Source organism: Wolbachia endosymbiont (group B) of Ennomos erosarius, from assembly GCF_964026905.1.
Classification (GTDB): Bacteria; Pseudomonadota; Alphaproteobacteria; order Rickettsiales; family Anaplasmataceae; genus Wolbachia.
The window spans coordinates 57,672-115,342 of record NZ_OZ034708.1 but is presented as its reverse complement, the minus strand read 5'-3'; the positions used below and the strand labels follow the sequence as shown (position 1 = coordinate 115,342).

Annotated in this window: 47 protein-coding genes, 2 tRNA genes and 9 pseudogenes (2 of these 58 cut by a window edge); 37 read left to right on the top strand and 21 right to left on the bottom strand. The window is 35.2% G+C overall.

Going from position 1 to position 57,671, the window contains the following annotated elements; all coding sequences use genetic code 11:
• Nucleotides 1-76, bottom strand: the start of a protein-coding gene (hemH, locus tag AAGD95_RS00585) for a ferrochelatase (RefSeq protein ID WP_341818562.1). Its footprint begins 872 nt before the window's first position; the window shows 76 of its 948 coding nt (coding positions 1-76); its start codon is at nt 74-76; its stop codon lies beyond the left edge, outside the window.
• Nucleotides 77-997: a hypothetical protein gene (locus tag AAGD95_RS00580; protein WP_341818862.1), complete on the bottom strand. Its 921-nt coding sequence runs from the start codon at nt 995-997 to the stop codon at nt 77-79. It abuts the gene before it with no gap.
• Between the two features lie 112 nt (nt 998-1,109).
• On the opposite strand from AAGD95_RS00580, the gene ndk reads away from it, so the two are divergent.
• Nucleotides 1,110-1,529: a nucleoside-diphosphate kinase gene (gene ndk, locus AAGD95_RS00575; RefSeq protein ID WP_341818561.1), complete on the top strand. Its 420-nt coding sequence runs from the start codon at nt 1,110-1,112 to the stop codon at nt 1,527-1,529.
• Between the two features lie 355 nt (nt 1,530-1,884).
• On the opposite strand, the gene AAGD95_RS00570 is transcribed toward ndk, so the two are convergent.
• Together AAGD95_RS00570 and AAGD95_RS00565 are read right to left on the bottom strand one after the other, a co-directional pair.
• Nucleotides 1,885-2,394: a DNA-3-methyladenine glycosylase gene (locus AAGD95_RS00570; RefSeq protein ID WP_265026230.1), complete on the bottom strand. Its 510-nt coding sequence runs from the start codon at nt 2,392-2,394 to the stop codon at nt 1,885-1,887.
• A gap of 19 nt (nt 2,395-2,413) precedes the next feature.
• A pseudogene (locus AAGD95_RS00565) lies at nt 2,414-3,282 on the bottom strand (IS982 family transposase).
• 81 nt (nt 3,283-3,363) lie between these two features.
• On the opposite strand from AAGD95_RS00565, the pseudogene AAGD95_RS06430 reads away from it, so the two are divergent.
• Nucleotides 3,364-3,504: pseudogene (locus AAGD95_RS06430) on the top strand (IS982 family transposase); the annotation flags it as partial.
• A 114-nt stretch (nt 3,505-3,618) separates the two neighbouring features.
• On the opposite strand, the gene AAGD95_RS00555 reads toward AAGD95_RS06430, so the two are convergent.
• From AAGD95_RS00555 to AAGD95_RS00540, 4 genes are all read right to left on the bottom strand, one after another.
• On the bottom strand, nt 3,619-4,518 hold the full coding sequence (locus tag AAGD95_RS00555; RefSeq protein WP_341818559.1) for a hypothetical protein: 900 nt from the start codon (nt 4,516-4,518) through the stop codon (nt 3,619-3,621).
• 77 nt (nt 4,519-4,595) lie between these two features.
• On the bottom strand, nt 4,596-5,576 hold the full coding sequence (gene ruvB, locus AAGD95_RS00550; protein WP_341818558.1) for a Holliday junction branch migration DNA helicase RuvB: 981 nt from the start codon (nt 5,574-5,576) through the stop codon (nt 4,596-4,598).
• Nucleotides 5,573-6,145 (bottom strand): Holliday junction branch migration protein RuvA, encoded by a 573-nt coding sequence (gene ruvA, locus AAGD95_RS00545; protein ID WP_341818557.1) that lies wholly within the window; start codon nt 6,143-6,145, stop codon nt 5,573-5,575. The genes ruvB and ruvA overlap by 4 nt, the downstream gene beginning before the upstream one ends.
• A 784-nt stretch (nt 6,146-6,929) precedes the next feature.
• A complete protein-coding gene (locus tag AAGD95_RS00540; RefSeq protein ID WP_341818291.1) occupies nt 6,930-7,349 on the bottom strand; it encodes a transposase in 420 nt (139 codons plus the stop codon).
• A 15-nt stretch (nt 7,350-7,364) separates the two neighbouring features.
• Here AAGD95_RS00540 and AAGD95_RS00535 point away from each other — a divergent pair.
• Nucleotides 7,365-8,215 (top strand): annotated as a pseudogene (locus AAGD95_RS00535) (IS982 family transposase).
• Between the two features lie 484 nt (nt 8,216-8,699).
• Nucleotides 8,700-8,773, top strand: a tRNA-Arg gene (locus AAGD95_RS00530).
• 8 nt (nt 8,774-8,781) lie between these two features.
• Here the strand turns inward: AAGD95_RS00530 and AAGD95_RS00525 are convergent.
• Nucleotides 8,782-9,732: a complex I NDUFA9 subunit family protein gene (locus AAGD95_RS00525; RefSeq protein WP_341818543.1), complete on the bottom strand. Its 951-nt coding sequence runs from the start codon at nt 9,730-9,732 to the stop codon at nt 8,782-8,784.
• 50 nt (nt 9,733-9,782) lie between these two features.
• Entirely contained in the window at nt 9,783-11,150 is a 1,368-nt protein-coding gene (locus AAGD95_RS00520) for a UDP-N-acetylmuramoyl-tripeptide--D-alanyl-D-alanine ligase (RefSeq protein ID WP_341818544.1), read from the bottom strand.
• Between the two features lie 106 nt (nt 11,151-11,256).
• On the opposite strand from AAGD95_RS00520, the pseudogene AAGD95_RS00515 reads away from it, so the two are divergent.
• The 8 genes and pseudogenes from AAGD95_RS00515 to mdh all read left to right on the top strand — a co-directional run bounded on the left by AAGD95_RS00515 (nt 11,257) and on the right by mdh (nt 16,147).
• Nucleotides 11,257-12,125, top strand: a pseudogene (locus tag AAGD95_RS00515) (IS982 family transposase).
• Nucleotides 12,126-12,302: 177 nt separating this feature from the next.
• Nucleotides 12,303-13,094 carry a hypothetical protein gene (locus AAGD95_RS00510; protein ID WP_341818556.1) on the top strand — a complete coding sequence of 264 codons (792 nt, stop codon included), beginning with the start codon at nt 12,303-12,305 and terminating at the stop codon, nt 13,092-13,094.
• Nucleotides 13,095-13,110: 16 nt separating this feature from the next.
• On the top strand, nt 13,111-13,365 hold the full coding sequence (locus AAGD95_RS00505; RefSeq protein ID WP_265034470.1) for a hypothetical protein: 255 nt from the start codon (nt 13,111-13,113) through the stop codon (nt 13,363-13,365).
• A 3-nt stretch (nt 13,366-13,368) separates the two neighbouring features.
• Complete coding sequence (locus AAGD95_RS00500) at nt 13,369-13,737, top strand: HIT domain-containing protein (RefSeq protein ID WP_341818555.1); 369 nt, start codon at nt 13,369-13,371, stop codon at nt 13,735-13,737.
• Between the two features lie 18 nt (nt 13,738-13,755).
• Nucleotides 13,756-14,109, top strand: coding sequence for an NADH-quinone oxidoreductase subunit A (locus AAGD95_RS00495; RefSeq protein ID WP_341818554.1), 354 nt, complete (start codon nt 13,756-13,758; stop codon nt 14,107-14,109).
• A 3-nt stretch (nt 14,110-14,112) separates the two neighbouring features.
• The gene (locus AAGD95_RS00490) at nt 14,113-14,628 is read left to right on the top strand and encodes an NADH-quinone oxidoreductase subunit B family protein (protein ID WP_341818553.1); all 516 of its coding nucleotides are present in this window, start codon (nt 14,113-14,115) and stop codon (nt 14,626-14,628) included.
• The gene (locus AAGD95_RS00485; protein WP_265034473.1) at nt 14,621-15,193 is read left to right on the top strand and encodes an NADH-quinone oxidoreductase subunit C; all 573 of its coding nucleotides are present in this window, start codon (nt 14,621-14,623) and stop codon (nt 15,191-15,193) included. Before AAGD95_RS00490 ends, AAGD95_RS00485 begins: the two co-directional genes overlap by 8 nt.
• Nucleotides 15,194-15,196: 3 nt before the next feature.
• Nucleotides 15,197-16,147 carry a malate dehydrogenase gene (gene mdh / locus AAGD95_RS00480; RefSeq protein WP_265025950.1) on the top strand — a complete coding sequence of 317 codons (951 nt, stop codon included), beginning with the start codon at nt 15,197-15,199 and terminating at the stop codon, nt 16,145-16,147.
• A gap of 14 nt (nt 16,148-16,161) precedes the next feature.
• On the opposite strand, the gene AAGD95_RS00475 is transcribed toward mdh, so the two are convergent.
• From AAGD95_RS00475 to AAGD95_RS00465, 3 genes are read right to left on the bottom strand one after another with little or no spacing between them, the layout of a single operon-like run.
• On the bottom strand, nt 16,162-16,950 hold the full coding sequence (locus AAGD95_RS00475; RefSeq protein WP_341818552.1) for a TatD family hydrolase: 789 nt from the start codon (nt 16,948-16,950) through the stop codon (nt 16,162-16,164).
• Nucleotides 16,947-17,441: an RNA pyrophosphohydrolase gene (locus tag AAGD95_RS00470; protein ID WP_410542080.1), complete on the bottom strand. Its 495-nt coding sequence runs from the start codon at nt 17,439-17,441 to the stop codon at nt 16,947-16,949. Before AAGD95_RS00470 ends, AAGD95_RS00475 begins: the two co-directional genes overlap by 4 nt.
• A complete protein-coding gene (locus tag AAGD95_RS00465) occupies nt 17,428-18,045 on the bottom strand; it encodes an AAA family ATPase (RefSeq protein WP_341818551.1) in 618 nt (205 codons plus the stop codon). Before AAGD95_RS00465 ends, AAGD95_RS00470 begins: the two co-directional genes overlap by 14 nt.
• Nucleotides 18,046-18,194: 149 nt before the next feature.
• On the opposite strand from AAGD95_RS00465, the gene AAGD95_RS00460 reads away from it, so the two are divergent.
• Nucleotides 18,195-19,064, top strand: coding sequence for an IS982 family transposase (locus tag AAGD95_RS00460; protein ID WP_341818263.1), 870 nt, complete (start codon nt 18,195-18,197; stop codon nt 19,062-19,064).
• Between the two features lie 182 nt (nt 19,065-19,246).
• Here AAGD95_RS00460 and lysS read toward each other — a convergent pair whose 3' ends face one another.
• Entirely contained in the window at nt 19,247-20,935 is a 1,689-nt protein-coding gene (lysS, locus tag AAGD95_RS00455) for a lysine--tRNA ligase (protein ID WP_341818550.1), read from the bottom strand.
• A 108-nt stretch (nt 20,936-21,043) separates the two neighbouring features.
• On the opposite strand from lysS, the gene AAGD95_RS00450 reads away from it, so the two are divergent.
• The 8 genes from AAGD95_RS00450 (at nt 21,044) to rsmD (ending at nt 36,371) form a co-directional block, all read left to right on the top strand.
• Nucleotides 21,044-21,340, top strand: a complete 297-nt coding sequence (locus AAGD95_RS00450) for a type IV secretion system protein VirB3 (RefSeq protein ID WP_253307377.1) — start codon at nt 21,044-21,046, stop codon at nt 21,338-21,340.
• Between the two features lie 9 nt (nt 21,341-21,349).
• Nucleotides 21,350-23,755 (top strand): VirB4 family type IV secretion/conjugal transfer ATPase, encoded by a 2,406-nt coding sequence (locus AAGD95_RS00445; RefSeq protein WP_341818549.1) that lies wholly within the window; start codon nt 21,350-21,352, stop codon nt 23,753-23,755.
• Nucleotides 23,748-26,285, top strand: a complete 2,538-nt coding sequence (locus tag AAGD95_RS00440) for a type IV secretion system protein (protein WP_341818548.1) — start codon at nt 23,748-23,750, stop codon at nt 26,283-26,285. The genes AAGD95_RS00445 and AAGD95_RS00440 overlap by 8 nt, the downstream gene beginning before the upstream one ends.
• A gap of 33 nt (nt 26,286-26,318) precedes the next feature.
• On the top strand, nt 26,319-28,733 hold the full coding sequence (locus tag AAGD95_RS00435; RefSeq protein WP_341818547.1) for a type IV secretion system protein: 2,415 nt from the start codon (nt 26,319-26,321) through the stop codon (nt 28,731-28,733).
• The gene (locus AAGD95_RS00430) at nt 28,730-31,708 is read left to right on the top strand and encodes a type IV secretion system protein (RefSeq protein WP_341818546.1); all 2,979 of its coding nucleotides are present in this window, start codon (nt 28,730-28,732) and stop codon (nt 31,706-31,708) included. The genes AAGD95_RS00435 and AAGD95_RS00430 overlap by 4 nt, the downstream gene beginning before the upstream one ends.
• A 90-nt stretch (nt 31,709-31,798) precedes the next feature.
• Entirely contained in the window at nt 31,799-35,068 is a 3,270-nt protein-coding gene (locus AAGD95_RS00425) for a type IV secretion system protein (RefSeq protein ID WP_341818545.1), read from the top strand.
• A 2-nt stretch (nt 35,069-35,070) separates the two neighbouring features.
• Nucleotides 35,071-35,703 carry a hypothetical protein gene (locus tag AAGD95_RS00420; protein ID WP_341818860.1) on the top strand — a complete coding sequence of 211 codons (633 nt, stop codon included), beginning with the start codon at nt 35,071-35,073 and terminating at the stop codon, nt 35,701-35,703.
• Between the two features lie 119 nt (nt 35,704-35,822).
• The gene (rsmD, locus tag AAGD95_RS00415; protein ID WP_265034582.1) at nt 35,823-36,371 is read left to right on the top strand and encodes a 16S rRNA (guanine(966)-N(2))-methyltransferase RsmD; all 549 of its coding nucleotides are present in this window, start codon (nt 35,823-35,825) and stop codon (nt 36,369-36,371) included.
• Nucleotides 36,372-36,456: 85 nt separating this feature from the next.
• On the opposite strand, the pseudogene AAGD95_RS00410 reads toward rsmD, so the two are convergent.
• Nucleotides 36,457-37,325: pseudogene (locus AAGD95_RS00410) on the bottom strand (IS982 family transposase).
• Nucleotides 37,326-37,431: 106 nt separating this feature from the next.
• Between AAGD95_RS00410 and AAGD95_RS00405 the strand changes: the two are divergent.
• Both AAGD95_RS00405 and AAGD95_RS00400 read left to right on the top strand, forming a co-directional pair.
• Nucleotides 37,432-38,799: a UDP-N-acetylmuramoyl-tripeptide--D-alanyl-D-alanine ligase gene (locus AAGD95_RS00405; RefSeq protein WP_341818544.1), complete on the top strand. Its 1,368-nt coding sequence runs from the start codon at nt 37,432-37,434 to the stop codon at nt 38,797-38,799.
• A 50-nt stretch (nt 38,800-38,849) separates the two neighbouring features.
• Nucleotides 38,850-39,800, top strand: a complete 951-nt coding sequence (locus tag AAGD95_RS00400) for a complex I NDUFA9 subunit family protein (protein WP_341818543.1) — start codon at nt 38,850-38,852, stop codon at nt 39,798-39,800.
• Nucleotides 39,801-39,808: 8 nt separating this feature from the next.
• Here AAGD95_RS00400 and AAGD95_RS00395 read toward each other — a convergent pair.
• Together AAGD95_RS00395 and AAGD95_RS00390 are read right to left on the bottom strand one after the other, a co-directional pair.
• Nucleotides 39,809-39,882: transfer RNA gene (locus AAGD95_RS00395), tRNA-Arg, on the bottom strand.
• Nucleotides 39,883-40,366: 484 nt separating this feature from the next.
• Nucleotides 40,367-40,953: pseudogene (locus AAGD95_RS00390) on the bottom strand (IS982 family transposase); the annotation flags it as partial.
• 84 nt (nt 40,954-41,037) lie between these two features.
• On the opposite strand from AAGD95_RS00390, the gene AAGD95_RS00385 reads away from it, so the two are divergent.
• Nucleotides 41,038-41,907 (top strand): IS982 family transposase, encoded by an 870-nt coding sequence (locus tag AAGD95_RS00385; RefSeq protein WP_341818263.1) that lies wholly within the window; start codon nt 41,038-41,040, stop codon nt 41,905-41,907.
• A 401-nt stretch (nt 41,908-42,308) separates the two neighbouring features.
• Here the strand turns inward: AAGD95_RS00385 and ftsA are convergent, their stop codons facing one another.
• A complete protein-coding gene (gene ftsA / locus AAGD95_RS00380; RefSeq protein WP_341818542.1) occupies nt 42,309-43,547 on the bottom strand; it encodes a cell division protein FtsA in 1,239 nt (412 codons plus the stop codon).
• A gap of 136 nt (nt 43,548-43,683) precedes the next feature.
• On the opposite strand from ftsA, the gene def reads away from it, so the two are divergent.
• From def to AAGD95_RS00365, 3 genes and pseudogenes are all read left to right on the top strand, one after another.
• Nucleotides 43,684-44,223 carry a peptide deformylase gene (gene def / locus AAGD95_RS00375; protein ID WP_341818541.1) on the top strand — a complete coding sequence of 180 codons (540 nt, stop codon included), beginning with the start codon at nt 43,684-43,686 and terminating at the stop codon, nt 44,221-44,223.
• Nucleotides 44,213-45,034 (top strand): uracil-DNA glycosylase, encoded by an 822-nt coding sequence (locus tag AAGD95_RS00370; protein ID WP_341818540.1) that lies wholly within the window; start codon nt 44,213-44,215, stop codon nt 45,032-45,034. The genes def and AAGD95_RS00370 overlap by 11 nt, the downstream gene beginning before the upstream one ends.
• A gap of 433 nt (nt 45,035-45,467) precedes the next feature.
• A pseudogene (locus AAGD95_RS00365) lies at nt 45,468-46,350 on the top strand (IS982 family transposase).
• A gap of 484 nt (nt 46,351-46,834) precedes the next feature.
• Here the strand turns inward: AAGD95_RS00365 and AAGD95_RS00360 are convergent.
• Complete coding sequence (locus AAGD95_RS00360) at nt 46,835-47,482, bottom strand: heme exporter protein CcmB (RefSeq protein ID WP_341818539.1); 648 nt, start codon at nt 47,480-47,482, stop codon at nt 46,835-46,837.
• Between the two features lie 106 nt (nt 47,483-47,588).
• Here AAGD95_RS00360 and AAGD95_RS00355 point away from each other — a divergent pair, with 106 nt between their 5' ends.
• The gene (locus AAGD95_RS00355; protein ID WP_064124828.1) at nt 47,589-47,981 is read left to right on the top strand and encodes a TraR/DksA family transcriptional regulator; all 393 of its coding nucleotides are present in this window, start codon (nt 47,589-47,591) and stop codon (nt 47,979-47,981) included.
• Nucleotides 47,982-48,028: 47 nt separating this feature from the next.
• Here AAGD95_RS00355 and AAGD95_RS00350 read toward each other — a convergent pair.
• Nucleotides 48,029-48,169 (bottom strand): annotated as a pseudogene (locus AAGD95_RS00350) (IS982 family transposase); the annotation flags it as partial.
• A 98-nt stretch (nt 48,170-48,267) separates the two neighbouring features.
• Between AAGD95_RS00350 and AAGD95_RS00345 the strand changes: the two are divergent.
• Nucleotides 48,268-49,118, top strand: a pseudogene (locus tag AAGD95_RS00345) (IS982 family transposase).
• Nucleotides 49,000-49,254 (top strand): hypothetical protein, encoded by a 255-nt coding sequence (locus AAGD95_RS00340; protein ID WP_341818889.1) that lies wholly within the window; start codon nt 49,000-49,002, stop codon nt 49,252-49,254. Before AAGD95_RS00345 ends, AAGD95_RS00340 begins: the two are co-directional and overlap by 119 nt.
• On the opposite strand, the gene AAGD95_RS00335 is transcribed toward AAGD95_RS00340, so the two are convergent.
• Nucleotides 49,231-52,620 carry a UvrD-helicase domain-containing protein gene (locus AAGD95_RS00335; protein ID WP_341818538.1) on the bottom strand — a complete coding sequence of 1,130 codons (3,390 nt, stop codon included), beginning with the start codon at nt 52,618-52,620 and terminating at the stop codon, nt 49,231-49,233. The two genes, AAGD95_RS00340 and AAGD95_RS00335, sit on opposite strands and share 24 nt — an antisense overlap.
• Nucleotides 52,621-52,702: 82 nt before the next feature.
• Here AAGD95_RS00335 and AAGD95_RS00330 point away from each other — a divergent pair, with 82 nt between their 5' ends.
• The 7 genes from AAGD95_RS00330 to pstB all read left to right on the top strand — a co-directional run.
• Nucleotides 52,703-53,569: a 4-(cytidine 5'-diphospho)-2-C-methyl-D-erythritol kinase gene (locus AAGD95_RS00330; protein WP_341818537.1), complete on the top strand. Its 867-nt coding sequence runs from the start codon at nt 52,703-52,705 to the stop codon at nt 53,567-53,569.
• Between the two features lie 4 nt (nt 53,570-53,573).
• Nucleotides 53,574-53,939, top strand: a complete 366-nt coding sequence (locus AAGD95_RS00325; protein WP_341818536.1) for an Mth938-like domain-containing protein — start codon at nt 53,574-53,576, stop codon at nt 53,937-53,939.
• 1 nt (nt 53,940) lies between these two features.
• Nucleotides 53,941-54,750 (top strand): metal ABC transporter permease, encoded by an 810-nt coding sequence (locus tag AAGD95_RS00320; RefSeq protein WP_265025544.1) that lies wholly within the window; start codon nt 53,941-53,943, stop codon nt 54,748-54,750.
• 131 nt (nt 54,751-54,881) lie between these two features.
• The gene (locus AAGD95_RS00315; RefSeq protein ID WP_265025545.1) at nt 54,882-55,070 is read left to right on the top strand and encodes a hypothetical protein; all 189 of its coding nucleotides are present in this window, start codon (nt 54,882-54,884) and stop codon (nt 55,068-55,070) included.
• Nucleotides 55,071-55,075: 5 nt separating this feature from the next.
• On the top strand, nt 55,076-56,092 hold the full coding sequence (gene holA / locus AAGD95_RS00310) for a DNA polymerase III subunit delta (protein ID WP_341818535.1): 1,017 nt from the start codon (nt 55,076-55,078) through the stop codon (nt 56,090-56,092).
• A gap of 356 nt (nt 56,093-56,448) precedes the next feature.
• Nucleotides 56,449-57,243, top strand: a complete 795-nt coding sequence (gene dapB / locus AAGD95_RS00305; RefSeq protein WP_341818534.1) for a 4-hydroxy-tetrahydrodipicolinate reductase — start codon at nt 56,449-56,451, stop codon at nt 57,241-57,243.
• Nucleotides 57,240-57,671, top strand: partial view of a phosphate ABC transporter ATP-binding protein PstB gene (gene pstB / locus AAGD95_RS00300; protein ID WP_341818533.1) — the 5' portion only. It continues 327 nt past the right edge of the window; the window shows 432 of its 759 coding nt (coding positions 1-432); the start codon lies at nt 57,240-57,242; its stop codon lies beyond the right edge, outside the window. The genes dapB and pstB overlap by 4 nt, the downstream gene beginning before the upstream one ends.

The window sequence follows — 57,671 nt, the reverse complement described above, 5'->3', positions numbered from 1 at the left end:
GATTGAATAAAAAAGGACGGACCGCATTCAGTGAATCAGGTCCACCAAGATTAAATAAAATGACTGCCTTTTTCACCTATCCACTACTACAACAAGTTACTTCTGGGGTGCCTATAAAATTAGCTACACACTCATCAAATTTAGTTATAGGCACTAAATTTCTTGTACTTGCATACAATAAATGGCCAGATCTTCGCACGTTACTCATGGTGGATGTGAAGCTTTTTTTATCAAAAACCGCGTCAACACAAAAACTTGGCACTGCTTCAAGAAGTTCAACAGCAGCTAAAGATAGCATTATACAACTTTGAAGAACCTTCACAAGAACCTTTAGGGGAAAAAGTGAAACTTTAACTAAAAGAGAGGTGCTACTTGTTTCATCCAGTAGTCGCCCTGAGTTAGGCGAATTATACTCAATATGCTTTCTATTTTGATCAAAGATAGGAAATTTTATAGTATTTTTCTTAAATTGCCCATCTATTTCTTGTGTACTATGTTTGGTCCATTTTTCTAGTGACCACTCACGCACGTGAAAAGTTCTTACAAAAAAGCATGTTGTAACCATCAATGCAGCACATATAAGCGCACACTGCATAAGACTTATACTACCTACCATAGCTGGCAGCGCAAAACAAACAAATGGTACTATGATAGCCATTTCAAGAAACGGAATAGTGTTCTTTTCCATCGCAAAAATAGCACCTTCTCTTAGAAGCTTGTGTTGCTGGTTAGAGTTTTTTTCTTCTTTGTGCTTTTGCTCCATTTCTTGTGTAGCAAAACTACCATCTGTATCCTCAGCAAGTGCAAGCTTGGAAGCCTGTATGTTGTTACATCTTTCAATATTTTCCTTTTGTTGTACATGAGCAGATGAAGTGCATTTATATATGCTATATTCTAAATAGCTTAAAAATGCCAAATTAAAAGTCAGAAACCCTTTTGTTCCACAAAAAATTGATGACTTAAGATTATTTGCTAGTTTTTTACGACAGTAACCCATGCAATACATCCTTGATGATTTATTCTTGACTATAAATAAAAAACCTCTTTGATGAAACAAAAATTTATAATAAAGTAAATCTATAAACATACTATCCTACATAAGGAAATATATGACAATTGAGAGAACACTTTCGATATTAAAACCTGATGCAGTAAAAAATAATATTACAGGCAAGGTAAATTCATACATTGAAAGCTCTGTGCTGAAAATTATAGCACAAAAAATGATGTTACTGACAAAAAAACAAGCAGAGCTGTTTTATGAAATTCATAAAGATAGGCCTTTTTTTGGGGAATTGGTAGAGTTTATGACTTCTGGTCCTGTGATAGTTCAAGTTTTAGTTGGTGAAAATGCAGTAAGTAAATACAGACAAATCATGGGAGCTACCGATCCAAAGCAGGCAGATAAAGGTACAATCAGAGGTGATTTTGCTGATGATATTAGTGAAAATAGAGTACACGGTTCGGATAGTCTAGAAAATGCTCGTAAGGAAATAGCTTTCTTTTTTGCTGAATGTGAGTTGGTGTAGTTAATTCAACTCAGATTTTTCTATATATAACTAAATTTTCTGGATCCTATGTCGTAACCGTTCAGACAATGCGTCAACTTAAGGGAAAATATCAGTGATTGTGTGTAAAATTTCTCTCTAAATTTTTTATCATTAAATTATCCAAAGAGTGCAAGAAACAGCACTTTTATTTCTATTTTATTGCAACAAAAAAGTTTAAAATGTGTCCTTTTTAGACGAGACGTGCAGAAAGGAAAAAATCTTATTTTACAAATTAAAAATACAATATACTCAAAAACTTTTCAGAAAATCCATAGGAGGGTTTGCTAATGAAGGCTCTTAAGTTGACGCCATTGGCTGAACGGTTATGCTCAATTTAGAAAATCTTAAACCGCCAAAATTTCTCTTGGCCTTTACTAATTCCGATTCTCGGAGTGCACACATAATCCGGGTTGAGGTGAGATTCATAAACACAAAATTTGTGGCTTATAGTAAGGTCTAGTTTGTTGTGTTCTTTTGTAATATTTAATCTTTTACACAATATTCCTGGCCCACCTAAATTTGCCTCAAGCGGTTCAATGAGCTTTAATCCCCGTATTAACACTGCTGCTGGGAACCCTTCTGCTTCTGTTACAATATTTAGACAATAGTACATCCCATATATAAAATATACGTACGAAAACCCCGGCATACCAAACATTACTGAGGTTCGATTAGTATAGCCTCTTGCTGCATGACAAGCTGGGTCACTCATTCCTATATAGGCTTCAACTTCGGTTATTATTCCACTAAAGTTAGAAAATTTGAGGACTTTTCCCAATAACTCTCCAGCTACAGTTAAGGTCGGCCGCTCGTAGAAATTTCTTGGCAGTATTACATTGCTCATTATAAACGCGAATTCTGGATTAAGGAAGGAAGAAAGTATAGGAAATAGAAGGCTTTTTGGATTTGATGGAATAGGAAATGAGAGTAGAAAAGATATGAACCAAAAAATTAACAGGGGATCTATGGCGAGTGTGTTCAATTTCTAGTCTATTTTTTAGGTAACCAAAAACAGTCTCAATGATAGACCTTTTTCTCAGTAAAATCTTCTCATTTAGCGAAATCAATGCATTTTTCATACCTTTTTTCACCTTGGTAACAAGTTTCAAACCTCGGTCAAACAGCTTCTGAAAAAGCTCTTTTGCAATATAACCTTTGTCACCAAACAAAAGGCCGGTTAATTTTTCCGTCAGATTTGGCACAGGTATCCTATCATCAACATTGCCTTTTGTTAGCGTAAGTGAATGAATTTCACCATTTTCATTGATTACCATATGTAATTTGAAACCAAAAAACCAGCCGTAAGTACTCTTGCTTAATTTTGCAATTCCAGCAAAAACTTTGTTTTTGGATATTCTTTTTGCATGACAAACTGCAATGGGGTTGTGTCTATATATGAAATTCCAGTGTTTTCTGACTGTCCACAAAGCCAATGCAACAACATTGCTAAATGCCACAAAACCCTAGGCTTTAGAGCAACAAACCTGGTATATGAAGGCAACTTTGGAAACTCTGATTTGTAGAGCAACGTTAGGTAATGTAGATAGAAAGTTTTGAAATTTTTACACGGAGATTGTTGATATAGCAGGATTATTGTCATGATTTCGGAGTGCTCAATTTCCGTTGTTCTTGTGGGTTTTTTACCATTTGGCAGTAGTTTACCTGCAAAATTTTTCTCTATATCTCTGCAAAAATCATCGACCAAACAAAACAGTTTTGTTATATCTTCCATGGTTAACCTCATCTATTTTTTTATAACTGCTGAGTTTACCCTGTTTTCTTGCCTTTTCTATTCTCCTTTAATCCAGAATTCGCGTTAAAAAATAGACTAGAAATTGAACACACTCGCCATAGATCCCCTGTTAATTTTTTGGTTCATATCTTTTCTACTCTCATTTCCTATTCCATCAAATCCAAAAAGCCTTCTATTTCCTATACTTTCTTCCTTCCTTAATCCAGAATTCGCGTTATAAGAGTATAAGTTACTTGCAGATGCAAGCAACTTATACTGAATTTTCACTACTTTACCTATTGTGAGCAGCAGAAGCTTGATGTTTTCGCGTTATGCTCACATCTGTTGCACTTGTGAAGATTGTGGCAAAACTTTTACTACTTCAGAGCCTTGTTGTAATTGTGTTTGTGGCAATTGTGATACTAACGCTTCATGTAAAGGCTTTGCTTCATATTGCCTTCCTATTTTTAGATTATTTGCAGCCAATTGCTCTTTAGTAACACCGTTACTCTCAATAAGTTCTACGGAGCCATTATCATAAATGTTAATTTTAATATTACATTCCTTTCCTTCAACATGCCACTTCAGAGTCATCTCATATGACCCATTTGCCACTTCGTAAATTTTTGTTCCATGTTCGTCAATTCGGAGACGTATCCCTCTTTTTTCGCTTGGAGGTAGTAACAATGTAAATGCTTTTATGTTATATTGTTTGCACACATCACTATTTAAAAATTTAGCTATATTTATCCCTTCTTGTATATTGTCTAGCATAACTCTTGCAGTAAGTTCAGGCTTACCTGGCTTTCTACCTGTTCTAAGATTTACTGCTTTATAGTGAGGAAAATGTTTCTTTACTTCACTAATAACTTCGTCAAGAACTTTGCCTACAACATACTTACCCCTATGCTCATTTTGTCCTTCTTTGTCAGTTTTAGCAGCAGAAAAGAATTTACGTCTTGTTTCTTCATCATCAAGATCTATAACTTTACTACAGTCACGTGTATCTTTGGTACCTGTAAACGGCCTCTCGCCTGGTGCAAGTTTGGGCGCATTATCAGGAAGTCCTTTTTCCACTGCATAAGAATCATCACTTACACTTTGATCAGGAAAAGTTTCAATTGTTGATTTAGGTACATTTTTAGTATCCGAAATTGGATGATTATCAGAAGGACTGATATTTAAATTAGAAGAAGTTCCAATCAAAGATACAGTTTCAGTGCTATTAGTTAACATATATGTCTCCATTATTCTTAATATATAAATATTAGCATATAGATATCATGCCGATTAATCAATATAAATTATGATGTTTAATGTTGAAAGCTCAAATACTCCTTTGCTTGGTCGGTTAGAACGCGTCCTCTTGGTGTGCGCTTTACAAAACTAATTTTGATTAAATAAGGTTCTACTGTTTCTTCAATATTGCCAACATCCTCAGATAGTGCAATAGATATAGTGTCAATTCCAACAGGTCCTGAGGTGTTGAATAAAAATCTTAGATAATGCATATCAAGTTTATTAAGTCCCATTTTATCTACACCCAATTTTAGCAATACAGAATCAGCGACTTCATAAGTGATTTTTTTATCATCTTTCACTTCAACAAAATCCCTTATCCTTCTGAGTAACCTCAAAGCAATTCTTGGAGTACCGCGCGCACGGCAGGCAATTTCCCGCGCAGCACCATCTTCAATTTCAGCAGAAAGAACTCTTGCGCCTCTTTTTATAATATCGACTAGCTCCTCAAAAGAATAAAACTCAAGATGCAAAGGAATGCCAAAACGATCTCTGAGTGGCGCAGAAAGTAATCCAAGCCGTGTAGTTGCTCCAATTAGCGTAAATGGTGGTAGATCTATCCTTAAAGTGCGAGTAGATGGACCTTCACCTACTAATATGTCCAAGCAAAAATCTTCCATAGCAGTATATAAAACTTCTTCGATGCTGCGATTTAATCTATGGATTTCGTCGATAAATAGAACATCTTTTGCATTTAAAGTGGTAAGCACTGCAGCCAAGTCCCCAGCTTTACTAAGTAAAGGACCAGAAGTTGCGCGAAAGCTAACTCTTAATTCTTTAGAAACAATTTGTGCTAAAGTTGTTTTGCCAAGCCCTGGAGGACCGTACAATAAGACGTGATCTAAAGCTTCAGTTCTCGTCTGCGCAGCGTTTATAAACACTTTTAAATTTTGTATTAAGTCTTTTTGCCCGACAAAATCATCAAGTTGCTCAGGCCTGATGTTAATATTGCGCACATCTTCAGTATATTCTTTACCGCACGATATTGATTTCATAGTGTTTTAAGCGCCATGCGAATAATATCCTTAGTGTCCAGGTTTGACGGTTCGTCTTGTATTTTTTTTATCGTATCATAAGCTTTCATTTTTTCATACCCAAGATTGATCAATGCTGAAAGGGCATCTTCATTAATTGGATTAAAGTTATTGTTATTTATTTCTAGTTTACTTACTTTGCCACTCAATTCAGTGATGATTCGATTTATGAGTTTCAGGCCAAGTCCACTCATCTTGAGTGTTACTTTATCTTCATTCATAATTGCCAAAAATAGCTGTTCTGGAGTTAATTTACTCAAAATTGACATTGCAGTTTTATAGCTAACACCGCTTACTTTAACTAGCAACCTCAAGCACTGCTGTTCTTCTTTGCTTATAAAACCATATAGCTGAGTAGTGTTTTCTCTGTTATTTGCATAGGTTTCGATAAGTAATTTGATTCTACTTCCAATTGCACAAGCACTTAAAGTTTTGGCTGAAAGATACACCATATAGCCAACATCATTCACATTCAGGATTATGTGATCGCTGCGCACTTCATCAACTATTCCGCTTAGATTTCCTATCATTTTTAACACTATATAGAGTTCAGTTTAAATACTCCTGGATCTTAGGTCAAGCAAACGAACATTATAACAGGGAAACGTGGCTAAAAAACCACTTGACAAACTCCGCCAGCCCCCTTATCATGAGACTGAAGCTATTTATTTATCTTCGCAATCTGTGCAGGTTAATGACAAAAAACTTAGGGTATTTGGCGTCTCACGTTTAATTTTTCGCACTACGTGCATCGCATGTCTTTAAAAATTTTTAGGTTTTTACCTATATAAGCCGAAACGCGCTTACAAAGCGTTTAAGACAGCAAAAAACGTCAAATTGACAAGGGAGAATTTGAATGCTAGCTACTACGGGGTTTCTTTGCCTTTTTTCCTGCTTAGTAAATTTCTTAAACACTTGCGGTGTAGGTAAGTTGCAAGTTAAAAGCAGCTAAATCGCTCTTAATCAAGCGTTTTAGAATAAAAAAACGCCGATATTTTAGTACATAGTAAATAGCCAACCACCAACGGGGCTTCTCTTGCCTTTTTTTCGTTTGGTAAATTTCTTAATGTTTATGGCTAAACGACAATCGTCATCCCGCTGCTTGTTAGCGGGATCTAGAGATACCGCGGCGGTATGACGTAGGATTGCTGTCGTCCCGCTACGTGTTAGCGGCTAAGAGATACCGTGGTGGTATGACGTAGAGCTCGCGTTAGCTATACTTTTATACTCACCAACTTAGTGCCCAATCAAAATTCCTGGATTCCAGTGGGCTTTGTTGCATAGCAACGTAAGTTTTTTCCAGAGTAAATAATTTTATGCGACTATTTCAAATTTAGGCATACCAATTGCAGTAAATTTGTTCATTAAGTAGCATTTAATAAGTAGTTCCTTCTCTCTATTTGTCTCAGATTTATTCTTAAAACTAAACCCAAATATTCGCTTCAACCTTGAGAAAAATTCTTCAATATACGATCTTTTTCCGTAATTTACTTCTTCTTTCCATCTTTTTATACCATTCTCACCATGTAATTTCATTAACTGAATAGCGGCATTTCTATCAAGCATATAATCCAATTTTGGATGCTCTGCTGCGTTGTTTTTCGGAGGAATTTTCGTTTTTATGCCATATTGATTACACTGCTTAAGACGCGAATTCTGGATTAAAGGAGAATAGAAAAGGCAAGAAAACAGGGTAAACTCAGCAGTTATAAAAAAACAGATGAGGTTAACCATGGAAGATATAACAAACTGTTTTGTTTGGTCGATGATTTTTGCAGAGATATAGAGAAAAATTTTGCAGGTAAACTACTGCCAAATGGTAAAAAACCCACAAGAACAACGGAAATTGAGCACTCCGAAATCATGACAATAATCCTGCTATATCAACAATCTCCGTGTAAAAATTTCAAAACTTTCTATCTACATTACCTAACGTTGCTCTACAAATCAGAGTTTCCAAAGTTGCCTTCATATACCAGGTTTGTTGCTCTAAAGCCTAGGGTTTTGTGGCATTTAGCAATGTTGTTGCATTGGCTTTGTGGACAGTCAGAAAACACTGGAATTTCATATATAGACACAACCCCATTGCAGTTTGTCATGCAAAAAGAATATCCAAAAACAAAGTTTTTGCTGGAATTGCAAAATTAAGCAAGAGTACTTACGGCTGGTTTTTTGGTTTCAAATTACATATGGTAATCAATGAAAATGGTGAAATTCATTCACTTACGCTAACAAAAGGCAATGTTGATGATAGGATACCTGTGCCAAATCTGACGGAAAAATTAACCGGCCTTTTGTTTGGTGACAAAGGTTATATTGCAAAAGAGCTTTTTCAGAAGCTGTTTGACCGAGGTTTGAAACTTGTTACCAAGGTGAAAAAAGGTATGAAAAATGCATTGATTTCGCTAAATGAGAAGATTTTACTGAGAAAAAGGTCTATCATTGAGACTGTTTTTGGTTACCTAAAAAATAGACTAGAAATTGAACACACTCGCCATAGATCCCCTGTTAATTTTTTGGTTCATATCTTTTCTACTCTCATTTCCTATTCCATCAAATCCAAAAAGCCTTCTATTTCCTATACTTTCTTCCTTCCTTAATCCAGAATTCGCGTTACAAATGTTTAAGAAATTTACTAAGCAGAAAAAAAAGACAAAGAATCCCCGAGTTAGCTAGTCCTTTACTATCTCTGTCAAGTATTGGCATTTTTTGATGTCTTGTAACGCTTTATAAGCGCGTTCAGCTTATTTAGATAAAAATCTAGATGTGGATGAAGTTTTGTAAAGACATACAGTATCTATATACTGCAAAAAATTGAACATAAGACGCCAACTACGTTGTTTTCTTGCTGTTTAATCTGCACAGATGAAGATAACTGAATACCTTCAGTTTCATGATAAGGGGGGTGGCGAGGTTTGTCAAGGAAGTTTCTATATAACATTTTCTAAAATAAATAGACTTCTCGCATCCAATTTCGGCAGCGCGTGACACACAATTGCAATGACAAGGTGTTGCAAGATAAACATCATATTCACACGAAATACTTGACTTCACTTGTACTAAGAAGCATTTTATATATGTTGTGTGCCCGTAGCTCAGCTGGATAGAGCAACAGCCTTCTAAACTGTGGGTCGTAGGTTCGAATCCCACCGGGCACACTCTTCTATCAATACTTTCTATAAATCTTCAAGTATTCTGGCACCACATTTTCAATTGCTAATGGTCGAACCTTCATTGTTTCAAGGTCAGCTGACTTTTCGATTGAGCTATTCATCATAACTTTCACCTGATCTTGAGTAAGCACAGGGTTCGTATCTCCGGTTATTGGTTTTAGCAGCATAGAAATAATTTTATTTTCTAAAAAGAAAGCTATTAACTTTGCCATTGGAAAAGATACATTGATCAACAAACACTTTCTGTTAGTAACATTCAGAATAAACTTCAATAAGCTTTTGAAAGAGTAAACCTTTGGTCCGCCCATGTTATAAATTTTCTTGTCTTGCTTATTAAAACTGATAATACGATATACCACTTCAGCTAAGTCTGTTACACATATGGGCTGAAATTTAGTCGTTCCATTGCCAATTAGTGGTAAGAAAGGAAGAATAGTTGCTAATCTTGCAAATTTATTAAAGAAGTTATCTTCCTTACCAAATACAAGGCTTGGCCTAATTATTATTGCTTCTTGAAATGCTGAAGTTACAGCTTTTTCACCTTCCAATTTACTTTGAGCATATTTTGACAACTTGCTATTTTCTATTCCCATAGCAGAAAAATGTATCATCATAGGTACATTTTTCATTTTTGCAGCTTTTGCTATCCTTTCAGCTATTTTAACGTGAACAGCGTAAAAATTGTGCTTTTTTGCTTCATATAATATTCCCACTAAGTTTATGGCTACATCACATTCTTCCATACCCTCCAGAACTGATTTTTCATCAAAAAAATCGCCTTTAAATATTGATATTTGTCCCAAATTGCCACACAATTTTAAACAAGCAGCTTTTTCCTGATTACGAGTGAATATCTTTATTAAATATCCTTCTGCTGCCAAGCGTCTTACGATGTGTTTCCCTATAAACCCCGTTCCACCAAAAATAATTACACGTTTTGTCACAATTAAAGTTCCTAATAATTTGTTACTGTAAATTAATACAATGATTTTGCTTAATATTCTATTATGAATTCCCGTACAATAAGATCCATTTTCATTCCTTGTGAACCTTTAACTAGAATTGCGTCATTATTCTGAATAATGTTAGCTAAATCACTTTTCAATTGATTAGAATCATTAAAATGTGCGCCTCTTATATTATCTGGCAAAAGCTCATGTAATTCTAACATAGATTTACCAACTGTATAAACTTTATCTATATTATTTTCTGTGATAATCTTAACCAAATCTGTATGGAATTCTATGCTCTTATCACCAAGTTCCAACATATCACCAAGCAAAGCTACTTTTCTCTGATTAGAATATGTACTCAAAGTTTTTATTGCAGTTTTCATCGAAGTAGGGCTGGCGTTATAGGAGTCATCAATTAAATGTATATATTTTTTATTGTATTTGACCTTATGAATATTGCCTCTACCTTTCGTTACACTAAAATTCTTAAGTGCAAGTGGTAATTTTGATAAATCAAGTCCGAGGCTCTGCACAACTGCTGCTGCAACAAGTAGCGAACAAGCAAAATGCTCACCTTGCACACGTAAATTACAGTTTATAGTTTGATTGTCACTCAGCCTGATTTTTAAATTTAGCCCGTCATCATTTCTTATTAGGTCCAACAAACAAACTTCAGCATTTTTATCTTTACCGAAGCTTATTACATTTCTATTGGCATGTGATGAGAGATAATCATAATATTTATTATCTCTGTTCAAAATCAAAGTACCGTTATTTTTCATACCATACAGAATCTCTAACTTCGCTTGTGCAACGTCAAATAGTGATGAAAAATTTTCAGTATGTGCAGGTTCGATGTTGGTAATAACTGCAATATTCGGATTACTAATCTTTGATAATTCTTTTATTTCACCAGCTTTATTCATTCCCATTTCAAGGATTAAGTACTGGCAGTTTTTTGGAGCTTTTAGAATTGTCAAAGGCAATCCTATATTATTATTTAAGTTACCTTCGTTTGCATGGGACACTCCATATTGCAATAAAACAGTGTGCAGCATATCCTTTGTAGTAGTTTTCCCGACACTGCCTGTAATTGCAATAACTTTAGCGTCAACAAGAACATTTCTAATATAGTATGATGCCATATCGTGCAAAGCTTTCAGGGTATCTTGTACAATAACGAGAGGGAAACTTTTATATTTACCCTCACTCACTATTGCAGCGGCAGCCCCTTTTAAAAACGCTTCATGCAAAAAATTATGGCCATCAAAATTCTTTCCCTTGAGTGCAATAAATAAATCATCTTTTTTTATGCTTCTTGTGTCCGTTGAAATATTTGAGCTGTAACAACCTCCCTCTCCTCTTCCGCCAGTTGCATCAATGATATTATTTGTGTTCCATTTAAACATGATTTAGAGAGTACTCTTTAAACGCGAATTCTGGATTAAAGGAGAATAGAAAAGGCAAGAAAACAGGGTAAACTCAGCAGTTATAAAAAAATAGATGAGGTTAACCATGGAAGATATAACAAAACTGTTTTGTTTGGTCGATGATTTTTGCAGAGATATAGAGAAAAATTTTGCAGGTAAACTACTGCCAAATGGTAAAAAACCCACAAGAACAACGGAAATTGAGCACTCCGAAATCATGACAATAATCCTGCTATATCAACAATCTCCGTGTAAAAATTTCAAAACTTTCTATCTACATTACCTAACGTTGCTCTACAAATCAGAGTTTCCAAAGTTGCCTTCATATACCAGGTTTGTTGCTCTAAAGCCTAGGGTTTTGTGGCATTTAGCAATGTTGTTGCATTGGCTTTGTGGACAGTCAGAAAACACTGGAATTTCATATATAGACACAACCCCATTGCAGTTTGTCATGCAAAAAGAATATCCAAAAACAAAGTTTTTGCTGGAATTGCAAAATTAAGCAAGAGTACTTACGGCTGGTTTTTTGGTTTCAAATTACATATGGTAATCAATGAAAATGGTGAAATTCATTCACTTACGCTAACAAAAGGCAATGTTGATGATAGGATACCTGTGCCAAATCTGACGGAAAAATTAACCGGCCTTTTGTTTGGTGACAAAGGTTATATTGCAAAAGAGCTTTTTCAGAAGCTGTTTGACCGAGGTTTGAAACTTGTTACCAAGGTGAAAAAAGGTATGAAAAATGCATTGATTTCGCTAAATGAGAAGATTTTACTGAGAAAAAGGTCTATCATTGAGACTGTTTTTGGTTACCTAAAAAATAGACTAGAAATTGAACACACTCGCCATAGATCCCCTGTTAATTTTTTGGTTCATATCTTTTCTACTCTCATTTCCTATTCCATCAAATCCAAAAAGCCTTCTATTTCCTATACTTTCTTCCTTCCTTAATCCAGAATTCGCGTTTTAAAGTAAATTGAATAAAGTAGCAAATACCACATGTTTTAGACAATGTATAAATAATGGTTGCAATCCCTATAATTCTATCTTATAATGGATATAGAAGTTTAAATTTTTTCGTCTATAATTAAAATGTATTTAGTTGTAGAAAGTACCTTGGAGGTATGTATGGCAGAATCTATTTGGGCTAAGATAGGCGGAGTAGTTAAAACAGGTGTAAAAGCTACAGATCGGGTCCTTGCTCTTGTGCCTAAAGCACTTATTTACCCTATAGAGAAGCCGTTTGCTTCAACGGGTGAAATGAAACATGATGCCACAGTTTCGTTAAAGGAAGCTGTTGGTATAGATGTACCTAAAGAAAAAAGGGAATATGATCCACCTATAGAAACCACACAAGCTAGTGAGAATCTTGGTGTAGAAATAACAGAGCAAAAGAAAGGGACAGGAAAGGTAGCTTTTTTAGCGTCAAGGACTTTGACGGGAGATATACCTTATTTGAACGATGAACAATTGGGTAAAATAAAAGTAGGTTTACCGAATGTAACTATTTTTAGAGAAGAAAACAAAATTGTAATTGAAGTTGATGTTAAAAAAATAATTGAAGACATTAAAACTGACTCTAAAAATAAAGGAAAGAGTCCAGAAGAGATAAAAGAGCTTGTTCTTAAAGGAATTGCTAATAAAGTTGACGAAGACCTTAAGAAGCTGGCAGAAATTACTGGTGGAGAATTTAAAGTTCACACAGACTTAAAATTGCTAAATGGTATTGCAGAAAAATTGTATAAGGAATATGATAATCAAAAGCAGTTATCAGGAGCTACGAAACCTGCAGGACCTACAAATAGCGAAGAGTTACTAAAGGCTGGTCAGCCTTCAGAAACTATAGCTTCAGGTGAGAAAAAATGGGCGCAAGAAGCTATAAAAGCAGGTAAGTCGCAAAGTTGTGGAATGCAAAAATAAGTTATAGGGGAATGTTATGAGTGAAATAAAAATAGAGGAAAGACATCATAGTCTAACTGTTCCTGGGGATATGTATCACTTACAACCAGGAGTTATTACTGGAAAAAGGGTAAGTGGAATAGAAACCTCTTTGAAAGAACAGCAGGACATGGTAAAAGTAAGGGAACTTGTAAGCTCTTTAAATCTTGAAGATGCTTCTGGTGAAACGATAAAACCACTATCTACACCTAGTGTAGAGAAAAACGAAGGAAGAGGGAAAGGTCGCTCTTAAAATATGAGCAATGAAGTTTATGATAACGATAACATCTTTGCTCAAATATTAAGAGGTGAGTTACCTTGTGAGAAGGTACATGAAAATGAAAATGTACTGGCTTTTTGTGATAAGTACCCTGACGCACCAGTTCACATTTTAGTTATACCAAAAAATCAATATGTTTCATATGATGACTTCATTCTAAAAGCTCCTGAAGAGAAGATAATAAGCTTTTTCAAAACTGTTAGAGAAATAGCACACAAATATAATCTAGAAAAAACAGGATATAGATTAGTCACTAACTACGGTGAAAATGGAGAGCAGGTTGTACCACACTTTCACGTGCATATTTTAGGTGGTAAAAAGTTAGGAAAGCATGTAAATTCATAGTGTTATATGTTTTGTTAAATGAGCGAATACTTAACCATAGTAATTTTTATCTGCGTATCAATTGTAGTATCTTTTGCTTTAGGTATATTGCCTATGTTTCTTGCAGTGAGTAAGCCAGATGGTGAAAAGCTTTCCACATATGAGTGTGGCTTCAATCCACTATCCAGTGCAAGAAAAAATTTTGACATTAAATTTTACCTAGTTTCAATATTATTTATAATATTTGACTTAGAAATTGCTTTTCTTTTTCCTTGGGCTGTTTCTTTATCTAATATAAGCTATGGTGGATTTTGGTCTATGATGGTATTTCTTGCAATACTCACTATAGGTTTTATCTATGAATGGTGTAAAGGTGCATTAGAGTGGGAGTAGTTTATGACAAATCAAATGCTATCTAATGATGACTGGGGTCGTTATAAAAAAGAAGGGTTTCTTGTTACTAAATTTGGTGATTTAATAGATTATGTAATGAATTGGGCAAGGTCTGGTTCATTGTGGCCAATGACATTTGGTCTTGCATGTTGCGCAGTTGAGATGATGCATACTGCATCCAGCCGTTATGATCTTGATAGATATGGTATAATGTTCCGTGCAAGCCCACGTCAATCAGATGTGATGATTGTTGCTGGCACACTAACTAATAAAATGGCAGCAGCATTGCGCAAGGTTTATGATCAAATGGCAGACCCGAAGTATGTTATTTCTATGGGAAGTTGTGCAAATGGTGGTGGTTATTACCATTACTCTTATTCAGTAGTCCGAGGCTGTGATAGAATTGTGCCAGTTGACGTGTATGTCCCTGGATGTCCACCAACTGCTGAGGCATTGCTATATGGAATGCTATGCCTACAAAACAAAATAAAACGAACTCAGAATATAAAGCATGGATAAAACTGCAAGGCATATACAAAAAAAGACCAAGTGTGAGTGCATTCAAAAAGATGATGGCATTATTGTAATATATTCAACTTTAGATGAAATTGAAAAGCACTTACTCTTTCTACGTGATGATGAAAAGTGTAGGTTTGAACTATTAGTTGATATTTTTGGAGTTGACTATCCAAATAGAGAGAAGCGTTTCGAGCTAATATACAATCTGCTCAGCATTGTGCATAATATTAGAGTACACATAAAGCTTCAGTTATGTGAAAGCGACATACTTCCAAGTGTAGCGAAGATATTTAGCACAGCTTCGTGGTTTGAGCGTGAAGTGTTTGATATGTATGGAATAGAATTCTCTGATCACCCTGATTTGCGTAGGATTCTAACAGATTATGGATTCAAAGGTCATCCAATGTTAAAAGATTTCCCTCTCACTGGTTATGAGGAAGTAAGATATGATATAGAGGCAAAAAAGGTTGTATATAATCCTATAGATTTACCGCAAGATTTTCGTATGTTTGATAGCCTATCACCTTGGGAAAGTAAAACCATAAAAGTAAATACAAAGGAGTAGAAAATGACAGTACAAAGAAAAAAAATATCTTTAATCGGTGCAGGAAATATCGGTGGAACTCTCGCCCATATGATTGCACTAAGGGAACTCGGTGATGTTGTTTTACTTGATATTAGTGATGGAATACCACAAGGTAAAGCACTCGACATAGCAGAATCATCCCCTATTGATGGATTTAATGTCAATATTACTGGGACAAATAGGTATGAAGATATAAAAAACTCCGATGCAATTATAATAACCGCTGGCATTGCCAGAAAACCAGGAATGAGCAGGGATGACCTCCTGCAAACCAATGCTAAAGTAATGAAGGAGGTTGGCGAAAATATTAAAAAACATTCTCCAAACGTGTTTGTAATAGTGGTTACCAACCCTCTGGATGCCATGGTTTCAGTGGTGCATAAATTTTCAAACCTTCCAGCTAATATGGTTGTTGGAATGGCAGGAGTGCTTGATTCTTCCCGTTTTCGTTATTTTCTTGCAAGTGAATTAAATATCTCAGTTGAAGATATATCTGCTTTTGTGCTTGGAGGACATGGTGACACTATGGTACCACTCATTAATTGCACTTCTATCGCTGGCATTCCACTTACCCAAGTTATCGATATGGGTCTCATTACGCAGAAAAAAGTTGATGAAATAGTTGAACGCACTCGCAATGGCGGAAAAGAAATAGTTGATCTGCTTAAGTCTGGATCTGCATACTACGCTCCTGCATCTTCAGCTATATGCATGTTAGAGTCATATTTAAAAGATAAAAGGCGTATATTACCATGTGCTGCTTACCTTAATGGTGAATATGGCGTGAAAGATTTGTTTATTGGTGTTCCTGTAATTATTGGAAAAAATGGAGTTGAAAAGATCCTAGAAGTTAAAATGAATGATAGTGAACAAAAAATGTTTAATAAATCTGTAAACTCGGTGAGAGAGCTGGTGAAATCTTTAGGTTCATAAGCAAATTAATGGTTTTATAGAGTTTCTTTGAGCTTAAGTTTCGTAAACAGCCTAAAAAAGTTGCTTGTGGTTACCTCCGCTACTTGTTCTGGTGACTCATTCCATAATTCTGCCAAACAATCAACAACGTATTTCACCATTGCTGGTTCGTTCTTTTTTCCTCTATAAGGCTCAGGTGATAGATATGGTGCATCAGTTTCGACTAAAACACGTTCGCGTGGTACATTTTGTGCAATTCCTCTGAGTAAGCTCGCATTTTTAAAAGTAATAATTCCAGAAAATGAAATATATAATCCTAAATCTATAGATTGATAAGCAAGTTCTTTAGAAGAAGCAAAGCAGTGCATTACTCCACTAAAAGCACCGGCTTTCATTTCTGACCTTAACATATCGATCATCTCATTGTCAGCGCTTCTTGTGTGAATAACTAAAGGTAGTCCAGTTATTCTTGACGCTTCTATATGCAATGCAAAACTTTTTTTCTGATTGTCTTTGTTGCCAGATTTATAAAAATCTAACCCGGTTTCGCCGATACTAATTACCTTTTGATTTTTGGTAAATTCAACTAATTCATCAACATGTATACACTCACCGTTTTCTATGGCAGCATCAAGTGGATGCACACCAACAGAGGAGTAAACTTGATCATAGGATGAAGAAATTTTTAGTAATTTAGGAATATCATTAACGCTTATGCATATGTTATGCAAAATCTTTACACCATTTTGCTCTGCCCTTGAAATTACTTTTGGTATTTCATCATCGGAAAAATAAATCAAGTGGCAATGAGAATCTACTATCATGAGCTTATTGTTGAGGCTTTTATTGTAGAAGAAAACTCTTCTATCACTGTTTTATAAACTTCTTTTTTAAATGATATAGCACTGGCTACTAAACTATCTACACTTTGCCAACGCCACTCTTTGAACTCTGGATGATCAGTATAATTAATATCAATATTCTTATCCTCTCCACAAAACTTTATTAAGAACCACCTTTGCTTTTGACCAGAATATTTTCCATTCCAGCATATTGGTATAACTTCTTCAGGCAAGTCGTAGTATATCCAATCTTTGTTTTTAGCTATAATTTCTGCTTTATCTGTACCAACTTCCTCTAGCAACTCACGTAACGCTGCTTGTTCCAGTTCCTCACCATCATCAACCCCTCCCTGTGGCATCTGCCAGTAAGAGTCGCTATCAAAGCGTTTTCCAATAAAGACATGTCCTTGTTTGTTAAATAGCATTATGCCAACACAAGGACGATATTCACTTTTCTGCTTAATCACAAGCATCCCCTGTTGTTAAATTATTTGTTATGGAAGTTTTAATTAATTTTCCATTTTTTTCTTCCTTCATCTCTTCAATAATTTTCTTTGCAACTTCTTTTGCACTTAAATTTGAGTTACCAATTTCAAGTGTACCTTCCGGTATAAATAGCCTTTTCCCTTCAATTCTTTTCATAGCAAAATCCGAATCAGTAATTTTATTTTCCTGGTACCTTTCTTCTGATTGAACACGCTTTACCAGTTCCTCATTATTACAATGTAATACTACAGGAAAAATTTTTACGCCCATTTTCTTACTTAAATTTATCACGGAGTTGTATATCTTCTGATCATAGGGATCACCCTCTATCAATTCATTTGTAAATATATAATGTTTTGATTTTACGTAATATTTTTCCAGTATTGCTAATATATTTTCTCTAACTGCAAAAATTTTTTCCCATAGGTCATCTGGAACTTCAGCATTCTGTAATTTAACAATATTAAATATAATATTATTGAATAGATTATTGCTTACTATCACCGCATCAATGATTTTACACAGTTCCTTTGCAGTAGTAGACTTACCACTGCCTGGAAAGCCGATTAAGTAGATGAGAGTCTTGCCCATAATGAATACTAGTAAAAAGCTATTCTCAATTATATAAAAAGTATGTACATTGTACATGCTAAAAACGCGAATTCTGGATTAAAGGAGAATAGAAAAGGCAAGAAAACAGGGTAAACTCAGCAGTTATAAAAAAATAGATGAGGTTAACCATGGAAGATATAACAAAACTGTTTTGTTTGGTCGATGATTTTTGCAGAGATATAGAGAAAAATTTTGCAGGTAAACTACTGCCAAATGGTAAAAAACCCACAAGAACAACGGAAATTGAGCACTCCGAAATCATGACAATAATCCTGCTATATCAACAATCTCCGTGTAAAAATTTCAAAACTTTCTATCTACATTACCTAACGTTGCTCTACAAATCAGAGTTTCCAAAGTTGCCTTCATATACCAGGTTTGTTGCTCTAAAGCCTAGGGTTTTGTGGCATTTAGCAATGTTGTTGCATTGGCTTTGTGGACAGTCAGAAAACACTGGAATTTCATATATAGACACAACTCCCATTGCAGTTTGTCATGCAAAAAGAATATCCAAAAACAAAGTTTTTGCTGGAATTGCAAAATTAAGCAAGAGTACTTACGGCTGGTTTTTTGGTTTCAAATTACATATGGTAATCAATGAAAATGGTGAAATTCATTCACTTACGCTAACAAAAGGCAATGTTGATGATAGGATACCTGTGCCAAATCTGACGGAAAAATTAACCGGCCTTTTGTTTGGTGACAAAGGTTATATTGCAAAAGAGCTTTTTCAGAAGCTGTTTGACCGAGGTTTGAAACTTGTTACCAAGGTGAAAAAAGGTATGAAAAATGCATTGATTTCGCTAAATGAGAAGATTTTACTGAGAAAAAGGTCTATCATTGAGACTGTTTTTGGTTACCTAAAAAATAGACTAGAAATTGAACACACTCGCCATAGATCCCCTGTTAATTTTTTGGTTCATATCTTTTCTACTCTCATTTCCTATTCCATCAAATCCAAAAAGCCTTCTATTTCCTATACTTTCTTCCTTCCTTAATCCAGAATTCGCGTTATTAAAGTTTTCACTTTTGTTTTTGGACACAGAAGTTTTCGAGAAATAGTTTTCTCTAGTTTTATGTTTTTTGCAACATTGTTGGCGGAGTAGTGATAAGGGGGCTGGCAAAATGTGTCAAGGAATTCTTATTAAAACTAAAGAGCTCAAATGAAAGAAGGTAAACTCTAAAGTATACATTTAGTAGCGCTTTCTATGAGAGAAATCGTATTATCTATTCCATAAAGCTTTATGAAGGATCCCATTCTTGGGCCGGTTTTTTGGCCAAGTAACGTTTCATATAATAGCTGAAACCAATCACGTAAGTTGGTGTAATCATATTTTTTTCCAATAGAAAATACCTGAGATTTAATTTCTTCAGCAGTAGCAGTTATAGATAGAGAATGTAAAGTGTCCTTCAAATCTAGTAACGCTTCTTTCTCTTTTGCATTTGGAGTTTTATATGATTTTGTTGGTTTGATAAAATCGTGGTAATACTTTACTGCAAAGTCTGAAAGACTATCAAGCATTTTATTATTTTCTGGTGTAACGTTTGGTGCATAAGAGGATATAAAACCCCATAGGATCTCTTTGTTTTCGGCGTTACAAGCTGCTGCTAGGTTTAAAAGTAGCGAGAAATTTATGCCTGAAGTATCTATATTTGGAACTTTGCCCTGGTGGATATGCCATGCAGGATTGTCTAATCGTTGTTCTAGTGAAAAATTAGCACCTCGGTCAGGTGTCATCCCAGTGTCCGCTACTCGGATGACAGTAGAGGGGTCTGGGATAACAGAAGCCTCTGAGTTAACAAATGGTTCTGAAATTATAGGCGATTCTGCAGTAAGTCTACTGTCTGTATCCTTTTCTTTATTCTCATTATAACGCTTAACAAACTCTAGATATTCATCAGTTGATTTTGGTATCACATCAAAATATAAACGTTTAGCTTTTTTAGGACTCTGAAAAATGTACAATGCTAAGCTCTCTGTTGGTGCGTAAGTTAACCACTCTTCAATTGAAATGCCATTTCCTTTTGATTTTGATATTTTCTTTCCTTCTTTATCAAGGAAAAGCTCGTAGCAAAACAGAAGTGGTGGCTTTTTTCCAAGTATTTCACATATTTGACTTGAAAGCACAGCAGATGGAGTTAAATCTTTTCCGTGAGCTTCGTAATTTACTCCAAATGCGGCCCACCTCATTCCCCAATCAGGTTTCCATTGCAGTTTGCATTTTCCTTTTGTTACCGGAACTTCTATTTTTTCCCCGTTTGGATCTTCATACGTGATTGTTCCTTTATCTGTATTTGTTTCAATTACTGGAACTTGTAAAACTTGAGAAGTTTTTGGGCATATTGGCAAGAATGGACTATAAGTCTGCTGCCTTTCTTCCCGAAATGATGGAAGCATTACGTCCATCACTTTATCATAATTTTTCAGCAAGAGTAAAAGTTTTTCATCGTAAACGCCAGATTTATAACACTCTGTTGCACTCCTAAATTCGTATTCAAATTCAAACAAATCAAGAAATTTACACAACAATGAATTCATATGATGACCATAACTCTGATGAGTGCCAAATGGATCAGGTATCATAGTCAATGGTTTATTTAAGTGCTCTCTTAGCATCTCTTGATTTGGCACATTATCTGGTATTTTTCGTAAACCATCCATATCATCTGAAACTGCAATGATTTTGGTTTTTATACCAGGAGCTATTTTTTTTAATGCATTTACAACAACTGTAGTGCGAAAAACCTCTCCAAAGGTTCCTATGTGGGGTAAACCAGAGGGTCCATAACCAGTTTCAAATATTATTTCTTTTTTATTAGGAAACTCTTGCAATATTTTTTCTGCTTCTTGAAATGGCCAACTTGTCATTATCTGGGTTAAATAATGTACCTTAACTTAAAGTGCTACTAGTTTCAATGGATTTTTAATATAATGATATAGTATTAGTGTTAGAGCGATTATTAGAAGGTTAAAGATATGTCCACAGGTAGTATACAAACAGATCAATTATTTAAAGGTCTTACAAGACCTGCAATGCTCTTTGGTGTGAGTTATATGTTTGCAATATTAAACGTTCTGATTTGCCTGCTAATTTTCATTAATTCAAATGATTTGAGAGTGATTCTCTTAATGTTACCAGGTATACATGGACTTGGCTATATAGCTTCTGCAAAAGAACCGTTGTTTATTGAATTATTTATGGTAAAATTAGGAAAGTGCTCGAAATGTTTAAATCGTTTTTATCATGGAGCCAATTCTTATGATATTGCTTAACGTTGTGTGATGCTGAGGTTTAGGGCTATTCAATCGAAGAATAAATCTACTCTGAACAGGGAAGTTCACGCTGCTGAATTTATTCCTTATTCTTGCTATTGGAATAGCACAACCTTGATGACAAAAGAAAATTGGTTGGTTAAGGTTATAAAATTAAGTGGTTTTGCATTTGAAACCGCTGATGACGAGGATTTAGTCATACAGAACAACATCAGGAATCAGATGCTAAGAAGCATTTCATCTCCGGCATTTAGTTTGTATTTTCATACTATCAGACGTAAGAAAAATATTTTTTCTGATGAATTTGCAAGTCAAGGTTTGCCGAATTTTTTCGCTAATCACGTAAATCTAAAATGGAGAGAAAAACACGCAACAAGGCAATCATTTATTAATGACCTATACATTACGATTATCCGTAGAGCGGACACGAAAGGAGTAGAATTTTTGTCACATCTACTAAAAAAATTCGGGCATGTAACTTCAAAACATGCTTGGGAAAGTGATATGCGTGCCACATATGAAGATTTAGAGGAAACGACAAATCGTGTAGTGACAAGCCTTAGGAATTATTCGCCTAAAATCCTTGGAGTAAAAGAAACTCCAGGTGGTTTGTTCTGTGAAATAATGGAGTTTCTATCTAGAATTGTAAATTGTGGCTTCGTTACAAATACGCTTTTTCCGCTAAGAACTGAAATATCAAGATACTTACCAGTACATAGATTATTCTTTGGCCGTAAGATGATACAGGTTGTGACTCATAATGAGAGTAAATATGCTGGAATAGTTAGTATAAAAGAGTATGGAAATAATACTTCTGCAGGAATGCTTGATTCTTTTTTACAACTTCCTTACGAATTTATAATTACGCAATCTTTTCAATTTACAAACAGGCAAATAGCAATTGGAAAAATGCAGATACAGCAAAATCGAATGATACAGTCTGCAGATAAAGCTATTTCTCAAATAGCAGAAATTTCTCAAGCGCTTGATGACGCAATGAGTGGTAAGATTGCCTTTGGTCAACATCACCTGACTATTTTATGTATAGAAAAAAGTCCTAAATCATTGGATAACGCTCTGTCGTTGGTAGAATCAGAGCTTTCTAATTGCGGTGTTTACCCTATCCGTGAGAGAGTTAACCTTGAACCAGCATTTTGGGCGCAAATTCCTGGTAATTTCGATTATATAGTGAGAAAAGCTACAATAAGTAGTCTTAATTTGGCTGGATTTGCATCTCAACATAATTATCCTACTGGTAATAAATTCAATAACCACTGGGGAGATGCCGTTACAGTTTTTGACACAACATCTGGTACTCCATTTTTTTTCAACTTTCATATAAGGGATGTTGGACACACTATGATAATTGGCCCAACTGGTGCTGGTAAAACTGTTTTAATGAATTTCTTGTGTGCCCAAGCGATGAAGTTTTCTCCAAGGATATTCTTTTTTGATAAAGATCGCGGTGCAGAGATTTTTTTGAGAGCACTTAGTGGTAACTATACTGTAATAGAACCAAGAACTAAAACAAATTTTAATCCTTTGCAACTTGATGAGACCTCTGATAATAGAACATTTTTAATGGAGTGGATAAAGTCTTTAATTTCGGTATATAATGATAAATTTACTTCAGAAGATATTGCACGAATTAATGATGCAATTGAAGGGAATTTTAAATTAAGAAAAGAAGACAGGTTCTTGAGAAACCTCGTACCGTTTTTAGGGCTTGCAGGTCCTGATACTCTAGCTGGGGCAATATCTATGTGGCATGATAATGGTTCTCATGCTGCAATATTTGACAATAAAGAAGATTTGCTAGATTTTTCACGAGCAAGAGTATTTGGTTTTGAGATGGCTAGCTTGCTCAAAGATCCTGTTGCCCTTGGACCAGTATTGATTTATTTATTTCATAGGATTAGTATATCTCTTGATGGCACTCCATCTATTATCGTTCTTGATGAGGCATGGGCATTAATAGATAATCCAGTTTTTGCACCCAAGATAAAAGACTGGTTGAAGGTACTGAGAAAACTAAATGCTTTTGTGATTTTTGCTACTCAGAGTGTTGAGGATGCAAGTAAAAGTGCTATTAGCGATACGCTTGTACAACAAACAGCGACACAGATTTTTTTACCAAATCTGAAAGCTACTAGTGTCTATCGGGATGTTTTTATGTTAACTGAACGTGAATATATATTAATTAAGCACACAGATCCAAGTACTAGATTCTTTTTAGTGAAACAAGGAGTTAATGCTGTAGTAGCTAGAATAGACTTAAAAGACCTGGATGATATAATCAACGTATTATCCGGACGTGCAGAAAGTGTTCTATTGTTACACGATATATTAAATGAAGTTGGGGACAACCCAAAAGTATGGTTGCCTATATTTTATCAGAAGGTAAAAAATGTTTAAGACTAAGCTGTCATTGCTATTAATTGCGATATTTTTACTAAATATAGATTTCTTACTCTCATATCCAGTACTTGCAGATGGAGTAAGTGGTACTGACAAGACGGAATTTGTTAGTAGATTTAACTCTACTGGCAGCTTTAGTCGTGCCTCTAATCCTGATTGTGGAGCTTTTAAAACAGCTGCAGCACTTGCTGGAATAGCGATTGCTGTTGGTGCAATATTTACTGGCATTGTTTTGATCGTTTCTTCTGCTGGTTTGTTTACTGCTTTTGTTATTGTTGGAATGATAGCTGCAATCGTTGGAGTCTGGAAAGCGATAGGAGGGCTTGTTGTTTGTGAACATAGTTTTGTTAAACACCCAGTTGCACGTGATCATGATGGAAAATACAAAAATTTTAAATTAGAAGACACAGGTTATAGTGGCTGCACCAATGAAAATTACCAAACAGAAGATGAATATTTTTCTTGTTTGCAAAATAAAGCTCGGGAAGACGTGAACAAAAAAGATTATGACGGGAAAAGAGCAGAAAAAGAAGCCTTAAATTCTAACGTTCAGGAGAGTACAGAGAGTTATTACTGGCCAAAAAATGGTGTGCAATACAGTGAATATATAGAAGTATGTCATCGAAACCCTTTAACTTTTGGTAATCTTTTTAATAAGGTAGACTTTAATTCCAGAGGAAAACCTGGATACATAGACTTTGATGTCAGGGAGAAAGACACTGGATACGTAGATGGGTCATGGTCCTCGAAGGTTGATGGTGGTCTGGAATGTAGAGTTCTCAAAGCAGGACAGAGCGAACCCATACATGGAGCTACATTCAAAGCAGTGAGAAAAATGGGCAGATTGTGTGTGGAGTTAGCAAGTGTGAGAATGCTTGGTATCGAAATGACTCCTTGGCCGCAAGGGGTTGATATGGGATGCACAGAATTGCCACCTGACCCGATTGCTCCTATGTGTGAAAAATCTGTGATGATATTCAAAAATAAAGATGGTACAGGAAAGGAAGAAGTTCCTATTGGTAATAATGATGACTATAAAACTACTATAAGAAATAAGGAAAAAGAAGGAAAAGTTTTTGTAGGTTATGATAATGCTGGCTGTTTTAGCTCGTATGTCTCTGAAGCTTGTTATAACCAGGCAGGGAGTAAATCATTAGCTCCTATTCCCGTGACTTCTATGATAGTGCAATGCATTAAGGAATCGTTAGATAATTTAGTTGCAGGTATTGATTCAAGTGGCAGCCCACTTAAGGATAAAGATGGACATAACAAGGGCAGTTTCTTATCTGTAGCACAAAAGAGGTTGAAAAACACTGTAACTGCTGTTTTGGTTCTAGCTTTAATACTGTTTTCTATAAAAGCCATGTCTGGCGGAGTGCGTAGTCCACAAGAAATGTACATGTTGATCATTAAATTCGCTTTAGTGATTTACTTTGCAACAGGTAGTGGCATGCAACAGGGCTATGAGTATTTGACAAAACTTTCTAATGGGCTGTCAGAAATAGTATTGAAGGCATCATCTGAAAGTAAAGGTATATGTAATTATGAAGCAGGTAGGGATTATGAATACATGCGTCATGGGAAGAAAATATCTTACAGCTACCTTGCACCTTGGGATAGGCTTGATTGCAGAATTTTATTTTATTTAGGTGCCCCTTTAGATGGAATTGGTGGCAAAATTGGTACCGGAGGTGTTGCAACGTTAGCGGTCTTGCTTGGCGCTGCTCCTGTCTTGTTAGTTGCAGGTTCGGTGATTGGTATTATTTTCGCTGGTGGACAAATTTTAGTAGCTCTTGTCTGTATATTTATGGCCGTTCTGATGATGATGGTTATTTTGTGGCTGTGCTATGTATTTATTTTATCTCTAGTTGCTTTAAGTGCAATTGTTATTCTATCACCTTTGTTTATTCCTATGGTTTTATTCCAACACACCAAAGGATATTTTGATGGCTGGGTAAGAGAATTAATCACCTATAGCTTATACCCGGTTATCCTTTTTGCGTTTTTGTCCTTTATGTTCATAGCATGTGATAAAATTTATTTTAAAAATTTGAACTTTGAGTCGGACAAGGAATATGAGGATAAAATAAAAGCCTCGGGTGGTAGCAAAAAACAATGGTTTAAATTAAAAGATGGAGAATGTAATAACAATGAAACTACTCTAGCATGTATGATGCAAAACTATAGCTTTAAAAAGAGCAGCATACTTGGTCTATTCGACTTTACATACATGGAGTTTGGCAGCTCTCTCATCGGAGAGTTATTAAAGTTGTGTCTAGTGTTATTCCTCTTTTACCACTTTTTAAACATTCTTCCTAACATGGCTGCTGAACTTGCTGGTAACCATAGAGCAGCACTTGGCTCAGGTCATACACCTGGACAAATGGTGGGCAAAGCTTTATCTGCTGCAAAAGCTGCTGCTGGAGGTGTTGGTCAAGCTGCTGCTGCAGCTGTCAAGAAGGCAAGAGGTGGTGCTGGTGGAGGAGGTGGAGATAGTGGTAAAGGTTCCAGCGAAACTATTAACTAAGGTGACGGTGATGCTAGTTAAGGTAAGTAACAGATGCTTAAACGTTTAAGTAACCAAAACTTGGGTAAGCTATGCATAAGTTTTGTGGTGCTTTTTTTATTGTCTGGATGCGGGGAGGATCACTGTATTAAGCCAGAAAATTTATCAGGTTTGCGTGAAAAACTAGATATAGTGTCAACAGAGCAGAAATGGGTTGATTCTGGTGTCTATATCTCAGATAGCATAAGAGTAACAGAGATTGATATAGTGCCTAGTAAGGTTAATTTTTGTCCTAAGCAGTACGTAGATTTTGCAATTGGGCCTGGGAGAAATGACGTTACATTACCATTTGCACTTAAAAAAGGTGATACGATAAGCTTTAGTGTTATTGGGAGTAAAATGTGTAAAAATGATAATGGCACGGTCACCTACAAAAAAATTGACGAGAATTGCGGTGAGGGGGAAGAGGAGTATTTTGCACATGTTTTAAACCAAAAAAAATGTCAGGCAATATGGCAAGATGGAAAATATAAGTACACAATATGTCCTAATAAATATGAAATAGGCGATGCACAATGGTTGAATGGAAAAGAATACTGGTCTTTAAAATTAGATCAAGATAAAAGAGAGAAAATTAAAAATGTCATCAACTCTCTAAAACAACAAGGGGAAAATATAGACTGCAGTGGGCTTTCAAGTGATCAGAAAAACGAAACAGATACGCGCATTTTAAATTTACTCTGTAAACGTATATGTAAATTTTCTTCTGGCAGCGGAAACAAAGATTGCGTGTATATTGAATGCAATAGTATAGAGGGTGAGGTATCCCGGTCTGATGTTAACGCTATTAGTAACATACTGAAAAAAAAGCAGGTAAAAACTGACATTACATTTCTAAAAGTTGGTATGGATAATGAAACTCTTGAACACATTCCAGGAGGTGGTTTATGCACTAATTGTGATCACAAGATAAGAGATAACTATCGAACACCAAGATTAACTTTTAGTTTATGTAGTAGAAATGACAAGTACTGCTACGATAAAAATGACAAAGGTGGTTTCAATATAAGAGTAACAAGGATTCCTAATCTGGAAAACAACTTATACATACGCGTTTCTGATAAATTCCCTGAGCATCAGCCTGGTGATGAAAATCAGGGGGATATATCTGTGGATATTAGCAAAGTTCATGACGTTCAAGACATGGAAAGCTTAAAAGAAAAGTTAAAAGACAAAACAGGTACCGTATATTACGGAATAAGAGACCATGGCTGCGATTACAAAAATGAAGGTCAGTTTAGCATTAACCTCACAACTAAAGAGCCACCTACAAGAACTTTTAGTGCAATATATAATTTCTTTGATGAAAAAGTGAAAACTGCATTTTTTGGTTCCAGCTATAAAGACCCTAACGCGATTCATGCCGATAGCAGTCCTGTAAAGTCTCTTTATGAAAGTTTTATAAAATCAGGCAGAACAAATAACATTAGATCCACGATAATATCGCTGTTAGTATTATACATAACCTTATATACCCTTTACTACTTTTTTGGATTAACTCATATTTCTATATATGAGTTTTTAATTATATGCGTAAAGATAGGAATCATCGCCCAGCTATTGCAGGATAATAGCTGGGACTTTTTTTATAACAATGCATTCTCTATATTTATTAACACTCCAAAACAACTAATAGAAATAGCAAATTTTAGAGGCACTACTTCAAATGTTTTTGAGTTTCTTGATTTACCGCTCAATAGGTTCTTGTCATCGCATTCAGTATTGTTAATAGTATCTCTTATATTTTCTGGCCCTTTAGGCATTGTATCTTTTTGCTTGGTGATTTGGGGTTTAATCACAGTGAGCTTATCTATTTTCAACGCCTTATTTTCTTTTATTACATCTATAGCAATAGTTGCGTTATTACTTTCTTTAGCACCTATTTTTATTATTTGTCTTTTATTTGCGTATACTAGGCAGTTGTTTCACAACTGGGTTAAAAATTTAGCAAGATTTGCGATTCATCCAGTAGTGCTTTTAATTTTTATATCACTGATAAGTCAAGTTATGGATTATATCATATATTCAGTATTTGATTTTGAAGTCTGCTCTACGTGTATACTTAGTATTAACCTAAAGATTTTTAACCCTTGTATTTTTTATGGTTATGCTTCCAAATATACACCTAATATTACCGCTATGATGGCTTTTGTTATTTTAGGACACGCTATGAAAGCTTTAGTGGAAGCTTCTTCGACAATATCTGACTCGTTGTTTGGGGTTTATGTGCAAAACGAACCTGGAGGACGATATCAACAAAGCTTAATGGGAACAGTAGGGTTAGATGAACAAAGCGTTCAAAGAAGAGCAGGAGGTGCTCCTCAACAGTCAGGTGCGTCAAGACCTCAAATACCACAAGGGACTCAAAGGTCAACGCCTCAGATACCACAACCAGGAAGACAGCAATGATAAGTAAAAGATCACTATTATTGATACTGTGTCTTGCAATCACTGGTTGTACTATGGATTGTGTTGAGCCTGGGTTGCAGAGCAGAAACACTAGCGTTAATGTGGACGTTCCAGTTCATAAAGCCGATAAAATTCATTGGGTTGATTCTGGTCAAGTAATTAGCAAGGGTGAGGAAATCAAATTCACCCTCGATGGATCAGTAAATTTTTGCCCTCTTAAAGAAGGTAAAAATCCAAGGAAAGTACTTGTGCCAGCTAGCTTTTGTGCTGATGGCTCAGAACCAAATTATAGTAAAGCTGCAAATATTAACGATGTGCCTAATAATTATGGCGTTGATGAAAAAGGCGTAAATGAAAACGAATTGTGCGGCGGTAAAGGATTTGGCAGCAATAGACGTTATGTAGACACTGGAATAAAAGTAAGTCCTGGTGATAAGTTAAGCTTTAGCTTAGTTCCCAGAAAAATAACAATTGATTATGACAATCCAGAAGGGAAAGGCATCAGTTTTGATGACAATTGTTATAGCACTCAGGAAGGAGATAAAAAAACTACGGTAAAAAACATGCTCAATGGAGGAAAGTTCTTTTGTGGAGACAATGGTAGAAGGACCGAAGTAGAATTTCCGCAGCTTAGCAAAGAAAACATGGAAAAAAGAAAAGTGCTAGTTGGCAATGGGTACACTCCATATGATAATAAGGTACATTTTAATAAAGGTTATATTCAAGACAACGAACCATGGATGCATGGCTCGCTGCTCGATTTACGCCGCACTAAAATAGGATTGAATGAATTATGTAACGGAAAAAACTGCGATCCTAACGAGATAAAAAAGTACAACTCTTATGAGCTTAATTGTTACCATCAGAACGTGTGCTATACCGAGAAGGGTATATGGAATTATACATATAAAGACAAAGAACGGAACTGTGTCTCTTCTATAAGGTATAGCAAATATGATAAAGGAAATAAATGTGACATGTATTCTCACCTTAAAGGAGTTGAAGATAAGCTTAAGAGGATAGAAGAAAATAAAGGGGGTCCCATGCAGATTAACGTTGATTTTACATCAAACACTAAACAAGATATTTCCTGGGCTGAGGCTCTTGTTGCAAAAATTGGTGATCTTGGTGATCAAGATACTGCTCAAGGTACTCAATGTCTTCCAAAGAAAAAGGGTGCAAAAGGGGATAATGTGTGTTCACAAATTAAAGATAAATTTGGAGATTTTTCTCTGAGGTTAAATCATGACTATCCAATAGGAAGTGTAACACTTGGTAGTAGTGTGATGCTTGCTATCGCAGATTATGGTCACTATGAAGCTAATAGGGGTGGGTACCATGTTAAAGTGACTAGATCATGTCAATACATTAATGGCGAAAAACTGTATGTGTATTTGGGTGATGAGCCACCTAAAGATCTGCATGGTGTGGGAACTAATGATTTCAAAGTGGTAGGAGTGAGAGAAAGAATAAACGGAAAAGATGAGTACACCATATTAGATGTAATAAGCGGAAAACACTTTCAGAACAAAGAATCTAAGAAGATATATTTCGGTATTGATGTAAGCAATGTAGAGAAAGGTGATATTACAGACAAATATGGCAAATATTATGAATATAATAAGTACACAGTAACTTTATTTGTCAAAAGAAAAATTAATGATTTTATTTCATCGAATGTAAACGGGGTATTTAAACTTATAAAAGAAGAAGTAATTGGGGACAGCGTTAAAGATTCATACAAAGGATATGCAAGAGGTCTTCTTCAAGGAGTAAGAGCTTTGCTTACTCTATACGTTATATTTACTGTCGTTGGCTATATGCTTGGAACAATACAGCTAAGTAAATTTGATTTCATTGTAAGAATGTTCAAGATAGCATTTATAGCTTTTGCCTTTAGCGATAGAAGCTGGGAACTTTTTGGTACAACTTTATCCAGACTTTTTGTAGATGGTAGCACTTATTTAGTTGATAGCTTTTCTGGCTATATAGGGGAAGGGGGGAGAAAATTTGCATTCTTAGACTTGACAGCAGGAGTATTATTCACAGCAGAAACTTGGTTAAAGTTTTTATCATTGATGCTCTCTGGTCCTTTTGGCTTTATTGCATTTTTGGCAATACTCTACGCTACTTTTATGTTCTTAAAATGCATTATTAGCGCTACGTTTAAATATGTAATATCTACTGTTTTAGTAGCGTTTTTATTGTCGTTAACACCTTTGTTTATTGTATTTATTCTATTCCAACAGACTAAATCCTTGTTTGATAACTGGATAAAAACGCTGGCTCACGTTGCAGTACAACCAGTTATTTTATTTTCATCTTTATCTCTTTTAAATCAGTTGATGTATTCAGTTCTATACAATCTCACAAATTTTTCTGCATGCTATCAATGTTTAATTAGCGTAAATTTCTTATCGTATGATCTATGCCTGATGAAATCAATACTGCCTCTTGGATACAGTCCTGGCACTAATGTTGATGTTGCATTAAGTACCGGAGAAAGAGCTGGTGGGCACTTTGCAGCATTACCTATAGACCTAATCCAGGCGTTTATATACCTCATTATTGCCGGTGCAATGGAAGCTTTTGTTTCTATATCGGAAGCTATGGCACAAGCACTATTCAGCTCTGGTTTTGGGGTTGCTGGCAGTGTTGGTCAAGTTGCTAAGAGCGCATCGCAAGCTATGCTGTCCACCGTTGGCCTTGATGATAAGACCCAAGGTATTATACAGAACATTAGGCAACAAGTGGGTAAAGATCGGACGGAAGTTGACGTGAAGGATAATTCCATGAGCCCTAAATCTGAAATACCAGAACAATCAGGTAAGCAAGAAGGTCCTGATAAAAAGGAGAGGGGGAGCTCTAAACCTGAAGCACCAAAACAATCAGGTCAGCAAAAAAATCCTGATGAAACAATAAGAAGTGATCCTAGTGATAAAGCTAAAAACAAGGAAGGAAATGGAGAGAAGTAAGATATGAATGATGTTATGGAGTAACTAATTAAAAAGATATTTTAAGTAAAGTTTTAGAAATTTATTTCTATATTTGGAAAAAGTTTAGATATGCAATCACGTTTAGGCAAATGTTGGTTTAGAGTATTACTTCTTGCAGCTTATGTGCTGATCACAGGTTGTAGTAAAAACGATATGCCTTTTCCAAGGTGTATATCTGCTGACTATTTTGGTCCTAAACCTATTGCAGTAAGCGCTCATTTTTCAAGCGACCACAATGCATTTATTCCAAAAGATAGAGAAGTTGTTGATCCTGAAACTGGTGAAATTAATTATGGTTTTCACCATAACCAAGTGGTGGAGTGGGAGGATACCGGGCTCGAAACCAATGGAGATAGTTTAAAAGTGCGAGTGAATGGTGCATGGACATCTTGGAGTAATAATAACAAGAAGGAATCTAAAAAAGGCAGTTATACCTTACAAAGCTTGGAGCAGTTAAAATATGCAACTAAATTTGAAGGCAAGTCAGGTGATAATAGTCTACCTGACTTTCACTTAGTTTGTAATGATTACAAACCTAGTGCGCCACAGAAAATTTCAAGTAAGTCTAATGCAAGTTGCACTGTAAAGTGCAAGTGCATTAATGAAGATGATAGCGCAAATACAGTATCACGTGGTGCTCCATGTTGGTTTACCAATGGTCATGGTGCTTACCTTTTATTCAGAAGAACCTTTACAGGTAAGGATGGTAAAAAAACCATGGAACCAGATCCTAATGAAAGTCTGAAATCTATGCGTAATCCTTCATCTCCTACTGTACATCTAGGTTATAACTCCACAGCAGAGGGCGACAATGGATTTTTTACTTTAGACAGAGATAGCACTAAATTAAAGGACAGAAATTGTGACCCGGTGAAATTAAAAAAGGGATGGAAAATATATGTAAAAATATTAGATAGATATTACTTAGATAATGCAGGTGGCTACTCTTTTGAGTTCTTAAGTGGAGTGCAGCAGCCAAGTAGTTTTGGGTTTTTTGATTACATTTATAACTATCTAAAATGTGTATTGTTGATTAACGAAAATTGCAAAAAACATTTTAATAGCAATGATCCTGCAGTTGCACAAGCTATGTTCGAAAATATAGCTGAAAAAAGTACGAGCTTTCACAATTTTGTTCTTTCCTTGCTTGTTCTATTTGTAATGATTTCATCGCTTCTTTATCTTTTTGGCATGATACAAGAGACTAAGCATGATATGCTCATCAGAATGATGAAAATCACTCTAGTGATAGTGCTTATATCTCCTGGAAGTTTTAAGTTTTTCTATGATCATTTTCTTGTTTTATTCATCAAAGGTCTTGAACAATTGATAAGTATAATTACTAACTTTGCTCCTAATTCAAATACTGATAAGTTGTTTGGTTTTATGGAGAACATGTTCAACAAGTTTTTTGCTTACTCTGTTTGGAAAAAGTTTGCAGCGTTTTTACATTACCAAATGTGGGCAAGCCTTCTTATGATACCGGCAATTTTCATAGGGATAGTTTTATATTTCTTGCTGTGCTTATATGCTTACATAATATTCCTCTCTGGTTTTATGGGTATAGCTTTTCTTATAGCCATCATGCCACTGTTTCTAATTTCTATTTTATTTTCACCGTTGAAAAGTCTATTTGAAGGTTGGATAAAATTCTGCATCAGTTTTTGTTTAAAGTCGATTATGATATTTACTCTCTTGTCATTACTGGCTTCCATTATAATGAATGCCTTTTATAGGCAGTTAGGTTTTACTGTATGCTACAATAAATGGTTTGAGGTAAGGTTATGTGCTCCAAAATGGGTGTTTGGTGGTTTTTGTATCGTTGATAAGCAGTACTTTGGTTGGACCCCAGGGCAAATTTTCGTACCTTACACTCTTGGAGAAGCTTCTCCGCTGAACGTAGATAAGAACATAGAAGGTATAGAAAAGATAAGCAGAGAAGGTGGTACAATAAAATTTACTGGCGGTGCTGGGTATATCCCTCTTCCACCGGATTACATTGAAAAAGGGTTTCGTTATATAGATTATCCTTTCTTTAACCCAATTCCTGGTACTAAAAAGAATCCAGCAGACCACTATATTGCAGAAAGTGATATGGTAGTTAGTAATGGCTGTAGTGAAAAAGATCTAGTGCGCTTAACAAATAGTTTATCTCATGCATCAGAGAGGGCTGACATTATATTACTGATCAATAATATAGACAAAAAGATAGGTGGTATGAATAGTAAAATAACAGAGCTTTACTGTCAATCTCAGCAAGATGAAGAAAAATGTAAAAATTATAGGGAAATAGTGGATGACTACAGAAAAGGTACCATAAGACCAGATCTAAAAAGAGAGATAAAGTCTTTGGTGCAGAGAGTAGTAGAACAACAAGGTTGTAGAATACTGAAACTTCATAAGTTATATAAGGATCCCAACAGTGAATACTGTCAGAAATGTAAAGATTGTGAGGATTGCAAAAATTATCAAGAAAATAGCGATTACCAAAGGGTGCAAGACATACAGAGAGGTTATTTAATCAATGCAGGGGAAATCTTTGTATTATTCCTGCTTTCATTTTTAATGTTCTCTTTACGCGAGTTCGTACAACAAATGGGCTCAAGTATAGCTGGTGGTGGATTCAGCGTTTACAATATATCTAGTATGTATCAGGGAGGTGGTATATTATCTCAGATACCGTTACCTAAATTTTTTGAAAAGGCTGGAGTAACTAATTTAATGGGGTTAATTTCTCTACCTAAGCATATGTTGCAAGGTGCTATTGGTGGAGGACTTGAGTCTCTAGGTAAATTTGCTACTGGGCTCCCTAATCAACTAGCTGGAGGTACAGCTAATCTACTAGGCAGGATACCAAGAGTCGGAGGTGTGCTGAAACACGTTATTGATGTGCCACGTAAATTTGTAGGTGCTACTATTGAAGCAACAAAGTTTGCAACATCACCTAAAAATGACGTCGATAAGCTTGAGGAAAAGATCTACAGGGCATTTGGAGTTGATAAAGAAGATATTGCGCATAGAAGAATTGATAGATATTTAGAATATTACAAAGGGTATGTAGGATCACATTTGGGCTATACAATAGAAGATGCTATGAAATTTACTTGGGAGCATGGCCTTGATTCTATAGGAGTTAGCCACCGTACAGGAGAAAAAGATGGTTACCAAGGTAATCTGCTCTGTAGAGCAAAATCGCATAGGCAAGATTTCTTGAATAAGCTTCATGATTACACCATAGGACGCAAGAGAGAACCAGAAAAAGACAAGCTTGATCAACCGGTCAAAAGGAAATTACCGGAACCAATGAGGAAACCAGATGCAAAAGGAGAAGAGGATTGAAGATGAAGACTAATAAAAATTTCAAAGGCCTTGATTATTATAAATTGCAGCAAGACGATGATGGCAACATAAAGTTAAATGACTACGACGACATTTTAAATGCGCGTAGGGCGAGAGTAGATCTACTATTAGATAACACACCGGACAACAATATCGACCTCACTAGGTTAAATAAAGCTTTGAGTGAGAAATTTGTAGATAATCATAGTTTATTGTCTGAATTTGATAAGGAAGACAAAGAGATTGCACAAGAAAGGCTTAAGGTGTTTAGTATTTTAGAAAGCCTTGAAGACCTTAAAAGCGTGAAAAGTGAAGATCTGTTGGAGGTTAGCTTACTGCTGTCGGATCTTAGCTTCATAGAGAGAAATGTTGTACTAAATACCGATCAGAATTCTGATCTAGCAGAGTTTAAAAGTCTATTTATCGAAAAAAAGGCATCTGGTGAGAAATATAGTAATGAAGAATGTCAAGGCTTCCTAGATGATATAGATAAAATCAACACCATAATTAAGTTAGAATTAGAAAGCAGAATTGAAGGGATCAATCACGATGAAGGAAATAGTTATGGTGATTTACAAGATGAGATTGGTCAAGCAATTAATGCAGCAGACAAATCAGAAAAAGATAACGGATGAGTCTTGTGTTTGTGTTTTTCTTACAAGCGGCTCGATAGCTTCTCTCTATTAAACTGCTAAAGCCATATTGACATTAATCATATAGTATAAATAATTAATTATTTTGGAGCTTATTTAATATGCTACGCATCATTGCAGGCAAATATCGCGGAAGGAAAATAACTACAGGCAAGCATTTAGCTGCACGACCAACTATGAGTGTTGTCCGAGAAGCAATATTTAGTATACTTTCCTCAAGAAAACCTATTTATAACTTGAATGTACTTGATTTATTCTGTGGTAGTGGTTCTTTTTCATTTGAAGCACTTTCTCGCGGCGCTAAGCATGCATTTATGGTAGATTCAGATTATTACAATTTGCAATTGCCTAAAAAAACAGCAGAAGATTTTGGAATTACGGACAATGTCACGCTAATTTGTTGTAGTGCTAACAAATTGCCACAACCTATTTCAAAGTGCGATGTAGTTTTTATAGACCCACCTTACAATAGCAATCTGGTTGAATCAACGTTGAATGGACTAGCTCACTCAGGCTGGTTAAGTGATGATGCATTGATAATTCTAGAGATTAGGAAAAACGAAGGTTTTGAGTGCAATAAAAACTTCAGTATAATCTTGGAACGCACCTACGGTATAGCAAGAATAATTTTTCTTTCTCTATCAACTTAAACTTGTATATGCTTTTCATTGATGGGTTTCAGTTCTATTTTCGTCAAGCTTCCAAAGATACTACTTTTAAAACGCGAATTCTGGATTAAGGAAGGAAGAAAGTATAGGAAATAGAAGGCTTTTTGGATTTGATGGAATAGGAAATGAGAGTAGAAAAGATATGAACCAAAAAATTAACAGGGGATCTATGGCGAGTGTGTTCAATTTCTAGTCTATTTTTTAGGTAACCAAAAACAGTCTCAATGATAGACCTTTTTCTCAGTAAAATCTTCTCATTTAGCGAAATCAATGCATTTTTCATACCTTTTTTCACCTTGGTAACAAGTTTCAAACCTCGGTCAAACAGCTTCTGAAAAAGCTCTTTTGCAATATAACCTTTGTCACCAAACAAAAGGCCGGTTAATTTTTCCGTCAGATTTGGCACAGGTATCCTATCATCAACATTGCCTTTTGTTAGCGTAAGTGAATGAATTTCACCATTTTCATTGATTACCATATGTAATTTGAAACCAAAAAACCAGCCGTAAGTACTCTTGCTTAATTTTGCAATTCCAGCAAAAACTTTGTTTTTGGATATTCTTTTTGCATGACAAACTGCAATGGGGTTGTGTCTATATATGAAATTCCAGTGTTTTCTGACTGTCCACAAAGCCAATGCAACAACATTGCTAAATGCCACAAAACCCTAGGCTTTAGAGCAACAAACCTGGTATATGAAGGCAACTTTGGAAACTCTGATTTGTAGAGCAACGTTAGGTAATGTAGATAGAAAGTTTTGAAATTTTTACACGGAGATTGTTGATATAGCAGGATTATTGTCATGATTTCGGAGTGCTCAATTTCCGTTGTTCTTGTGGGTTTTTTACCATTTGGCAGTAGTTTACCTGCAAAATTTTTCTCTATATCTCTGCAAAAATCATCGACCAAACAAAACAGTTTTGTTATATCTTCCATGGTTAACCTCATCTATTTTTTTATAACTGCTGAGTTTACCCTGTTTTCTTGCCTTTTCTATTCTCCTTTAATCCAGAATTCGCGTTTAAAGAGTACTCTCTAAATCATGTTTAAATGGAACACAAATAATATCATTGATGCAACTGGCGGAAGAGGAGAGGGAGGTTGTTACAGCTCAAATATTTCAACGGACACAAGAAGCATAAAAAAAGATGATTTATTTATTGCACTCAAGGGAAAGAATTTTGATGGCCATAATTTTTTGCATGAAGCGTTTTTAAAAGGGGCTGCCGCTGCAATAGTGAGTGAGGGTAAATATAAAAGTTTCCCTCTCGTTATTGTACAAGATACCCTGAAAGCTTTGCACGATATGGCATCATACTATATTAGAAATGTTCTTGTTGACGCTAAAGTTATTGCAATTACAGGCAGTGTCGGGAAAACTACTACAAAGGATATGCTGCACACTGTTTTATTGCAATATGGAGTGTCCCATGCAAACGAAGGTAACTTAAATAATAATATAGGATTGCCTTTGACAATTCTAAAAGCTCCAAAAAACTGCCAGTACTTAATCCTTGAAATGGGAATGAATAAAGCTGGTGAAATAAAAGAATTATCAAAGATTAGTAATCCGAATATTGCAGTTATTACCAACATCGAACCTGCACATACTGAAAATTTTTCATCACTATTTGACGTTGCACAAGCGAAGTTAGAGATTCTGTATGGTATGAAAAATAACGGTACTTTGATTTTGAACAGAGATAATAAATATTATGATTATCTCTCATCACATGCCAATAGAAATGTAATAAGCTTCGGTAAAGATAAAAATGCTGAAGTTTGTTTGTTGGACCTAATAAGAAATGATGACGGGCTAAATTTAAAAATCAGGCTGAGTGACAATCAAACTATAAACTGTAATTTACGTGTGCAAGGTGAGCATTTTGCTTGTTCGCTACTTGTTGCAGCAGCAGTTGTGCAGAGCCTCGGACTTGATTTATCAAAATTACCACTTGCACTTAAGAATTTTAGTGTAACGAAAGGTAGAGGCAATATTCATAAGGTCAAATACAATAAAAAATATATACATTTAATTGATGACTCCTATAACGCCAGCCCTACTTCGATGAAAACTGCAATAAAAACTTTGAGTACATATTCTAATCAGAGAAAAGTAGCTTTGCTTGGTGATATGTTGGAACTTGGTGATAAGAGCATAGAATTCCATACAGATTTGGTTAAGATTATCACAGAAAATAATATAGATAAAGTTTATACAGTTGGTAAATCTATGTTAGAATTACATGAGCTTTTGCCAGATAATATAAGAGGCGCACATTTTAATGATTCTAATCAATTGAAAAGTGATTTAGCTAACATTATTCAGAATAATGACGCAATTCTAGTTAAAGGTTCACAAGGAATGAAAATGGATCTTATTGTACGGGAATTCATAATAGAATATTAAGCAAAATCATTGTATTAATTTACAGTAACAAATTATTAGGAACTTTAATTGTGACAAAACGTGTAATTATTTTTGGTGGAACGGGGTTTATAGGGAAACACATCGTAAGACGCTTGGCAGCAGAAGGATATTTAATAAAGATATTCACTCGTAATCAGGAAAAAGCTGCTTGTTTAAAATTGTGTGGCAATTTGGGACAAATATCAATATTTAAAGGCGATTTTTTTGATGAAAAATCAGTTCTGGAGGGTATGGAAGAATGTGATGTAGCCATAAACTTAGTGGGAATATTATATGAAGCAAAAAAGCACAATTTTTACGCTGTTCACGTTAAAATAGCTGAAAGGATAGCAAAAGCTGCAAAAATGAAAAATGTACCTATGATGATACATTTTTCTGCTATGGGAATAGAAAATAGCAAGTTGTCAAAATATGCTCAAAGTAAATTGGAAGGTGAAAAAGCTGTAACTTCAGCATTTCAAGAAGCAATAATAATTAGGCCAAGCCTTGTATTTGGTAAGGAAGATAACTTCTTTAATAAATTTGCAAGATTAGCAACTATTCTTCCTTTCTTACCACTAATTGGCAATGGAACGACTAAATTTCAGCCCATATGTGTAACAGACTTAGCTGAAGTGGTATATCGTATTATCAGTTTTAATAAGCAAGACAAGAAAATTTATAACATGGGCGGACCAAAGGTTTACTCTTTCAAAAGCTTATTGAAGTTTATTCTGAATGTTACTAACAGAAAGTGTTTGTTGATCAATGTATCTTTTCCAATGGCAAAGTTAATAGCTTTCTTTTTAGAAAATAAAATTATTTCTATGCTGCTAAAACCAATAACCGGAGATACGAACCCTGTGCTTACTCAAGATCAGGTGAAAGTTATGATGAATAGCTCAATCGAAAAGTCAGCTGACCTTGAAACAATGAAGGTTCGACCATTAGCAATTGAAAATGTGGTGCCAGAATACTTGAAGATTTATAGAAAGTATTGATAGAAGAGTGTGCCCGGTGGGATTCGAACCTACGACCCACAGTTTAGAAGGCTGTTGCTCTATCCAGCTGAGCTACGGGCACACAACATATATAAAATGCTTCTTAGTACAAGTGAAGTCAAGTATTTCGTGTGAATATGATGTTTATCTTGCAACACCTTGTCATTGCAATTGTGTGTCACGCGCTGCCGAAATTGGATGCGAGAAGTCTATTTATTTTAGAAAATGTTATATAGAAACTTCCTTGACAAACCTCGCCACCCCCCTTATCATGAAACTGAAGGTATTCAGTTATCTTCATCTGTGCAGATTAAACAGCAAGAAAACAACGTAGTTGGCGTCTTATGTTCAATTTTTTGCAGTATATAGATACTGTATGTCTTTACAAAACTTCATCCACATCTAGATTTTTATCTAAATAAGCTGAACGCGCTTATAAAGCGTTACAAGACATCAAAAAATGCCAATACTTGACAGAGATAGTAAAGGACTAGCTAACTCGGGGATTCTTTGTCTTTTTTTTCTGCTTAGTAAATTTCTTAAACATTTGTAACGCGAATTCTGGATTAAGGAAGGAAGAAAGTATAGGAAATAGAAGGCTTTTTGGATTTGATGGAATAGGAAATGAGAGTAGAAAAGATATGAACCAAAAAATTAACAGGGGATCTATGGCGAGTGTGTTCAATTTCTAGTCTATTTTTTAGGTAACCAAAAACAGTCTCAATGATAGACCTTTTTCTCAGTAAAATCTTCTCATTTAGCGAAATCAATGCATTTTTCATACCTTTTTTCACCTTGGTAACAAGTTTCAAACCTCGGTCAAACAGCTTCTGAAAAAGCTCTTTTGCAATATAACCTTTGTCACCAAACAAAAGGCCGGTTAATTTTTCCGTCAGATTTGGCACAGGTATCCTATCATCAACATTGCCTTTTGTTAGCGTAAGTGAATGAATTTCACCATTTTCATTGATTACCATATGTAATTTGAAACCAAAAAACCAGCCGTAAGTACTCTTGCTTAATTTTGCAATTCCAGCAAAAACTTTGTTTTTGGATATTCTTTTTGCATGACAAACTGCAATGGGGTTGTGTCTATATATGAAATTCCAGTGTTTTCTGACTGTCCACAAAGCCAATGCAACAACATTGCTAACGCGAATTCTGGATTAAAGGAGAATAGAAAAGGCAAGAAAACAGGGTAAACTCAGCAGTTATAAAAAAACAGATGAGGTTAACCATGGAAGATATAACAAAACTGTTTTGTTTGGTCGATGATTTTTGCAGAGATATAGAGAAAAATTTTGCAGGTAAGCTACTGCCAAATGGTAAAAAACCCACAAGAACAACGGAAATTGAGCACTCCGAAATCATGACAATAATCCTGCTATATCAACAATCTCCGTGTAAAAATTTCAAAACTTTCTATCTACATTACCTAACGTTGCTCTACAAATCAGAGTTTCCAAAGTTGCCTTCATATACCAGGTTTGTTGCTCTAAAGCCTAGGGTTTTGTGGCATTTAGCAATGTTGTTGCATTGGCTTTGTGGACAGTCAGAAAACACTGGAATTTCATATATAGACACAACTCCCATTGCAGTTTGTCATGCAAAAAGAATATCCAAAAACAAAGTTTTTGCTGGAATTGCAAAATTAAGCAAGAGTACTTACGGCTGGTTTTTTGGTTTCAAATTACATATGGTAATCAATGAAAATGGTGAAATTCATTCACTTACGCTAACAAAAGGCAATGTTGATGATAGGATACCTGTGCCAAATCTGACGGAAAAATTAACCGGCCTTTTGTTTGGTGACAAAGGTTATATTGCAAAAGAGCTTTTTCAGAAGCTGTTTGACCGAGGTTTGAAACTTGTTACCAAGGTGAAAAAAGGTATGAAAAATGCATTGATTTCGCTAAATGAGAAGATTTTACTGAGAAAAAGGTCTATCATTGAGACTGTTTTTGGTTACCTAAAAAATAGACTAGAAATTGAACACACTCGCCATAGATCCCCTGTTAATTTTTTGGTTCATATCTTTTCTACTCTCATTTCCTATTCCATCAAATCCAAAAAGCCTTCTATTTCCTATACTTTCTTCCTTCCTTAATCCAGAATTCGCGTTATTAGGATTCACCTCAATGTAAGTATTGTAGATACGATTCTCAAAACCACCTCTCTCTTGTTTTTTAGAGATACGCTTTTCTTCAATTTGTTCTACAGATAGTCCACTTTCTTTGCCTAATGCATGTATGACCTCAAGTAAATCGGCTAACTCTTCAAGGTTTTCATCTGAGGTTTTAGAGGCAATAACCTCCTTTGCTTCTTCTAAAAGTTTATCTTTGAGACATTCAATGTATTCATCTTTTTCCATCACCCTCTCATAAACAATAATTCCGTGGGAACGTATAATTTCAGTTGTATGATCACGAACAAGTTTATTAATTTTGAAACAATGTTTTTTATTCATAATGTTTCCTTTGATAGATATAAGAATTTCATTCAGTAAAATTAAACTGTAACTTTTGATTTAACCCAATTATACAATTTACTCATTTTACCATCTTGACAGAGCATTCCAGAGTTATTTTTATAAAAAGTGTCAACTATTAGCTTTATAGAACCTATAGCAGCAGAAAATACAGGATTTTTATCATATTCGCCATCAAGACCGCTACAAGACTCAGGGCACCCAATTCGAACTTGTTTATTGAATATATAGCCTGCGATTTCCTTCATGCTTGTGAGTTGACTAGTTCCGCCTGTGATCACTACTTTATTGATTGGATCTTTCTGCTCTTGAAATTGCTCTCTTACCATTTCAAGTATTTCTTCAACTCTTGGTCTTATGATGTTAATAAGCTCAGATTTGAATACTTGAGTAGGTTCATCATTTTCACTATTTTGGACTGTAATATATTCGTTCTCATCTATTGAAGTTACGATAGTGCTACCATACAGTATTTTTATATACTCTGCACGTTCTATGCTTGTGCATAGCCCGTAAGCAATATCTCGAGTGATATGAACACCACCAATTGGAACGCTGCTTGCATACACAAGTTTCCCTCTTTTGAAAATTCCAATTGCAGTGCATCCGCCTCCTATATCAACAATAGCAGTCCCGAGCTCTTTTTCATCTCCACTCAGACAGGCAAGACCTGCAGAATATGCAGAAGCAATACAACCTGCCATATTTAATCCACCATTATTGGTAATACAGTTTTCAATATTGGTAAGCGCTGGACGCGAAGCAGTGACAACATTAACATCAGCAGATAGTCTTTTTCCGTACAATCCACCAACCTCTTTTATGTCAGTCATGTCATCTAAGTGATATTTCAGTGGTATATTGTGAATGATAACATTGTCTTCAATATATTTCTCAAATGTTTGAAAAACTACACGTCTTATATCACGCTCAGAAATCTCATGATTAGCTGCAATAATTTCATTATGTACATTGAAAGATGAGATGCCACATCCAGCAATATTCACATATATCTGGTCTATAGTTTCCTCTGACACTTGCTCAGCTAAACCTATAGTTGATGAGATGGAGTAATTTGCATGTTTTACATTAGTTATCGACCCACCGTTTACACCTTCTGCAATCTTATAACCCGTTCCTGTTACTTTATAGCTGAAGTTGCCATTTATCTTAACAATTAGACAAATAATCTTTGTTGTACCTATGTCTAAAACAGCAAAAACGTTTCTCTTTGGTTTTGCTATTACTGCAGAGTACATTAGTTAACCTTATTACGCAATTTCATTTAAATTGTAGCTTTCTTTTAATTTATATTTCTATTATAGATATAGCAACATTTTAATATACCCTAAATTCTGGACAAAAGGAAAAACAAAACATAGAATTATAATTTTTATGTCCATATTACCAATTGTAATTGCTCCTGATGAAAGACTAATCACACGTGCCAGTGAAGTAACAGATATAAACGATAAAATTAAAGAATTAGTAAATGACATGTTCGAAACTGTGTACGATGCAGAAGGTCTTGGCCTTGCTGCAGTGCAAGTGGGGGTGCTGAAGAGAGTTTTTGTTATGGACATTCAGCTAGAAACAATTGAAAATGAGCCAGCAGGATATGAATCAACTGGCAAATTTTGCATGATTAATCCAGAAATTACGGGATTATCCGATGAACAAGTGATTCTCAAAGAAGGGTGCCTTTCAATTCCAGAGCAAAGCTATGAAATTAAGCGTCCAAAATATTTGACTGTGAAATATAAGGATTTAAATAATGAGGAACAGACGCTAAAAGCTAGTGGTTGGCTTGCAAGGTGTATTCAGCATGAATTAGATCACTTAAACGGCATATTATATATTAGACATTTATCTAAGTTGAAGTATGATATGGCCATGAAAAAAGCACAAAAGGTTAAAAAGCATTATGAGCAATGAAGACCTAGAATTATTAAAATTCTACCATGAAGTGGGCGTTGATTGCACACTAACAGAGGATGAAGAGGAAAAAAAGTTGGAGAGCAAAGAGGGTGTGCAACCCTCTGTTATCCAAACTGGGACCCAGAAGAAAGATGCAGATACGCGCTGGAATGACACTAAAGATGGAAAAGACATGTTTCCAAGTGACTGGATAATTGAAGCAAGGAAACTTGCAAGTAAATGTAGTAGTGTGGATGAACTAAGAAGTGCAGTTGAATCATTTGAAGGTTGTGAGATAAAAAAAACTGCAGCTAATACTGTTTTTTCCGATGGTAATCCAAACGCAAAAATTATGCTCGTTGGTGAAGCTCCAGGGGCAAATGAAGACCTTCAAGGCATACCATTTTGTGGTGCAAGTGGAATGTTGCTCGATAAAATGTTAAATGCAATCAATCTTGATCGCACTAAGGTATACATAAGCAATACTGTATTTTGGCGCCCACCTGGCAATAGAAAGCCAACCGACCTAGAGCTTGATATGTGCAGACCATTTGTTGAGAAGCATGTTGCACTGGTTTCACCGCAAATTCTAATTTTGGTCGGGGGAATTGCGTGTTATAGCCTTCTTGACAGCACAAAAACTATATCGAATTTGCGTGGTAGATTTCATACGTACACTAACCAATATTTGTCCAATTCAATCACCACAGCCGCTATATTTCATCCAGCTTACCTACTTCGCCAACCGACACAAAAACGTTTAGCCTGGGAGGATTTGAAGAAGATTAGGGAGTATCTTGATAACACCAATAACTGCACAAATACCTAATAAAGTGGTAGACCTCTTGCATAGTTTTTTGCAGCATGTTAACAATCGTTAGAAACGAAAAACCTACTTGACAAACTCCGCCAGCCCCTTTATCATGATAATGAAGGTATTCAGTTATCTTCATCTGTGCAGATTAAACAGCAAGAAAACAACGTAGTTGGCGTCTTATTTTTAATTTTTTGCACTATGTGCACCTTATGTCTTCACAATACTTCTAGGTTTTTACCTATATAAGCTGAAACGCGCTTATAAGTCGTTTAAGACAGTATAGTACGCCAATTTGCAGGATTAGGGAGTGAACACTAATTACCACGGGGTTTCTTTTGCCTTTTTTTCTGCTTAGTAAATTTCTTAAACATTTTAGCTAAAGTTAGTTGCACTTAAAAGCAGCTAAATTGCAGCGTTTAAGACTTAAAACGCGAATTCTGGATTAATAGATGAGGTTAACCATGGAAGATATAACAAACTGTTTTGTTTGGTCGATGATTTTTGCAGAGATATAGAGAAAAATTTTGCAGGTAAACTACTGCCAAATGGTAAAAAACCCACAAGAACAACGGAAATTGAGCACTCCGAAATCATGACAATAATCCTGCTATATCAACAATCTCCGTGTAAAAATTTCAAAACTTTCTATCTACATTACCTAACGTTGCTCTACAAATCAGAGTTTCCAAAGTTGCCTTCATATACCAGGTTTGTTGCTCTAAAGCCTAGGGTTTTGTGGCATTTAGCAATGTTGTTGCATTGGCTTTGTGGACAGTCAGAAAACACTGGAATTTCATATATAGACACAACTCCCATTGCAGTTTGTCATGCAAAAAGAATATCCAAAACAAAGTTTTTGCTGGAATTGCAAAATTAAGCAAGAGTACTTACGGCTGGTTTTTTGGTTTCAAATTACATATGGTAATCAATGAAAATGGTGAAATTCATTCACTTACGCTAACAAAAGGCAATGTTGATGATAGGATACCTGTGCCAAATCTGACGGAAAAATTAACCGGCCTTTTGTTTGGTGACAAAGGTTATATGCAAAAGAGCTTTTTCAGAAGCTGTTTGACCGAGGTTTGAAACTTGTTACCAAGGTGAAAAAAGGTATGAAAAATGCATTGATTTCGCTAAATGAGAAGATTTTACTGAGAAAAAGGTCTATCATTGAGACTGTTTTTGGTTACCTAAAAAATAGACTAGAAATTGAACACACTCGCCATAGATCCCCTGTTAATTTTTTGGTTCATATCTTTTCTACTCTCATTTCCTATTCCATCAAATCCAAAAAGCCTTCTATTTCCTATACTTTCTTCCTTCCTTAATCCAGAATTCGCGTTTATGAAAGGCTAACTATAGTTAGGATTATAAGCAACCTATTGAAAATCTTGTTTTTTTGCAATCAATCTGATCAAATTTAAGAATAGTAATTTATTATTTATATTAATAAACTTAATTCTATTGAAAATAGCTAAAGCATTGAAATTCTTGAATTTTAGCCGGATTAGTGAGTGGTAGTGAAATTTCTTTTACTCAAATTTAGGTATTCACTGACCGTTCTTGTTATAAATACCAGAATAATAAGCTACTGATATTCTCCATCTTTTTTATCTTTAATCCATCATAGCTAGCGATGCAACAAAGCCATCCCAGTGTCAAGCACTGGGATGACAACGAAGGGCTACTTGGATGATAGGGAAGGGTGCTGGAATGAAGGTTTTTCAAATTGTCGGTAAACCTAAATCTATAATAACTATTTGCCTTTTTTCTAGGTTATGCAAGAAGTCTACTGAATAACAGTAAGATTTTTCAATCCTGTTCCACAGCAAATTTTAGTGCCATGTGAGTAGTTACAGTGCTGTTGACAATCAAAATGACAAAAACTAAGATGGTGATTAGTAGTGTATAAATATTCAAGGACAAATTTTCAAATTGAGTTAGCATTTTAAAATACACAAAGGTTGGCATTATCATTGGCAAAACAAGAATTTGCGATACTCCTGATGCTAAGTTGTTTCGACCAATCATCAATGCATTTCCAGTAGCTGAAATATTAATGATTATCAGCGTATTAAATAATAAAGATACTCCCACTGCTATTGAGTGTTCAATACTATTGCCTAGAATTGCAAAGCTGAATATGGAAGAAATTACTGAAATCGGTAACCCAAATAATAACCAGTGAGCGAAAATTTTATAAGCAACTATAAGCCTAGAAGAGAGTGGCTGTACAAAGATTTGCTCTAATATTCCATCATGATAATCAGATGTAAACAAATTATTTGTAGAGATCTGCAAAACAAATGTAGCACATATCCATGTTAATGTTAACATAACTTCTTGTTTATTGTTGTTTTCAAGTGTAAATGAAGATAAACTTAACATTATAATGAAAATACATACTATATAGGTAAGATTCTTATCATTTATTACTAATTTTTTTACTGGGCCGATCATACTAGACTTTTAAATGTTTATTATAAATTATAGTGTTTACTTTGAGGTAGTATAATTTTTTGTTCATAAGTTATATAGGTTTTATTATTTTTTTGATAATGCAATTATGGAGAAGTTACCAAAAATAAAGTCACCAGAAGATTACACTCCTTCAGAGGATGAAGAATATATGAGCGTAAAACAACTGGAATACTTCAGCTTAAAGTTACAATCAATACTCGCTGAATTGGAGAAACAAGAACTAGAAGAGAATAGTATTGATACATACTATTCTGATGGAGATAGTGGAAACGAGGAATTAATCAAGCGTCGAAAAGATAGAAAAGAAAAAATTAAGGAGGCGTTAGAAAAAATAAAATTAGGCACTTATGGTTACTGCGATGGAACAGGAGAAGAAATAGGAGTCGAAAGACTTAAAGCTAATCCGCTTGCTATATATTGTATTGAAGAGCAAGAGAGAGTAGAAAAAGAAAAGAACGTGTACAACATTAACGATTAATTTACACATAAGTGGTGAGCCATTGGACTTCTAACGCGAATTCTGGATTAAGGAAGGAAGAAAGTATAGGAAATAGAAGGCTTTTTGGATTTGATGGAATAGGAAATGAGAGTAGAAAAGATATGAACCAAAAAATTAACAGGGGATCTATGGCGAGTGTGTTCAATTTCTAGTCTATTTTTTAACGCGAATTCTGGATTAAAGGAGAATAGAAAAGGCAAGAAAACAGGGTAAACTCAGCAGTTATAAAAAAACAGATGAGGTTAACCATGGAAGATATAACAAACTGTTTTGTTTGGTCGATGATTTTTGCAGAGATATAGAGAAAAATTTTGCAGGTAAACTACTGCCAAATGGTAAAAAACCCACAAGAACAACGGAAATTGAGCACTCCGAAATCATGACAATAATCCTGCTATATCAACAATCTCCGTGTAAAAATTTCAAAACTTTCTATCTACATTACCTAACGTTGCTCTACAAATCAGAGTTTCCAAAGTTGCCTTCATATACCAGGTTTGTTGCTCTAAAGCCTAGGGTTTTGTGGCATTTAGCAATGTTGTTGCATTGGCTTTGTGGACAGTCAGAAAACACTGGAATTTCATATATAGACACAACTCCCATTGCAGTTTGTCATGCAAAAAGAATATCCAAAAACAAAGTTTTTGCTGGAATTGCAAAATTAAGCAAGAGTACTTACGGCTGGTTTTTTGGTTTCAAATTACATATGGTAATCAATGAAAATGGTGAAATTCATTCACTTACGCTAACAAAAGGCAATGTTGATGATAGGATACCTGTGCCAAATCTGACGGAAAAATTAACCGGCCTTTTGTTTGGTGACAAAGGTTATATTGCAAAAGAGCTTTTTCAGAAGCTGTTTGACCGAGGTTTGAAACTTGTTACCAAGGTGAAAAAAGGTATGAAAAATGCATTGATTTCGCTAAATGAGAAGATTTTACTGAGAAAAAGGCTATCATTGAGACTGTTTTTGGTTACCTAAAAAATAGACTAGAAATTGAACACACTCGCCATAGATCCCCTGTTAATTTTTTGGTTCATATCTTTTCTACTCTCATTTCCTATTCCATCAAATCCAAAAAGCCTTCTATTTCCTATACTTTCTTCCTTCCTTAATCCAGAATTCGCGTTTAAAGATAGCTATGCTGAGATCCCGCTAACACGTAGCGGGATGACGAGAAAGGAGTGGTGGTATGACGTAGTAGCTATTTCTTGCAATCGAGTTTCATCAAAAGTCAGATTGCAGAGTTAAATCTTCTACCCAAATAACCACACACTCTACTTGCTTGTTTGGATATATCTCTTGTACTAAGGTTTTATAGATCAACATCTGTTTTTTTATTTCATTTAATGAGGAAACAGAAACGTTACGGTGTGATTTATAGTCAATTATGATTGCTTTATCTTGCGTTATGCATAGCCTATCTAGTCGTACTAATACTGACTCGCCATCAATTGTTCCACTCAGTGTAATTTCTGACTTACCTTCCAAATCAAACAAATAGCCATATTTTTCATTAAAGGCTAATATTTTACTGTAAATTTCATCCTTATCTTCACTGGTGTTTATATTGTCAAGATATTTTCTGACCCAATTTTTTCTCCTTTCTTTTTCTATCTTGGGCATATACTGCAATATGCTGTGGATTATTAAGCCCCTTGTATAACTGTCTTTCGTTTCAGCGCTACTTTCTGTCATTCCAGTACCCCTATTTGTCATCCCAGTGCGTGACACTGGGATCCAGGCTTCTTTTTCTCTGGATTCAAGCATCAAGTGCTGGAATGACACCGAAGAGTGAGTAGCTGATGCTGGTTCTCCTTCTTTTTTACTGGATTCAAGTGTCAAGCACTGGAATGACATTGATAGGTTTGGCGGAAGGGAAATGACTGGAACGTCAAAATAATCACGTTTTTTATAAATGTAAGGGTAGCTTGCATTCACGCATAATACTTCAACTTTTTCTTTAAATATTAGCCGTAAACTCCTTTGTTTCTTTTCATATGGTTCTCCATACTTAGTGATTAGATCATACCAAGAGCCCTTTTGTACTGGCTCTTTACTTAAGATGTATAACTCATCTTCAGCACGTGTGAGTGCTACGTATAATAAGCGCAAATATTCATTATAATCCTCTAGTTTTTTCTCTCTTTTTACTTGATCGCAATAAGCGTTGTTGTTTTTTCCACACCAAAATGGCACTTCTGTTCCATCAAAGATAATGCTTTCACTGTTTCTTGGCACTGTGTTTGTATCAACCAAAAATACTATGGGAGCTTGCAGACCTTTTGATTTATGAATTGTCATTATTCGCACAGCATTGCGTTCTGATTGCATATCATTCTTAATCTCCGGGTTATTCTCCTTGATCCACTGAACAAACGCTTGAAGAGATGGGTTCTCAAATTGCAACACAAGGTTCATAAATTCGTCTAGAACCTCGAAGCACTCAAGACCTAGCCTTGCAGCAAATTTCTTCTTACCTGTACGCAATATATGTGTAAATAGTGCAAGAGGAGACTCTATGCGAGATAAGTTAATGAGATAGTTTAATTCACTATAGATAACCACAGAATAATCGTGAATTCTTTCCCATAGTGAATGCTCTTTACGATCATATGCAATGTTAAATAAATCATCCTCGGTAAAATTGAATAACGGTGATTTTAAAGCATTTGCAAGAGCTAAATCATTTGCCTGGAGGAGTAAAAATTCGGCCAAAGCTATTAAGTCCTGCACGGCTATATAGTCCATAATTCTAAAATAATCCCGGCCTACAACTGGCACGTTTGCTTTTTTAAGTTCGCTTATTATGTAATCAACTAATACGTTTCGTTGTCGTACCAGAACCATAATGTCTCTTGGCTCTATATGGCGATCTTTAGCGACTAAAATTCGCCCTTCATTTAACCAGTTGTGAATTTTGTGGGCTATTGCCTGAGCAAGTAATCGGTCTGCTATTATATAATTTTTCCTGCATGTCAGAGGAATTTGTAAAGCTTGCTGTTCTTTCTCTTTGTGCCTTGGTAAGGCTGGCCAAATTTCAATATATCCTTGGTCATTTTCTCTATGTGGAACATGTTTTATTTCATTATCATTAAAAGATATTTCTGTGCGGAAGTTATTAAATATTCTATCTACAAGCATCAAAACTTCTGGAGTTGAACGAAATGACTTTTCAAGTTGGCATGATATCCAATCTCTACCACCAGTTTTCGTATGAAAGTATTGTTGCATATAGTTGAATAGATGGGGATTTGCTCCTTGAAATCTGTATATGGATTGTTTTACGTCACCAACTACAAATAAGGTTCGCTTTTCATCATTACCGGCAAAAAATTCATCGCAGAGATTTGTTATAATTTTCCACTGGCTGATGCTATTGTCTTGTGCCTCGTCAACAAGGATGTGATCTATTTTTTGATCCAAGTTAAACAATATCCAATCTTTATAGTTTGGATTGCTGAGAAGATTTGTTGCTAAGCCAATTATATCATTGTAGTCAAGCAGTGCATTTTTTGATTTTTTGCTACTGTATAGATCAACATATACTTTAAATATACCAAGTAAGCTACTGGTTCTCTTGAATATTTGATAAGAGTTCGTGTCTCTTATATGAGTAAACACTACATTCTGAACGCTCTCTATTATTTGCTCTGCATCTCTGAATTTCTCCAAAATACTTTTTGTTGCAATGGATGATATGCTCTTTTTTTCGTGCGATTCTGATTTGAGAAATACCTTGGCTAGACTTTCTATATCCTCCTTATTGGTGCTATTACACCAATCATAAAGTATTTCACTGTAACTCTGATCTCTTTTACTGCCTTCACTTAATATCTCGGCTAATTTTTTTATGTGCTCAGTCGTTCCACTCTGTAAATCATGAATCTCACCCGGAGCGTTGAGTTTATCTTTGATATATTCCGAATCATTTGCTGACGCAAATCTTTTTACACATAAAGTATAAAGCAAATCGCGTAATTTATTTTCATCAATTTCAGTTGCAATGAAGTTTATACTATCTTGCACAGCCTCATTATGAAGCACTTTATTGAATATGATGGAATGTAATTCTTTACATTCACTCAGTGTACAATTTGGGGCAATGCCAGCTTCTATGGGAAAGTTGGAAATTAATTTGTAACAGAAAGCGTGTATGGTTTGTATAGTTAGACCAAGATTTTCCAGTTCAGAGAAAAGCCTTCTTGCTCTTGTTAAATAACGATCAAGTGCTTCATTTTTTCTGGATCCCTCCGTTATCCCAGCACTCTCCTTTGTCATCCCAGTGCTTGACACTGGGATCCATTCTTCCTTTTTTCTGGATTCCAGCGTCACGCGCTGGAATGACACCGATTCCTCACTTAAATGCAAGAGGTCTAGTTGTTCCAGATCCATTATTAATTCACTTTCTGAGCATATTGCCCACTTACTGAGTATGCTGTGAATGCGATTTTCCATCTCATTTGCTGCAGCATTGGTGAATGTTAAGCAAAGAATATTTCTTTTGTTTTCTAATAAAAGTCTCAATACTCTGTCTATTAAGATTTTTGTTTTGCCTGTACCAGCGGACGCATTTACCCATACAGAGAAATTGGGATTTATGGCATTTGATCTCATCAGAAGTGCGAAAACCTTATATAAAGTTGACTAAAATAGCATTATACATATAATGTAAAAATAGTGTTAGTGAAGATATATAATGAAAAGTTTTTGTGTAAAGGCGCCTGCAAAAATCAATCTTTTTTTGCATGTTGTAAATAAGAAGGAAACAGGATATCACTTGATTGAGGGTTTGTTTGTCTTTGCTAATCTCTCTAATTTTTTGGAAATAAAAGTAGGTGAGAAGGATTCTAGATACGATAACTCTACAGTTGAATTTATAAACTCCGAGTCTAGAATAAATAACCAGTATAACACTGTAATGAAAGCGGTTAATCTGCTGCTTAGACATGCTCCTGTACGCACTAAAGTCACTGTAAGGGTTGTAAAAAACATACCAATTGCTGCAGGACTTGGTAGTGGGTCCTCAGATGCTGGAGCTGTGGTACGTACGCTAGGGAAGCTGTGGGAGATTGATAGGACGATTTTAAATGAAATAGCCTTAAACGTTGGTGCTGATGTTCCAGCAAGTGTAGATAGCAAGCCTGTTTTTGTTAGAGGTATTGGCGAAGAATTGTGCTATGTTCAAAAATTTTCCTTACCCACAAATGTGGTGCTTGTGAAACCGAAAAAAAAGTTTTTGAGTACACCAGAGGTATTTTCCAAACATGAAGGAGAATTTTCTGAGCCAATTAAATGGAGCGATGACGCTGAAAAGGATTTGTTGAAGCTTCTTAAAGAGACGAGAAACGATCTTCAAGAAATAGCAATAAGCCTTGTACCTGAAATTAAGGATGTGATATCAACACTTAAGTCACAAGAAGGCTCTATACTTTCTCGCATGTCAGGCAGTGGTGTATCATGCTTTGGAATATTCGATAGTGAGGAAAATGCAAAAGCTGCTGCAGCTAATATCAGAAAAAAGCAACCAGAATGGTGGGTATGTGACACTCAATTAATAGTTTGACTTTATGGATATAACTCCCTTAATTTCCGAGAATAAAAATCTTATAAATGGTTACAGGGAAGGAAAATTTTTGGTGAATAATAGAGAATATTGCGGCTCAATTATAGTTTTTCCTGAAAAGGTGATTAAATTGAAAGAAAGTGATATAAATAGCAAGGAACATTTTAAATCTTTTTTAACAGAGGAAATAGAAATTTTGATAATAGGTACTGGTAAAACACGCAATATACTAAGTTCTTCAGTGAAGTCCTATCTTATGGAACAAAAAGGTTTAAATTTTGAATTTATGACAACCGGTGCAGCATGCAGAACCCATAACATTTTGATATTCGAAGATAGATTTGTTGTCAGTTATCTAATAGCCATATAGCATGCTTGAAATGTTTACCCAGGACTTTTTCATCAACAGTCTAGTTGCAGTAGTCGTAATTAGCCTAGTAACAGGCGCTTTAGGATCGTTTATGATATGGCAAAGGTTATCTTATCTTGGTGATAGTTTGTCCCATTCTTCGTTACTTGGTGTTGCACTTGCTTTGATTTTTAAGATTAGCCCATCGCTTAGCATAATGCTCATTGCAATTACATTTGCTATACTACTTTCTCTTAATTTTAACAGATTATATTCTGCTGATACGATATTGAACATTGTTACCAATGTAGTTTTATCATCGAGTTTAATACTTATGTCTTTTCTTCCATCGGGCAATAATAGTATTATTAGCTCACTGTTTGGTGATATATTAACGCTCGATCAAAGTGATATAGTATTGATTTTTTTAACCTCTGTAATAGTTACTTTGATATTAATATTTAGATGGCGTTATTGGTTAATGATTTCAATTAATCAAGATTTAGCAGTAGTTGAGAAGATTAATGTTAATTTTGTTAGACTAGAATTTTTAATCACTCTTGCTATATTTATAGCAATTGCTGCCCAATTAATAGGAATATTACTCATTGCTGCATTTTTGCTAATACCAGCAGCATCTGCAAGGCTCATTTCGAAAACTCCAATGCAGATGATTATTGTTGCAACAGTTTTTTCTGTGATTTCTGGGATATCGGGTCTGATGTTATCTGCAAGTTTTGATTTGTTAACTGGACCTGCAATTATACTTGTTGCAGCTGTATATTTAATTATCGCTTATTTTATAAGGCTAGTATTAAGCAGGTTGGCTTAATTTTAATCTCGAATGTTAATAATTTTGTAATATACTCATTATAAAACATCACTATCTTAGCACAAAATAGTCTTTGCTATATTATTGTTTATGTGCTAATGGTAAGGTGTTAATTTTATGGAGTAAGCAATATGAGCGAAGAAGGATTTTTTTCCAAATATATATCTCAACCTGTGAAAAAATTTTATAATTATATTACAGGAAAAACAGAAGAGTCGGATAATGTGCAGAGTACGGCAGATGATGTGCACAATATTGCGCAAGAAAACTCAGAGTCTTTGGATGCTCATGTACAGTCAAATGAGAATGATATCATATAGATGGCATGAGGGTCACACCATCCAAAGTTAAAAAATTCCTAGAGAAACCTGATGCTTTAAGTGGTGTGTTAATTCATGGAAGTGATAACAGTAGGGTTGGTTTTTATGTACAAGAAATAATTGCTAATTTGGATGAGTATTCAGTTCAGGTGATGGATTTTGCAATAGTGAATAAGTCACCCGGTTTACTGTTTTCTGAATTGGCAAACATTTCGATGTTTACCAGCAAAAAATTAATTAAGCTGATAAATGTGAGTGGAGGTATATCCAAAGAGTTAAAAAACGTATTGGATTATAACGCAAGTGGTCATTATGTAATGATGGTAGCAAGTGATCTTCCATATAATTCTGCGACTAAAAGTTATATGGAGAGTTCAAAAATTTTTGGTGTAATTGCTTGCTATAAAGACAGCAACAGCAATCTTTGTGACATTATATCAAGTTACTTAAAACAAAATGATATAAAATGCACAAATGAGATAATCTACCATTTGCAATCTTACTTTAACCATAGAAAGCTGCCTATATGTTCAGAACTTGAGAAGTTAGTTTTGTATCTAGGGGAGAGAAAAGACCTAAAACTTACTGATATAGAATTATGCTTTTCAACTTCTGGTAACGACTATGCTACACTTGATGATCTATGCTCTGCCATAGCAAGTAAAGATATGTCGCGCTTCATTAGAATTTCTGATGCATTGATATCGCAAGAAAATTTTTCACCGATAGCGCTAATTCGCATTATATCAAATTATTTCCTACGCCTTGAAAACGTTTTGCTGTCAGTGCAAGGTGGAATGAGTGAGCAGGCTGCGATTGATCAGCTAAGCCCTCCATTGTTTTTTAAACAATTGCAGAGCTTTAAATCTCATTTGAAAAGTTTGCAACTTTCAGAACTTAAGAAGATCTTGGAAAAATTGATAAGCTTGGAAGTTACCTGTAAAAAAACTGATTTAGATCATAAAATGATTTTTCAACATGAGATTTGTCATATTACAAATACAATTACTTGCTATAGCTAACAAAAATAAGGTGTAATCAGACTGCATTCTGTGGTTTTTAGCAAAACACGATCTTTCATTTGAGCTTTCTTCAATTTAAAGTAAATACAGAAAATTGCTGCCTATAGCTAAACTGACTTAGATTTACCGACAATTTGAAAAACCGTCATTCCGCTACTAGTTAGCGCCGCGGCGGTATGACGTGTTGCTTGGGTCAGCTATAGCTAAAGTAACTTAGGTTCACCGACAATCGTCATTCCGCTACTAGTTAACGCCGCGACGGCATGACGTGTTGCTTGGGTCAGCTATAGAATATAGATCAGAAGTGACAGAGCTTAAAAAAAGGCATAACATTCTTAATAAACGTAAAAAGCTTTATGAAAATCAGAGTTGGAGTAATAGCCTGCTTAGGCAGAATGGGCAAGAAAATACTCAATGAATTAATTACAAATGCCGAAGTGGAAATAGCAGGTGCTGTTGCCCGTTCAGGCAGTAAGTACATAGATTCAGATATTGGACCAATTATAGGCTGCGGTTCCAATCTAGGAATTAAAGTTACAAGTTCTATTAGTGGCATATTTGAGTCATCTGACGTTGTAATAGATTTTACAACTAAAGAATGTATGTTAGACTGCCTTAAAGCAGCTGTAAAATTTAAAACACCGCTGGTTAGTGGCACAACTGGAATAGAAGGTGTCGATTTGAAAGAATATGCTGCTGAAGTTCCAATATTATGGTCAGCAAATATGAGTGTTGGGGTTAATGTATTGCTGAAATTGGTAAAAAAAGCTGCTGAGCTTTTAGGTAATGAATATGACGTTGAAATTTGGGAAATGCATCACAACTTAAAAAAGGACTCACCATCTGGAACAGCTATGGAACTTGGCAAAACAATTGCTAACGCTTCAAAAGTGGATTTTCAGTCCAATCAATATCTACATAGCGGTTCAAACATAAGAAAAAAGGGGGGAATAGGTTTTGCAGTATCTCGTGGAGGTGGAGTAATAGGAGATCACAGTGTGATGTTTGTTAATTCTGATGAACGGATAGAACTAAACCACAAAGCAATTGATCGCACAACGTTTGCTAGAGGAGCTGTTCAAGCAGCAGTATGGCTATACGAAAATAAAAGAGAAATTCCGGGGCTCTATTCAATGCAGGACGTTATATGAGCGATATACACGCTTCCGTTAACAATCTAAATCTTTGGTATGGCTCTAAACAAGTTTTATTCGATATAAATTTGAATATTTATAAAAGAAAAGTTACTACTTTTATCGGACCATCTGGGTGCGGTAAATCAACATTTTTGCGTTGTTTTAATCGTATGAATGACTATGTACCTGGATGCAAAACTGTTGGTGAATTAGATATCGATGGGCTGGGTGATATATATTCACGCGATATGGATGTTGTGCTACTCAGAGCAAAAGTTGGCATGGTATTTCAAAAGCCAAATCCTTTTCCAAAATCAATATATGACAATGTTGCTTATGGGCCAAAACTGCATGGTATGGTGAAGGATAAGCAAAAATTGAATGAGATGGTGGAAAATAGTTTAACTAAAGTTGGCTTATGGGAAGAATTAAAAGACAGATTG

Excerpts from the sequence above, each read along its gene's own strand:
- AAGD95_RS00580 (WP_341818862.1), bottom strand. The coding sequence starts at position 997 with ATGGGTTACTGTCGTAAAAAACTAGCAAATAATCTTAAGTCATCAATT.
- ndk (WP_341818561.1), top strand. The coding sequence starts at position 1,110 with ATGACAATTGAGAGAACACTTTCGATATTAAAACCTGATGCAGTAAAA.
- AAGD95_RS00570 (WP_265026230.1), bottom strand. The coding sequence starts at position 2,394 with ATGAGCAATGTAATACTGCCAAGAAATTTCTACGAGCGGCCGACCTTA.
- AAGD95_RS00555 (WP_341818559.1), bottom strand. The coding sequence starts at position 4,518 with ATGTTAACTAATAGCACTGAAACTGTATCTTTGATTGGAACTTCTTCT.
- ruvB (WP_341818558.1), bottom strand. The coding sequence starts at position 5,576 with ATGAAATCAATATCGTGCGGTAAAGAATATACTGAAGATGTGCGCAAT.
- ruvA (WP_341818557.1), bottom strand. The coding sequence starts at position 6,145 with ATGATAGGAAATCTAAGCGGAATAGTTGATGAAGTGCGCAGCGATCAC.
- AAGD95_RS00540 (WP_341818291.1), bottom strand. The coding sequence starts at position 7,349 with ATGGTTAACCTCATCTGTTTTTTTATAACTGCTGAGTTTACCCTGTTT.
- AAGD95_RS00520 (WP_341818544.1), bottom strand. The coding sequence starts at position 11,150 with ATGTTTAAATGGAACACAAATAATATCATTGATGCAACTGGCGGAAGA.
- AAGD95_RS00510 (WP_341818556.1), top strand. The coding sequence starts at position 12,303 with ATGGCAGAATCTATTTGGGCTAAGATAGGCGGAGTAGTTAAAACAGGT.
- AAGD95_RS00505 (WP_265034470.1), top strand. The coding sequence starts at position 13,111 with ATGAGTGAAATAAAAATAGAGGAAAGACATCATAGTCTAACTGTTCCT.
- AAGD95_RS00500 (WP_341818555.1), top strand. The coding sequence starts at position 13,369 with ATGAGCAATGAAGTTTATGATAACGATAACATCTTTGCTCAAATATTA.
- AAGD95_RS00495 (WP_341818554.1), top strand. The coding sequence starts at position 13,756 with ATGAGCGAATACTTAACCATAGTAATTTTTATCTGCGTATCAATTGTA.
- AAGD95_RS00490 (WP_341818553.1), top strand. The coding sequence starts at position 14,113 with ATGACAAATCAAATGCTATCTAATGATGACTGGGGTCGTTATAAAAAA.
- AAGD95_RS00485 (WP_265034473.1), top strand. The coding sequence starts at position 14,621 with ATGGATAAAACTGCAAGGCATATACAAAAAAAGACCAAGTGTGAGTGC.
- mdh (WP_265025950.1), top strand. The coding sequence starts at position 15,197 with ATGACAGTACAAAGAAAAAAAATATCTTTAATCGGTGCAGGAAATATC.
- AAGD95_RS00475 (WP_341818552.1), bottom strand. The coding sequence starts at position 16,950 with ATGATAGTAGATTCTCATTGCCACTTGATTTATTTTTCCGATGATGAA.
- AAGD95_RS00470 (WP_410542080.1), bottom strand. The coding sequence starts at position 17,441 with ATGCTTGTGATTAAGCAGAAAAGTGAATATCGTCCTTGTGTTGGCATA.
- AAGD95_RS00465 (WP_341818551.1), bottom strand. The coding sequence starts at position 18,045 with ATGGGCAAGACTCTCATCTACTTAATCGGCTTTCCAGGCAGTGGTAAG.
- AAGD95_RS00460 (WP_341818263.1), top strand. The coding sequence starts at position 18,195 with ATGGAAGATATAACAAAACTGTTTTGTTTGGTCGATGATTTTTGCAGA.
- lysS (WP_341818550.1), bottom strand. The coding sequence starts at position 20,935 with ATGACAAGTTGGCCATTTCAAGAAGCAGAAAAAATATTGCAAGAGTTT.
- AAGD95_RS00450 (WP_253307377.1), top strand. The coding sequence starts at position 21,044 with ATGTCCACAGGTAGTATACAAACAGATCAATTATTTAAAGGTCTTACA.
- AAGD95_RS00445 (WP_341818549.1), top strand. The coding sequence starts at position 21,350 with ATGCTGAGGTTTAGGGCTATTCAATCGAAGAATAAATCTACTCTGAAC.
- AAGD95_RS00440 (WP_341818548.1), top strand. The coding sequence starts at position 23,748 with ATGTTTAAGACTAAGCTGTCATTGCTATTAATTGCGATATTTTTACTA.
- AAGD95_RS00435 (WP_341818547.1), top strand. The coding sequence starts at position 26,319 with ATGCTTAAACGTTTAAGTAACCAAAACTTGGGTAAGCTATGCATAAGT.
- AAGD95_RS00430 (WP_341818546.1), top strand. The coding sequence starts at position 28,730 with ATGATAAGTAAAAGATCACTATTATTGATACTGTGTCTTGCAATCACT.
- AAGD95_RS00425 (WP_341818545.1), top strand. The coding sequence starts at position 31,799 with ATGCAATCACGTTTAGGCAAATGTTGGTTTAGAGTATTACTTCTTGCA.
- AAGD95_RS00420 (WP_341818860.1), top strand. The coding sequence starts at position 35,071 with ATGAAGACTAATAAAAATTTCAAAGGCCTTGATTATTATAAATTGCAG.
- rsmD (WP_265034582.1), top strand. The coding sequence starts at position 35,823 with ATGCTACGCATCATTGCAGGCAAATATCGCGGAAGGAAAATAACTACA.
- AAGD95_RS00405 (WP_341818544.1), top strand. The coding sequence starts at position 37,432 with ATGTTTAAATGGAACACAAATAATATCATTGATGCAACTGGCGGAAGA.
- AAGD95_RS00385 (WP_341818263.1), top strand. The coding sequence starts at position 41,038 with ATGGAAGATATAACAAAACTGTTTTGTTTGGTCGATGATTTTTGCAGA.
- ftsA (WP_341818542.1), bottom strand. The coding sequence starts at position 43,547 with ATGTACTCTGCAGTAATAGCAAAACCAAAGAGAAACGTTTTTGCTGTT.
- def (WP_341818541.1), top strand. The coding sequence starts at position 43,684 with ATGTCCATATTACCAATTGTAATTGCTCCTGATGAAAGACTAATCACA.
- AAGD95_RS00370 (WP_341818540.1), top strand. The coding sequence starts at position 44,213 with ATGAGCAATGAAGACCTAGAATTATTAAAATTCTACCATGAAGTGGGC.
- AAGD95_RS00360 (WP_341818539.1), bottom strand. The coding sequence starts at position 47,482 with ATGATCGGCCCAGTAAAAAAATTAGTAATAAATGATAAGAATCTTACC.
- AAGD95_RS00355 (WP_064124828.1), top strand. The coding sequence starts at position 47,589 with ATGGAGAAGTTACCAAAAATAAAGTCACCAGAAGATTACACTCCTTCA.
- AAGD95_RS00335 (WP_341818538.1), bottom strand. The coding sequence starts at position 52,620 with ATGAGATCAAATGCCATAAATCCCAATTTCTCTGTATGGGTAAATGCG.
- AAGD95_RS00330 (WP_341818537.1), top strand. The coding sequence starts at position 52,703 with ATGAAAAGTTTTTGTGTAAAGGCGCCTGCAAAAATCAATCTTTTTTTG.
- AAGD95_RS00325 (WP_341818536.1), top strand. The coding sequence starts at position 53,574 with ATGGATATAACTCCCTTAATTTCCGAGAATAAAAATCTTATAAATGGT.
- AAGD95_RS00320 (WP_265025544.1), top strand. The coding sequence starts at position 53,941 with ATGCTTGAAATGTTTACCCAGGACTTTTTCATCAACAGTCTAGTTGCA.
- AAGD95_RS00315 (WP_265025545.1), top strand. The coding sequence starts at position 54,882 with ATGAGCGAAGAAGGATTTTTTTCCAAATATATATCTCAACCTGTGAAA.
- holA (WP_341818535.1), top strand. The coding sequence starts at position 55,076 with ATGAGGGTCACACCATCCAAAGTTAAAAAATTCCTAGAGAAACCTGAT.
- dapB (WP_341818534.1), top strand. The coding sequence starts at position 56,449 with ATGAAAATCAGAGTTGGAGTAATAGCCTGCTTAGGCAGAATGGGCAAG.